Here is a 57,671-nt window from a genome sequence, read left to right as displayed (position 1 = left end):
CAGGATGCCTTCTCGCTTCGTTCCCAACAATTAGCTTCTAAAGCGATTGATGAGGGTAAGTTTGTAGATGAGATCGCTCCGGTTGAAATCCCACAAAGAAAAGGAGAATCTCTTTGGTTTTCAGTGGATGAAGGTCCTCGACGGGAAACCACTCTTGCCAAGCTTGCATCTTTACCTCCTATTTTCGTAAAAGACGGGACAGTCACGGCCGGAAACGCACCGGGCGTGAATGATGGCGCTGGTGCTATGGTTCTGATGAGTGAAGAAAAGGCCCGCGAAATGGGTAAAAAGCCTTTGGCGACAATACTAGGGCATGCCAGCGTGGCACAAGAAGCGGCCTATATTGCCACAACGCCTGGACTGGCCATAAATAAACTCCTTAAACAAAAAGGAATGACAATTCAGGATATAAATTTAATTGAAGCCAATGAAGCGTTCGCGGCTGTTGCTTTGACGAGCCAAAAGATCGCAAAATGGGATCCGGCAAGAGTCAATGTTAATGGTGGGGCTATTGCGTTAGGGCATCCTATTGGTGCGAGTGGTGCAAGGGTTATTATGACCTTGATTTATGAGTTGCGTCGGCGAGGTGGCGGCATAGGGATTGCAGCGATCTGCAGCGGAGCAGCCCAGGGTGATGCGATCATGCTTGAGGTGTATGGCGATTAAGGCATGGAACGTGGCGTAAAAGTAAATAGGAAAGAGTGGAGCAGTAGAGAGGTTTCAAAGTAGAGAAAAGAAGGGGTGGAGTGAAATGGACTTTCAGTTTAACCATGACCAATTAATGATGCAAAAGATGGTTAGGGATTTTGTCCAAGAAGAAATCGTTCCGCAAGCAGTGATTACGGATGAGACGCACGAGTTTCCTTTGAAAACTATCCGTAAGATGGGTGAACTCGGCTTGATGGGGATTCCTATCCCAGAGGAATACGGTGGCGCTGGCGCGGACTTTTTGTCCTATATCTTGGCTATTGAAGAAATTGCCAAAGGATGTGGTTCAACAGCCGTTATTCTAGCAGTCCATACATCTGTGGGAAGCTTCCCAATTCTCTATTTCGGGACAGAAGAGCAAAAGCAGAAATATTTACCCAAGCTCGCTAGTGGACAATTCATTGGAGCGTTTGCTTTGACAGAGGCTAACTCTGGTTCAGATGCGTCCAGCCTGCAAACGACTGCAGTGCGTCAAGGGGATCACTACATCCTAAATGGCTCAAAGCGCTTTATCACGAACGCTGGTTATGCAGACGTTTATTTGGTTATGGCATCCACGGATCGCACTAAAGGGCCACATGGAGTCACTTCTTTCTTGGTGGATAAGGATACACCAGGGTTTAAAGTTGGGAAAAAGGAAGAAAAAATGGGGCTAAACGGCTCCGCAACGTGTGAACTGATTTTTGAAGATGCAATGGTCCCAGTAGAAAACATTTTGGGAGAGGAAGGGCAAGGTTTCAAAGTGGCTATGTCTCTTCTAGACGGCGGTCGGATCGGAATTGGTGCCCAAGCCTTGGGGATCGCTGAGGCTGCGCTGGAGGCAGCACTGGCCTACTCTCAGGAACGGGTACAGTTTAAACAACCCATCGGAAACTTCCAAGGGATCCAGTTCATGCTTGCAGATATGGCAACTCAGATAGAAGCAGCAAAACTCTTGGTTTATCAGGCAGCTTCACTCAGAATGGCTGGACTTCCGTATGGTAAACAGGCCTCAATGGCCAAGATGTTTGCGAGCGATACTGCCGTTAGAGTGACGACGGATGCAGTGCAAATCTTCGGTGGATATGGTTATTGCAAGGAGTACAAGGTTGAACGCTATATGCGAGATGCGAAGATTACTCAGATTTACGAGGGAACAAATCAAATTCAAAGGGTGGTCATAGCGAAACATCTGCGGAAGTAGGGAACTTTGCGTTACAACGCTCACTTGTTGCTCTCGCAGATCAAACTAAGACTTAAGAGCTTGCTGGTGAGAGGGCGGGGTTCCCGGCAAATCGGACATCCGACGACCATGACTCGAACAGGACGTTCGAGATTAGACGCCGCCATGGATGGCAGGGTGTCGGATGGTCTAGTGTTACCGGAGCCAAGGATGGCGAGAGGGGACCTTGTACACTGCCCCGCCGTATGAAAGCGCTCTTAAGTCAAGTTTGATTACTGCTCTATCAAAGAAGATTCGCTTTTGTAAGCGCGAAGTTCCGGGCCGGGAACTTGGTAGGACGTAGTTTAGGGGGCGAGGGAACACTCCGTGTTCCGACCCGCTTATGCTAGAACCGCTTTTATTGAGTTTGGTGCTCCTGAAAGGTGCATTGGCATTGCACAAACTTTGAGGTATACTAAAAAAGAAGTCAGGGAATCATTGAGGATTCTGAATCCAATGATAATATAAGCAGAGAAAAAATTACGCGAAATTCCTTATCAGATTAATATAGATGGCTGAGGTGAGTTGTCGTTGAGCATAGAAACAAAAATTCTATTTCGTCTAAATAATTTGGACGATGAAAGTAAACTTAAGGTATTACAATTAGTTGACTTAATCTTGGAGGAAAAGGGGTTACCCCAAGTAAGAGACGTGTTGGACATCGAAGACATAAAGCGGGCAGTGATTCCATATTGCACTAAATACCCTATTAAACAAATCAGACTTTTTGGTTCGTACGCTCGCGGCGGGGCTGACGAGGATAGCGATATTGATCTGATTATTGAATTTGAGGGTAAAGTAAGTTTGATGAAAGTTCTTGGCCTAAAGACTAGACTCGAAGCGGATTTACGGAAAAAAGTTGATTTAGTAGAACCTGATAATATTGATGCTGATCTTGTTATTGAGATAGCAAAGGATGCGGTGATTCTGTATGAGACGCAATAGAGACGGCAAATTACTAGAACTGATTTTTGAGGAAATAACCGACATTGAGTGTTTTACGGTAGGCATTACTGAAAACAAGTTCATGTTGAACAAAGAAAAGCAAAAAGCAGTTTGTTTATCCTTTCAGAATATTGGTGAATACGCCAAAAATATCTCTAAAGGTTTAAAAGAACTCCATGATGAAGTAGAATGGGCAGAAATATATGGTTTTAGGAATATTGTTGCCCACGAGTATTCAAAGGTTAAAATGAGTCAAGTCTGGCAAATGATAGAAGAAGATTTGCCGCATTTGAAGAGAAATTTGGAGAAAATCCTTAGAAATCTCCAGAACTCATGAGCCTTAAAACGGATGGAGATTATACGTAACAAAACTAAGAAAATTAATTGGAGGAATTAAAAATGAATTTTCTTGAATTGGTTCAGACCCGCCGAAGTTTACGTACTTATCTAGATAAGCCAGTTGAGCGGGAGAAACTTGAGTATGTTTTGGAAGCTGCGCGGTTGGCGCCGTCTTGGAAAAATATGCAGTGTTGGCGCTTTATTGTGGTTGAAGATGCGGCTGGGCGGGCGGCTTTGGCTGACTGCATGGGGGAGAGCAATCCTGGGCGCAAGGCCTTAACGGGAGCCCCAATTGTCATTGTGCTTTGTGCTCTGCCCAAGGAATCGGAAGTATGGGAAGGCAAGGACAATATGATGCTTGATGCAGGACTTGCGATGGAACATTTGATTTTGGCGGCGACAGAACAAGGGTTGGGAACGTGCTGGCAGGGCTTGTTCACTGAGGAGAAGGTACGAGAAGCTTTTAATATCCCTGATGATGTGCGTGTGGTGGCCATGACGCCATTAGGCTATGCTGCAGAGGAACGCCGTCCGCGTCCACGTAAAGGTATGGCAGAGATTGTTTTCCGGGGAAAATGGGGGCAAGCGTAGGGAACTTAGCGTTACAACGCTCACTTGCTTGCTCTCGCAGATCAAACTAAGACTTAAGAGCTTGCTGGTGAGAGGGCGGGGTGCCCGGCAAATCGGACATCCTTGTCCGGTTGCCGGCAGTGTACATCCTTGTACACTGCCCCGCTGTATGAAAGCGCTCTTAAGTCAAGTTTGATTACTGCTCTATCAAAGAAGATTCGCTTTTGTAAGCGCGAAGTTCCGGGCTGGGAACTCGGAGTACGTAGGTGGTTAGGGGACGAGGGAACACTCCGTGTTCCGCCTCGTTAATGGGAGCACGGATCGAGTCAAGTTTGATTACTGCTCGGGGATATGTCATAAGTAAGTCCCCGTCATAAGTAAGTCCCCACTTGCGGTCAATAAAAAGAGCATTATAACCTTTTTCAGGTTGTAATGCTCTTTTCCATTATGAAGAGAGTTTCTTCGAACTTACCGGCTAGCTAACAGACTCGTCTTTTCAAAAATCTCCTTGGGGTCCCCATTTATACGGGCCACTCCAGAGCTAATAGCGGCTTGAGCAACTGCGGCAGCAACTTTAGGTGCTACGCGGGGATCGAAGACTCCCGGAATGATATAGTCTGCGCGTAACTCTTCATCAGTGATGATTTCTGCAATCGCGTGGGCGGCGACGAGTTTCATTTCTTCCGTAATATCTTTAGCTCGAACATCTAACGCGCCTCTAAAGATACCTGGGAAGACCAAGACATTGTTGACCTGATTAGGATAGTCAGAACGGCCTGTACCAACAACCGCCGCTCCTGCTGCTAAGGCTTCTTCAGGGAATATTTCCGGTGTCGGATTGGCCATAGCAAAAATGACTGCCCCAGAATTCATAGTGGCTACCATTTCCCCATTTAGGACACCGGGAGCCGAAACTCCAATAAAGACATCAGCCCCCACCAGTGCATCGGCTAAGGAGCCTTTGAGTTTTGCATGGTTTGTTAGCTCCGCCATCTCTTCCTGAGCCGGATTCATCCAACGTTCACCCGTGCAAAGCATGCCTGCACGATCGACCATAATTGCATTTTTCAAACCCGCTTGCAGCAGTAATTTAGTAATGGCTATTCCTGCGGAGCCTGCTCCGTTCAGTACCAATTTAACCTCATCTATTTTCTTGTTAACAACCCTTAAGGCGTTGATGAACGCCGCTAACACAACGATGGCTGTACCATGCTGGTCGTCATGGAAGATCGGAATGTCGGTCTCCTTTTTCAGCCGTGCTTCAATCTCAAAACAGCGAGGTGCCGAAATGTCCTCTAGATTTATTCCGCCGAAATTGGGTTCCAAGGCCTTAACGACCCGAACTATTTCATCGACATCTTTCGTATTTAGACAGATGGGAAAGGCATTGACTCCCCCGAACTTCTTAAATAAGACACATTTTCCTTCCATGACAGGCAAAGCTGCGAGGGGACCGATATCACCCAACCCTAACACGGCTGTACCGTCAGATACCACTGCAACCATATTGCCCCGCCCAGTATAGTCAAAGGCTGCGTCCGGGTTTTTAGCGATTACTTTACAAGGTTCAGCTACCCCTGGAGTATAAAGCAGGCCTAGATCGTCAGCAGAATTCAGTTCCGCTTTACTGACGATTTCAATTTTACCTACCAGTTCTTTATGGATTTTTAAGGCCCGTTCTTGAATACTATTGTTGCTCATTGTTATACCTTCTTACTTCTTAATTTGGCATGGATGTAAAAGGATCAATTGCCTACTACCTCAACAAGTTCCATTTTAAGAGTTTTGTTTCTAGTATACAAGGCTAACAATTTGTTAGCTTTATATTCTTAGGTTAAGGAAGCGGGGGGACGGTTCTTGTGCTTCCGTATTTTGTGACGTGGGTTTTGCGAGACGGCACATTTCATGTGCACCGTCTACGTGTGCAAGAATCAAGAACCGTCCCTGTTCTTGCGCCGGGTTTCCTTTGTATATTATTAGCCATGCAGCATAGACTACGCCTATCAAGATTGTATACTAAACATTGCGTAATAAAAAGATGGGGGATTGACCTTGTTGTTAAAGACCGCTCTGCTCGTTGTTGCTCTCTCAGCTTTGGGGGCACTCACCGCGGGAGTAATAATACTTTGTGTCTTCTTTTTTGTGGGGAAACGTTTGTTTAGGACCGTCGTCCAACGGCTTTTCGGCTTGGTAATAGGAAGGCTGCTTCAAGACAAGTATCATGAGAACCTTATGGAGCTTTGGAGTGCAGTGCGACGCACGTCTGTACAAACTATCCTGGAAATCGGTTTGCGGGCCGAAGAAGGAAAGCTTATTCAAAGGCCACTCGGTTCAGCAAAACCGCTGCCCCATTATGATACCCTAATGTTTGTCGCTGCCCAAATGGCGCGTCTTCCCAAGGAGGCCAATGTTCCGATCGATATGAAGGTAACCCTTGGGGCCAAAGCGGAAAAGCCTCTTCAAATCGAAATCCCGTTAATGATCTCCGGCATGGGTTTCGGAGTGGGCCTCAGCGAAGAGGCTAAACGAGCGTTAGCAAGGGCGGCAAAACAACTCGGGACCGCCACGAATTCCGGCGAAGGGCCCTTTTTGCAAGTGGAACGGGAGGAGGCCGGAAAGTTTATCTGGCAAATCAGCAGGACTACTTGGGGGCACAGTCCGCAAGGCATAGCCGCTGCGGATATGCTTGAAGTGCAAATGGGTCAGGGAGCAAGGATGGGACCCTTTACTATAGAACCTATTGCAGTGAAGGGAAAGGCACAAAAATTAATGGGCATATCGCCAGTGGAATCGGTCGTGACTACAGCGGTCATCCCAGGAATTAGCACCCCTTGGGATTGGCCAAAGTATGTTACTGATTTGCGTACGGAAGCGGCTGGGAAACCGATTGCTATTAAAATAATGGCGACAGGGGGCTTAGAGAGAGACTTGGCCGTATGTTTGGAAGCCGATTTTGATGTCATAGTCCTCGATGGGGCCCAAGGTGGGGCGTCTGGTGCATCTCCACTGATCTGCGATGATTTAGGTATCCCAAGTTTACTAGCCTTGGTTCGTGCGGAACGTTTTTTGCGCGAGCAGGGTGCTCGTAAGGACGTAAGCTTGGTTGTTGCGGGAGGATATGCCACGCCCGGGGAATGTTTAAAGGCCATAGCGCTTGGGGCGGATGCGATCTATCTCGGAACGGTTCCTCTGTTTGCGTTGGTTCATCGCCAAATCCAAAAAATTCTCCCTTGGGAACCGTTAACCCAATTGGTCTGGTACGATTCTCCCTATAAGCAACGGCTAGACATTGCTTTGGCGAGTAAAAGTGTGGTCAATGTCCTTAAATCGATGGCCATGGAGATGGAAGAGGGAGTACGAGCCTTGGGAAAAACGGGTTTATCTGAGCTTGGCCCTAACGATCTTGTGGCCTTGGACGAATGGACGGCACAGGTTACTGGCGTAAAACGTGCTTATCCTTGGCAGGAGTCACCATTTTGACAATATTTATCACGCCGAGTATAATGTATTCAGTGAAATATTAGTTAAAACCCGAAGAACGTGAGGAATAGCGTGAGTTAACCGTTCAGAGAGAGAGGCCATCAGCTGGGAGGTCTTTTCGGAAAGACGCTAAGGTCGCACAGGAGGGGCAGAGGGGAACAAAGTACTCTCTGACGGAAAAACCCGTTAGCGAATGACAAGTGCTGGGAAACGCAATAGTTCTCAGAATAAAGGTGGTACCACGGAAGCTTTTCGTCCTTTACCAGGATGAAAGGCTTTTTTTACGGTTTGGGGAGGAAGTGTCCCTGCCCATTCGTGCAAGTCCAAGAACCGTCCCCAACTTGCACCAACATTCAGATGAAGTATGCTGAGGACCGAAGGAAGCAAGAGAACCGTCCCTCCGTCTCCCTCAGATAAAAGGAGTTAAGAAAAAATATGGTAGAAAAAGTAGAAATGGCGAAAACGTATGATCCGGCCCTAGTGGAGGGAAAATGGTATCGTTATTGGGAGAAAAATGGGTTTTTTCATGATGAAGTGAATAAGGAAAAACCGGCGTTTAGTATTGTGATGCCCCCGCCGAATGTTACGGGTGCACTTCACCTTGGGCACGCAATGGACGGCACGATTCAGGATATTTTGACGCGCTATAAGCGGATGCAGGGCTACAATACGCTCTGGCTGCCAGGGACAGACCATGCTGGAATTGCAACCCAAGCCAAAGTAGAAGGACAGTTAGCTAAGGAAGGAACGAATCGCAACGAACTGGGGCGCGAGAAGTTCTTGGAGCGGGTTTGGGACTGGAAAGGGCAGTATGGTGGTCGAATTACGCAACAGTTGCGCCGGCTGGGAGCTTCCTGTGACTGGGAACGTGAGCGTTTCACCATGGATGAAGGATGTTCCAAGGCGGTTCGAGAAGCTTTTGTTGATCTTTATAATAAAGGGCTGATTTATCGGGGAAATTATATTATAAATTGGTGTCCTAAATGTCATACTACCATTTCGGATATCGAAGTGGAGCACGTCGATCATGAAGGAAATTTGTATCATCTGCGTTACCCGGTAAAAGACAGTGACGAGTCGCTGATCGTGGCAACCACTCGGCCTGAAACCATGCTTGGGGACACAGCCGTGGCAGTTCATCCGGACGATGAACGGTATACGCACTTAATCGGGAAAACTCTGATCCTCCCCCTTATGGATCGGGAAATTCCCATTATTGCAGATGAGTATGTCGATCGAGAGTTTGGGACGGGTGCGGTAAAAATCACCCCAGCACATGACCCAAATGACTTTGAAATCGGGCTGCGTCACCATTTGCCCCAGATCGTCGTCTTAGACAAAGAAGCTAAGATGAATGAAAATGCAGGGAAATATCAAGGGCTGGATCGTTTCGAGGCTCGGAAAGCGGTTGTGAACGATTTAAAAACTGCAGGGGTGCTTGTCAAAATTGATCCCCATGCTCATGCTGTTGGGGAATGCTATCGTTGCTCCAGCGTTATTGAACCAATGGTCAGTAGACAATGGTTCGTGAAAATGGAGCCTCTCGCGAAACCGGCTATTGAGGTTGTGCGCGATGGACGTTTGGAATTTGTTCCGGACCGTTTTGATAAGATCTATCTGGGTTGGATGGAAAATATCCGGGATTGGTGTATTTCTCGCCAGTTGTGGTGGGGACATCGCATCCCTGTTTGGTACTGTGAAGATTGTGGTAAGGAGATCTGCACCAAAGAGGATCCATCAACTTGCCCAACCTGCGGATCTGGCCACCTGAAGCAAGATCCTGACGTCTTGGATACGTGGTTTTCTTCCGGACTTTGGCCTTTTTCAACCATGGGTTGGCCGGAAAAAACCCCTGAATTAGAACAGTTCTACCCGACCTCTGTGTTAGTAACTGGAAGGGATATCATTTTCTTCTGGGTTGCCCGCATGATTTTCATGGCCATGGAGTTCATGAAGGAAGTGCCTTTTCCCAAGGTCATGATTCACGGTTTGGTGCTGGATGCTCAAGGGCGAAAGATGAGCAAATCCCTAGGCAACGGTGTTGACCCGATCGAGGTGATTGAACAGTATGGCGCAGATACGTTGCGCTTTATGCTAATTACGGGCAATACCCCGGGAAATGACCTCCGTTTTCATCCAGAACGCCTTGAGGCTACGCGAAATTTCTCGAACAAGATTTGGAATGCTTCTCGCTTTGTGCTTCTGAATTTAGAAGACTACGAAGAAGGGCCCCGTGGTGAACTCATGCTGGCTGACCGCTGGATTCTTAGCCGTTATGCTTCTACCGTGGAGAACGTTACCGGAGCACTGGAAAATTTTGATCTCGGAGAAGCTGGACGATTGCTTTACGAATTTATTTGGAATGAATTCTGTGATTGGTATATTGAACTCACGAAGCCACGCCTTTATAACAAGGAAGATGTGGTAGCTCGGCATACTGCACAATCCGTGTTGCTTGAAATTCTCGAAGGAACCTTGCGGCTTTTACATCCCTATATGCCTTTCCTGACTGAAGAGATCTGGCAGAATCTCCCGATCCAGGGGGAAAGCATCATGATGCAGGCGTGGCCCGAAGTACCAGCGTATAAAGACGCAGTGGCAGAGAAGAATATGACCCTCCTCATGGAAGCTATCAAGGCAATTCGCAATATTCGGGCCGAGATGAAGGTGGCACCTGGTCAAAAAGTAGAAATTTTGATGCTCGCTCCGGATCCGACCCAACGCGCGGTGCTTGAGAATGGAAAAGCAGACATCCTTAAATTGGCTGGAGGGGCGAGTGTAGAATTTTTTCAAATGCTGGCTGAGAAACCCTCTCAAGCCGCCAGTGCTGTTTTAGAGGGTGTGGAAATTTATCTCCCTTTAAAAGGACTGATGGATCTGGATAAAGAAGTGGCCCGTTTGGAAAAAGAGATGTCTGTTGCGACTCAGGACCAACAGATTCTGGAAGTGAAACTTAATAATCCTGGATTCACAGGTAAAGCCCCTGCGGCTGTCGTGGCTAAAGAACGGGAAAAACTAGAAGGAATTATAGCTCGTAAGGCGGCCTTGGAAGAGCGCTTGAAGGAGTTAGAGCAAAATTCGTAACCCTTTGCTGGTCCTAAAGTATCCGATGCTGCTTGGAACGAAACATCAAACCAGTTTTTGGAGTTTCCCATCTACCGAAACAAGGGTTTATATTTAAGATAATCAGCCTGAAGCGTTAAAAGGAGAAAAGTGGATGCGCACAAAACGCAACAAAGTGGAGAATCGTGAATTGTTCTTGAGGAGGAAAAACGAGTATGTCCAATGAAAAACTGGAGCAGGACTATCAGGAGAGCCTACAATACCTCGTCAACCTAACAACCTTTGGTATGAATTTTGGTTTGGAGCGCATCCAGGAACTTCTTAAACGGTTAGGAAACCCGGAAAAAGCCTTGCGCGTGGTGCATGTGGGCGGTACGAACGGTAAGGGCTCGACGACCGTCATGATTGCTCGTATTTTGCGGGAAGCAGGGTACAGAGTGGGGGTATTTACTTCTCCTCACTTGCATGATTATCGGGAACGCATGACGATCAACGGTCAGATGATTCCCAAGGAAAGAGTCATTGACGAAATCGCTCGCGTACGTCCGCATCTAGAGGACATGGTCGCCGAGGGGTTCGAGCATCCGACCGAGTTTGAAGTGAATACTGCACTGGTTTTTCTCTATTTCAAAGAGGAAAATGTTGATTTTGCTCTAATCGAGGTTGGATTAGGGGGAGCCATCGATTCCACAAATGTGGTTTCTCCTCTGATTTCCGTCATTACTAATGTTGCGATGGATCACATGGATTATTTAGGTTCCGATGTAGTATCGATTGCTCGGGTAAAAGCGGGCATTATTAAGCCCCATTCCAGCGTGGTAACTGCGTCGGATAACCCGGATGTGATCCAAGTATTGCGTGAACAAGCTAAGGCCATGGGCGTTCCTCTTTGGCTGGTAGGGGAAGATGTTCGCTGGGAAAGCAAGTGGAGCGGAGAGCTGGAACAGGAATTTGATCTTGTTGGATTACACTCGACGTACTTGAAATTACGCACGCACTTGATCGGGTTTCACCAACTTCGCAATGCGGCTACGGCAGTCACGGTCTGTGAAATACTACGAAGTGAATACGGAGCAAATATCTCTCGCGAGGCCATTTATGCCGGATTGCGCGAGGTAGAGTGGCCTGGGCGTTTAGAACTAATTTCCTTAAAGCCGAAAGTTCTCTTAGATGGTGCGCATAATGTGGATGGAGCACAGGCCTTAGCACAGGCAATACCCCTTTACACACGGGATCGCCTCATACTTTGTTTGGGAATGCTGGCAGACAAAGAACGCGAAAAGGTGGTTAATATGCTTGTGCCCATGGCGGACGAAATCATTATCACTCGTCCGAATTCGCCGCGTGCGGGAGATTGGAGAGCTCTGGGGAGTTTGGCAGAACAACATGGTCGGCCCGTCAAATGTATTGAAGACCCTAAGGAAGCGGTTATTTTTGCCCTTGGTCGTCTAGGAGAAAATGACATGCTTTGTGTAACGGGTTCAATTTATATGCTGGCAGATGCACGTCAAGCTTTATTGGATAAATTAAAGCATTAAGTAGCTTCTAAGCCTAAAAAGAAATTTATAGAAATAGTTCTTTTTTTAACACAAACATTCTAGGATTTGATACAATACTTCGTGGACTGACGTCATATTGACTCGATAATTCGCACTGTTTGTTGGAAAAGTTGGGATAGGTACCTATAGATTGCTCCGGGGAGATCTGAGAAAATTTTAGGTTGGGGGTTAATTTTTATGTTTGGTTTGACACCAAAAGAAGATAAATTCTATCAACTCTTTTCCCAAAGTACTGATATCATCTCTAAATCTCTTAGCAGGCTTCAAGGCATTATGCAGCAAGACTGTGTTTCCGCGGAAGACGCTGCTCAAATGCATCGGTTTGAACATGAAGCAGACAACGTCACCAACCAAATATTGGAACGACTGAATTCTACGTTTATTACGCCATTGGATCGGGAAGATATCTACAAGCTGGCGCAAGTCCTTGATGATATTGTGGATTATGCTGAAGGTACAGTAGAACGCATGCACCTTTACCGTACCCGCAAACCGTCACTAGGGGCGCAACAACTTGTCCACCTAGTGGGACTCGCAGCAGAGCAGATTCAGGCTGCTTTTTCATGTTTAGGAAACATTCACAACAAAAAATCTAAGATCCTGGCTGCGGCTGAGGAAATCTATCATCTTGAAAGTTCCGGAGACAAGCTCTATCGACAAGAAGTAGCCCGCTTATTTGACTGCGAGGAAGACCCCATTGAAATCATTAAATGGAAAGAGATACTGGAACATATTGAATCGACGCTAGATCATTGCGAAGCCATAGCAGATCTTCTCAAAAGCGTGGTCTTAAAATATGATTAATACTACAGGTATGATGCTCGTTGTTGTGGTTTTTTGCGCTTTGGCTTTCGATTATATCAATGGATTTCATGATACAGCCAATGCTATCGCCACGAGTGTGTCAACTAGGGCCTTAACTCCAAAACGTGCTGTGGTTCTGGCATCAGCCCTGAACCTTTTTGGGGCTCTCTATAGCACTGGGGTTGCCCAAACGATAGCCAAAGACATAGTTTCGCCTAAATTTGCGACGCAAGAGGTTGTCATCGCGGCTTTGTTAAGCGCGATTGCTTGGAACCTTATCACTTGGTATAAAGGAATTCCAAGCAGTTCTTCTCATGCCATTGTTGGTGGAATGGTCGGAGCTGCTGTTGCCAGAGCAGGATTTGCTGTGTTACAGTGGCAGGGTTTGGGAAAGATCGTGGCAGCACTGATTTTCTCTCCCATTGTAGGGATGATTCTGGGTTTCATCATCATGAAGTCATTGACCTATTCGTTCGGACGATTTGCACCCTCCCGAGTCAATCACGGATTTAAGAAAATGCAAATATTCTCTGCAGGATTGTTGGCCTTTAATCACGGGTCCAATGATGCCCAGAAATCGATGGGGATTATCACGATGTCCCTTATCGCTGCTGGGTTGCAAGCACAAACAGTCCTTGCTCCACCACTTTGGGTAAAACTTGCCTGTGCCTTGGCAATGTCTCTCGGAACCGCAGCAGGCGGATGGAAAATCATTCATACTATGGGGGGGAAAATCTTTAAACTAGAGCCTATAAACGGGTTTGCTGCTGATTTAAGTTCATCAATTGTTATCTGGTCAGCGACGGTTTTCCCCGGTCTCCATCTTCCGGTATCCACCACTCATGTCGTATCGGGTTCGATCATGGGAGTGGGGAGCGCTAAACGGGTTTCCGCAGTACGTTGGGGTGTAGCCCAACAAATGCTCGTCGCCTGGGTTGTGACAATTCCCACAACGTCCTTATTAGCCGCACTTTTTTATACGGTTTTGTCTAAATTTATTTAATAGGCACTTATTCGAGGCACGAGGCTCGAAGCTCGAATCGAAGCGAACAGAAAAGACCTTGGTCATAGATCAAGGTCTTTTAGATTTAATTTAAGAGTCTATTTCCTTCATCGCCAACATATCTTCCGGTAGGTAGTCGTCCACGCATACACGGAAGGAGAATGGGGCATGAAGGTTTTTGAGAAAGTCCGAATTGTCATTGTCTTGGTCTTGGGGATAATGGCCTTGGGTTTACTAACTTGGGGGATCGGCAAAGCCTATTTGGAACTGGTAGGACAATCTCGGAGCGTGAAGGTCGAAAGAGTAAATGACTTGATTCTTCCAGAAGCGAAGTTTTGGACCTGTCAGGTTGGCGTCTTTCAAAGTGAAAGCAATGCTCGGTTGCGAAAAGAGCAGCTTAAGGTTTTGAGTATTAATGCCGAAGTGATAAACAAAAATCCTTGGACAGTTAGCGTTGGCTTGGGCCATTCTCCAGATGATCTTAAGGGTTTAAAGCAAAGTCTCATAGAAAAAGGAATTCCGACGGTTCCTAAACAAATGGTGCTTTCTGAAAGGACCTTCCGTGTTGCGGGCAATGGTTCACAACTGACAGCGGAACTATTAACGAACGTCAATTCAATGCTTCAGGAGGGATTGACCACGCAAGCCCTGGCAAAGGAAAAGCAGAGCTGGGATAGTAAGGCTGGAGATAATCCACCCAAGGACTTACAAGGACTCCATCTAGTTTATAACCAACTTCGAGGGAAAACCAGTTTGGAAGAGCAATACACTTTGGGATTGTCACTATATTCAGAATCTCAGAGGATTATAAATAAGTTTTCCGGGAAATAATAGATTTAGAGGGAAAAAGTGATAAAGTAGGAAGATATCCGAGGATTTTAATACCATAAATTGCGTTTTTCCTTGTTAGTGCTATAATTAGCATATAATTTTTCTAATTCCAGCTAAGAAATGAGGGAACTTATTGAAAACGCTAAAAATTCCTGAGGCGACAATTATCCGGCTTTCCGTTTATTCACGTCATCTGACTGATGTGGATCGGAAAGGAATTATAACTACCTCCTCGGGAGATATTGCTGATGGAGTCGGCGTTAGTCCGGCACAAGTTCGGAAAGACTTGGCCTATTTTGGTGAGTTTGGAACAAGGGGTGTCGGGTATAACGTCAAAGATCTCCGTCAACATATTTTGAGAATTCTTGGTTTAGGTGTTGATTGGAACGTTACCTTGGTCGGCGCTGGAAACTTAGGCTTGGCTTTATGTTCCTATAAAGGATTTAGGGAACGGGGATTTATCATCACCAGTATTTTTGATTCGGATCCTAGTAAGGTGGGGACTATGATCGGCAACGTAAAAGTCCTGCCCATTGAGCAATTAGAAGAAGTTGCGAAACAAAACCAAACTCAGATTGGTATTATTGCCGTACCTTCAGCTGTAGCACAAGATATAGCAGATAAATTGATTAATGCAGGAGTAGAAGCGATCCTGAACTTTGCGCCTGTCGTCTTAAACGTCCCTCCACAAATAGAGCTTCGCAATGTTGACTTGGCTGTAAACCTAGAAGTCTTGACCTTTAATGTGGGGGCACAACGCTTCTGATTCCAACTTGGAAGCAAATCATGTAAGTCGCGTGCAATTGGGGACGGTTCTTTGACTTGCATTTTTTAGAACTGTAAGAATTGTATCTTAGGGAAAAAAGCCTCATGGCAAGTTTTGGAAAGAACTGCTATGGGGTCTTTTGGGTTTTGTTTGGGAAGCCCAGTTACAATTGATTCTGCAAATAAATGGTTAAGTAAATAAAGAATATTAAGTAAATTAGGCTATCCTAGCCATATTCTTTATTATCATTGAACTAAGCTACCTCAAAATTACCCTGTTGTACATCATGGGGTACCTGTCATATAATAGTATTATAAGAAGTGTGTCTAGGGTTCCGCCGCAAGGGTCTGGACCGAGCGATACAGGTTGGAAGACACCAACTACACCGTGTGGGAAAAAAGCCCCGTGGCAAGTTCTTTGGAACGCCTACGGGGCTTTTTTGGTACCAATCAGAATGTATAAATTTCTGGTGGCATATCAGTGTAACTAAGGCGACCGCCTTAGCTAAGGCTTGGCGCTAGCTGAGTTTCTTTAGTTGCTCGGGTCTCTTGGCACTTATGGGGTATTTGGAGTTGTAAAGAAAGAGGGGGAGAAGAATGAATCAAAACCAGGGGAAGAAGAAAATTACGGTATATGATACGACGTTGCGTGATGGAGCTCAGGGGGAAGGGATTCATTTTTCTACGCAAGATAAGCTAAGCTATGTAAAACGAATTGAGGAGATGGGAAGTCTTTATGTGGAAGCGGGTTGGCCGGGTGCTAACCCACGGGATGAGGAATTTTTTCAGCAAGTGCAGAAACTAACCCCATCAAAAGTGCGCATCGCCGCTTTTGGAAGTACTTGTAAGGTAAATGAATCTCCAGAGCAAAGCGATATTTTACTAAAACTCCTAGCCTCAGGAGCAGAAACAATAACGATCTTTGGTAAGTCGTGGGATCTGCATGTTAGGGACGTTTTGCGGGCAACCTTAGAGGAAAACCTTCGTTTGATTCGAGAGTCCGTTTCCTTTCTGGTTAACCAAGGACGTGAAGTTTTCTTTGATGCCGAACATTATTTCGATGGATTTAAGGAAAATCCAGATTATGCGCTGAAGTGTATCGCCGCTGCTCTTGACGCCGGAGCGGTAATGGCAATTCTATGTGATACAAATGGAGGAAGCCTACCCGAAGAAATAGCCCAAGGGGTAAGGGCTGTCATGCAGGAATTCAAGCCACAAGAACTTGGAATTCATGTCCACAATGATAGCGGTCTCGCTGTTGCTAATTCCCTCGTCGCGGTGGAAGCTGGGGTAACCCAAATTCAGGGGACCTGGAATGGGTTTGGGGAACGATGTGGCAATGCTAATTTAAGTACTCTCATTCCTTTGTTACAGCTCAAAGGGGAATACTCAGTAGTTTCTGATTCTGCATTGTCAAAAATTACTTCGTTTTCTCGCTTTGTTGCAGAGCTCTCAAACGCGACGTTCGATGAGAAACAGCCCTATGTGGGCCGCAGTGCTTTTGCGCATAAAGCGGGTATGCACGTGGATGCGATTCTCAAGAACCAACGAACATTTGAGCACATGGATCCTGCTGGGGTTGGAAATGAGCGGCGTATTTTAATATCAGATCAAGCAGGGAAAGCCAATATCTTGGAACGATTGCGTCGCTTTGAACCGACAATGCTTAAAGAAGACCCGCTCGTTGAGAAAGCTATGTTCGAGATTAAAGCTATGGAGCATAGTGGGTTTCAATTTGAAGCGGCAGAAGGGAGCCTCGATCTATTACTTCTCCAGATCATCGGTAAGTTCTCCCCTCCTTTTGAAGTCTTAGATTATCACGTTTGGAGTGAACCTTTTCGTGGTGAACTCGATTCCGTAGCTGTCGTAAAGGTCAAAGTGGGCTCTGAATCGGTACACATTGCTTCGGAGGGAAATGGACCTGTCAATGCCTTGGACACTGCTTTAAGGCAGGCCTTAGTCAGTTTCTTCCCGATTTTGGGAAAGAGTGAACTGGTAAATTATAAAGTGAGGGTTTTAGATGGTTCTCTGGGAACGGAAGCTATTGTACGCGTTATCGTAGATACTCGCGTGGGGCGTGAAGTCTGGGGGACAATAGGGGTCTCTACTAATATCCTGAAGGCAAGTGCGCAGGCTTTGCTTGATGCTATTAACTGGACGATCTGGAAGTTTGAAATTGAGTAGGGAGGGTCCGCGAGACACGTCCTCGGCCAATGCGTCGGACGCGTGATCGCGGACCCTCTAGTCTGGGGACGAACGAGAGGAGAACGGTTTTTGCGTCTCGCTCTGGACGGGGGAGACGTCCTGTTTTCCGCTCTGCGGAAAAAGCGGGAAGCAGAGGGACGGTTCTTATGCTTCCTTTGGCCGGCTGAACACATTCGACGACTATGGCTCGAACAGGATGTTCGGGGTTAGACACCGCCATGGATGGCAAGGTGTCGGATGGTCTAGTGTCTATGTAGCCAAGGATGTGAGAAGGGACTTGGTTTCTTCTCTGCGGAAAAAGCGTATGAAAGAGGTTTTTGGAAGCAAGAGAACCGTCCCTTTGCTTCCCATAGAAATAGCCGATGGTCTCGACAGGCTTCTCAGGAAGTTGTATAATGTATACAATGTACAACAGAACGTAATTGGGGGACGAGAGTATGCGGCAAGAAAAGGATTTAATAGGAGTTCATGAAGTTCCGGATGATGTGTATTATGGAATTCAAACATTACGTGCAACGGAGAACTTCCCAATCACAGGGTATCACCCACATCGGGAATTGATTCGTGCCTTAGGCATGGTTAAAGGCGCGGCGGCCGAAGCCAATATGCATATAGGGGCTTTGAGCCCTACCATTGGAAAAGCGATTGTTAATGCATCTCGGGAACTGATTGAAGGACGCTTTCACGATCAATTTGTGGTTGATGTGATTCAGGGTGGGGCGGGTACGTCCATGAACATGAACGCCAATGAAGTAATTGCTAATCGGGCAATTGAAATCCTTGGCGGGAAAAAGGGCGAATACTTTAAGGTTCATCCGAATACGCATGTGAACATGGCCCAAAGTACCAATGATGTCTTCCCAACTGCAATCCGCATTGCGTGCTTGAATGTGGCGCAGGATTTGGTTGAAGCGTTAGATAGGTTAAGGCAATCCTTCGAGGATAAAGCTCAAGAGTTCGACGGTGTGATCAAGATGGGGAGGACGCATTTGCAAGATGCTGTTCCCATTCGGTTAGGACAGGAGTTCGCGTCCTATGCTCACGTTCTTGGACGTGATCTTAAGCGAATTAAACAGGCGACTCAATCTCTGGAAGTCATGAATATGGGAGCGACCGCCGTAGGCACAGGGTTAAATGCGGACCCTGAGTATATTAAAAATGTGACTGAGCGCTTAGGTGCATGGACACACATGCCTTTGCGACTTGCTGAGGACCTCGTGGATGCCACTCAGAACACGGATGCGTTCATGGAAGTTTCTGGATCGTTGAGGACATTGGCTGTCAATCTTTCCAAAATCGCGAATGACCTGCGCCTGATGGCTTCCGGTCCGCGAACTGGGCTGAAGGAAATTAATTTGCCATCGATGCAACCAGGTTCCTCCATCATGCCTGGGAAAGTTAACCCAGTCATGGCTGAACTGGTCAATCAAGTGGCTTTCCAAGTTCAAGGCAATGACTTTACCATTGCTTTGGCGTGTGGGGCCGGACAACTGGAACTGAACGTTATGGAACCTGTCATGGTCTTTAATCTACTCCAGTCGTTGGACATTTTGCGAAATGTGACCCGAGTCTTTAGGGACCGCTGTATCATAGGCATTACGGCAAATACGGAGCGTTGCCGTGAGATGGTGGAAAACAGCGTCGGCATCGTAACGGCCATTAATCCCCATGTAGGTTACGATGTAGCATCAGGGGTAGCCAAAGAAGCGATTGTATGCGGCCGTTCGGTCCGCGACATTGTGTTGGAAAAAGGCGTTTTGACGAAAGAAGAACTTGAACTGATCCTAAATCCTTATGAGATGACCAAACCTGGCATTGCTGGGGCTTCGCTGTTAAAAGGGTGAAGAGGGTCGCGAGACACTTGCTTAGCCATGCATTCGTCGTGTCAAACTAGGGCTTTAATCCTTAATGTAAGCGGGCAGGCTTCCCGGCCAATGCGACGGCAGTGTATGCCATCCATGGCGCCACCCTGCACTAGGCACATCCTGTGCCGTCGTCCGTGCCGCATGGCCGGCGGGAAACGTCCTGTTTCCCGCACTGCTTTATGAAAGCGGTTTAAAGCCGAGTTTGGCTACGACTCACGCAAAGGCTTCGCGCCGTGTGATCGCGACCCTCTGGGGAAGATGACTTAATAAGGATGCAAGTGCAAGAACCGTCCCCACTTCTTGCACTTTATACATTTCTTGCGTACGTAAGGAAACAAAACAGCCTTTCTCTTGTTGAGAAAGGCTGTTTGTTTCCTATTAATAAGATAGAAAACAGAACAGTGTCGAACTTGCGTAGTAAAGGGGAAGATGCTAAACTTGAGTGAAGTAATAGATGGGAGCTGAAGGCAGAAATTCTGCCTGAGTTGCTATAGATGGAAGGGGAAAGAGTATGGTGGTTGGGCGAAATTCCTCGGGGACAGGAAGGACTGTTCTGCTCATTTTGATTGGTGCTGCCCTCGGGACCTTGGTTGGATTCGGCTTAGAAAAATACGGCATTTTAGCGCCGTTTTTGCGCCCGGCCGTTATCGATGTACCCTTACATACTTACTTAGATTTCTTTTTTTTCTCCCTTTCCTTTGGTTTTCGCTTGAGTATCACAATCGCGACGATTTTGGGAGCTATGGGAGGATATTTATTGTCAAAGAAGGTGTAATATGCTCGTGCTTGCTTCTTCATCTCCGCGGAGGGCTACGTTGCTTCGCGAGGGAGGTTACCCCTTTGCAGTGGTCAAGGCCTCTGTAACAGAAGAGTTGCCGGAAGGGATTCTACCGGCGACGGGGGTTAGGCAGTTGGCGATACGCAAGGCCGAGGCAGGTCTAACTCACTGGTTAGAACTGGGAGGGGATTCTCAGGATGTTGTGTTGGGAGCGGATACCATGGTGGTCCTTGATGCCCAGATTTTAGGGAAGCCCGCAACACTTGTGGAAGCAGAAACTATGCTAACAAGGCTCAGTGGTAGAACCCATGTAGTTCTGACCGGTGTGGCGTTAATTTCTGGATCGGGAAGGCTGAAAGCGGACGTGGTCGAAACCGTCGTGCAGTTTCGCCAACTTGGTTCAGATGAAATTCAGGCGTATGTGGCTGGTGGAGAACCGATGGACAAAGCCGGAGCCTATGGGATTCAGGGGGAAGCGGGAAAATTTGTCGCGTCAATTCAAGGATCATTGACAAATGTCATTGGCTTACCCATGGAATATCTTTCGGAACAGCTTAAGGCGTGGGGGATTGAGCAGACAAATATCGCTTCACGCGAGGTGGATGATGGATTATCGACGTTTGAAGGATTTACCGGAGGAACTCCTACCCCGTGAACGACTTTACCAGACGGGTCCTGAAGCCTTATCGAATCGTGAAGTTTTGGCAATCCTTTTGCGTACCGGCATCAAAGGGGAAAACGTTTTGACCTTGGCGGAACGAGTTTTGATTGAGGTTGGTGGACTCGCGGGGCTAGGCAAACTGACAGTTCATGAACTGGCTCAACTCCATGGTCTCGGAAAAGCTAAAGCAGCAGAAGTGAAGGCGGCCTTGGAATTAGGGCGTCGTTCAGTTTCCGTCGACCCCATGTCTAGACCAGTGGTCAATTCCCCACAGGATGTGGCCCACATTGTGATGGAAGAAATGCGGTTTCTGGATCGTGAACACTTCCGCGTTGTTTCTCTGTCGACCAAGAACCACGTTCTGGGAATTAGCCCAATCTCGATCGGTTCCTTAAATTCGTCTTTGGTTCACCCACGGGAGTGTTTTAAAGAAGCGATACGGCGAAATTCAAACGCGATTATTTTATTGCACAATCATCCGAGCGGCGATCCCACTCCCAGCAAAGAAGATATTGACGTAACACGTCGTTTGGCAGACGGAGGGAAGATTCTTGGGATTGAGGTGCTCGACCACGTGATTATTGGAGATAATCGCTTTATCAGTCTAAAAGAACGAGGAATCATCTGACGCGATGCACGAAGTTCGATGTTCGAACTTTGAATTATTGTGCGAACTATGTTCGCTTCGATTCGAACCTCGACATTGGGTATACTGTTTAATATCAAACGACTTGGAAGGAGTTTTAGAATACAAATGTTTAATATTTTTAGCAGGGATTTAGGAATTGATTTGGGAACAGCGAATACATTAGTTCATGTTAAGGGAAAAGGAATTGTTGTGCGGGAACCCTCTGTGGTGGCGATAGATATTGTGACTAAAACTCCAATGGCTGTCGGGGATAAAGCCAAAGAAATGATTGGTCGTACACCTAGTAACATCGTGGCTATTCGGCCTTTAAAAGACGGGGTCATTTCGGATTTTAACGTTACTCAGAAAATGTTGAAATACTTTATTAGTCGAGCGCTGGGGACAGAACACCCATTTATTCGTCCACGGGTCGTCATTTGCGTGCCTTCAGGTGTAACCCCGGTTGAGGAACGTGCAGTTAAAGAAGCGGCTATGGCGGCTGGCGCGAAAGACCCGATTATTTTGGAAGAACCAATGGCCGCTGCCATAGGTGCCGGTCTTCCAGTCAGTGAACCAACTGGAAACATGATCGTGGACATCGGCGGAGGGACGACAGAAGTAGCTGTGATTTCCTTGGGTGGGATTGTAACAAGCCGTTCTATCCGTGTGGCCGGGGATGAAATGGACGATGCTATCGTCGCTCATATTAAGAGACGGTATAATTTAATGATCGGTTATCGCACGGCTGAAGCGCTTAAATTTGAAATCGGATTTGCCTACAAAGCTGAAATAGGCACGTATGTCGTGCGTGGACGGGATTTATTAACAGGACTTCCTAAAACAGTTGAAGTTACCTCAGAAGAAATCCAAGAGGCACTGCAAGAACCCGTCATGGCTATTGTGGATGCTGTGAAATCATGTTTGGAAAAAACTCCGCCAGAATTGTCATCGGACATCATGGATCGCGGCATCATGATGGCAGGTGGTGGGTCCCTGCTTCGCAATCTCGATCGATTAATTGCGGATGAAACCGGAATTGCGGTGCACTTAGCGGAGGACCCATTGTCTTGTGTGGTTCTGGGAACGGGAGATGTCTTGGATCATGCGGATATTCTTCGTAAAATTGCCGCCTCGCAGAAGAGTTAAAACAGGCGGGGAGGAATTATGGTGGGGAAAAGAGTTAATGTAACGGGAATTGCGGTTCTCGTTTTCTTTCTGTTGTTAGGAGTACTGATTAGCATCCGGTCAACAGGACTGGGTAGTCATTTTCCCAACCCAGTTGGGGGAGTTTTGCAGCGCGTTTTAAGTCCCTTGGAAAACTCAATTCTCCAACTGGGGAATGGGATTCGGGATAATACGAAGGTATTTTGGAACTTCCGGGCGGTACAACTGGAAAATGAGGCCCTGCACAAGAAGGTTGATCAATTGACAGGGGATAATCTCACCCTAAAAGAACAAGTCTTAGCTGGCATGCGCTATACGGTGCTCGATCAGGGGCAGTTTCGAAATCCTTCGCTTGACAAGTTCCAAAAAGTTGGGGCCAGTGTCATTAATCGCAACCCGACTTCCTGGTACCAAACCCTAACTTTGAATCGTGGCAGCAAGGATGGAGTGGCGGTAGATGACCCGGTCATCGGCGATTTGGGTCTCGTAGGAAAGATTGTTTCCGTTTCACCGACCACTTCAGAAGTCTTGATGATTCTCGACGGAGAAGGGCAAGTAAGTGCGCTCGTGCGTAACAGCACGGGAAATGGAACTTTCGGAATTGTGCAAGGAACCTATAAGCGAGGTTCGCGCCTGACGTCGCAAGGGAATTTACAAATGCTCTTTCGCCGAGAGGATAACGTCAATGCCGGGGATCTCGTGCTGACTTCAGGTCGCGGCGGGGTTTACCCTCAAGATGTCCCAGTTGGAAAAGTAAAAGAAATTCAACTAGACCCTTCTGGTCTGCTCAAAACCGCTTATATTGAACCACTGGTCAACTTTGACGCCTTAGAAGAGGTTTATATTGTTAAAACAGTGGGGGCGAAATAATGCGTTATCTTCTTATAGCCGTTATGTTTCTCCTGAGTCTCATCTTGCCTGGGACGGTCTTTCATTTTTGGTCTTGGTCAGGGATTAAGCCGGATTTACTCATGCTGCTAACGATTTATATGGCCATGCATCATCGCTTGTCTTCAAGTTTGTTATGGGGACTGGGTGCCGGTTTATTAGAAGATTTATATTTGGGGCGCTACATCGGAATGTATACACTTTCACTCACTGTGGTTGCTTTTGTGAGTTATTGGCTAGCCGAACGATGGTATCGCGAAAATTTCCCTTTAACCACGTTCATGGTTTTTCTAGTCACAGCGGTGGGACAAATTATTGTCGCTTTTTTGACGTTGGGAGCTGGACTACAATGGTCTTTTGGGGATATCGGACGGTTGGTAATCGGTGTTTCCTTATATAATGCGATCCTTGTTCCGCTAACCTACCCGTGGATTCATCGGTCATTCCTGCGCGGTTGGTTGCGCTACCGGCCAAGATATGAGAGATAGCGCGCTATCTCTTCTCTTATATCTTGCGAGGTTCGATATTCGAGGTTCGTGGTTCGAATTGGAAGCGAACAAAGTTCGCAGGACAAATTAAAGCCTTGAAGTTCGATCCGAACTTCGTGCAAGTCGGGGACGGTTCTTGGACTTGCACACGACTCGAACTTCGATTCAGAGTTCGAACCACGCAAATTGCACATTGATTCCGTTCTTCGATTCATAGAATCGAATTCACAATTCGGACATCGTGCTTCGGACATCGGACCTCGCAAAAAACGTATCGAAGAGGAGTTTTTTGGATGGATGATAGAGAGCGAAAACCGTATGTTCATCGTTTGTGGGGTTTAAGTATCGTCGTGGTTCTCGTTTTTTCGATTTTGGGCTTTAACCTATGGCGACTACAGATTGCCCAAGGTTCCTATTATTCCGCTATGGCCAAGGGAAATGTTATGCAACTTGTAAAAGTGCAGCCGACAAGAGGGGATATTGTGGATCGGAACGGCAAACTTCTGGTAACAAGTGTTCCAGAGTTCGCGCTTAACTTAGACTGGATGGATTTGCAACAATCCAAAATCAGTAATTGGAAAGATGTGGTCCAGCGCTTAGCAGGGTATATTCGACCGGACTGGCCTAATCCTAATCAATCGGTTGATTCGATTGCTGAAGATATCTTTGCCAATATCCAGAATCATCAGTGGGAACGCTATCGTCCAGTAACTATTCTAAATAATGTCCCTCCCGATCTCCAAGCGATCATTGCTGAGCACCAAGAGGAGCTTCCGGGCGTGAGTGTCGATGCGATCCCAGTCCGTTCCTATCCTCAGAAAACGTTGGGCGGTCAGTTCCTCGGCTATGTTCGTGAGATTGGGGATAAAGAGATTGCCCAGTTTAATCAGAATGCCGATGCACAAAAAGCGGGTTTTGAGTATGCACAGGGTGATTTGGTCGGCAAGGATGGGGTGGAGAAATCCTATGACTTTTGGTTGCGTGGCAAAGAAGGGGTTCAACAAGTTGAAGTCGACAATAACGCTCGTCCCGTTTCCAAACAGGTGATTCAAGCGCCGGAAGCGGGGAAGACGGTGCAACTGACCATTGATGCTGACCTGCAAAAGACGGTAGAAGATAGTCTTGATCAAGTCATTGCCAATGTTCAAAAGAATACCAATCCGAACGCTAAGTCGGGAGCTGCCGTGGTGATCGATGTCAATACGGGCAAGGTTCTAGCCATGGCGTCTCGGCCAGGAATGGATCCCAACGATTTGATCGGCAATATTTCTCAGGCAGTGTCGGACAAGTACTTTACAGATAAAACGGCCCCAGCAGCTTCTCTTAACCGAGCGTTGACCGGGCTATATCCGCCTGGATCGGTGTTTAAAATGGTGACCGCGATGGCATCCTTGCAACTCAAAGTGACCACGCCGGATGAGCGGATCAGAGATGTTCTGTCTTCTTTAGGAAACTTGGCATCTCAGCAACAAGGTTTCCCAGAATGGGGCGGCAATGATTTTGGTCTGGTCAATCTTTATCGAGCTCTGGCTTTATCCTCGGATATTTATTTTGAAGTAATTGGACGCCGAGTTTTTGAAGCCAATCCGGAAACCATAGGTCAAATTGCCCATGAATTCGGGTTAGGTGTTGAAAGCGGAATTGATTTGCCTGGAGAAGCGAAAGGAATCGCGCCCTCAGCAGAATGGAAGAAAGCATATTTCGGTCCTACCTATGAAAAGTCGCGCGATGCCAAGCTGGCAGCGATTGAAAGTAAATACGCCCCTCTCCTGGCGCAGGCTCAGGATGCGAAAAGTAAGCAGAAGTTGCAAACGAAGAAAGATGCCGAGAAAAATGACGTTGCCGTTTGGTACAAGCAAAAGACCAGCGAAAATGTGGATTGGAAGGTTTATGACAGTTACAACAATGCCATTGGGCAAGGGTACAACACCTATACCCCGTTGCAATTGGCCAATTACGTGGCCACACTAGTAAACGGCGGGAAACACTATCGTCCCTATGTTGTTGACAAACTGTTGGATCCTATCACAGGAAAAGTCACTCAGCAATATCAACCCAAGGTTCTCAATACAGTATCGGTCTCACCGGATATTCTGGATACGGTCAAAAAAGGGATGGCCGCAGTAACAACGGGTGAAGGAACGGCCAATTTCATGTCGATAGATATGCCGGAATTCACCGGGGGAGCTAAAACAGGTACTGCTCAGATTGGGTCCAAGGACACGATTTCCGGTGAAATCTACAATGGGGTGTTTGTGGCTTTTGCCCCTTACGATCATCCTCAGATTGCTTTCGCTGGGGTTGTTGAATTTGGGAGTCACGGTGGGGATACGGCAGGTAAAGTCGCTGAGGCAGCCTTTATGAAGTATTTTGGTTGGAAGTCCTCGAAAGGGGGCTAAAAAACGAGGAAATTTGTCCTCGTTTTTTCATATTGTAAAAAGGGAATTGGGACAGGCTTGTAGAATTTATAGAGAGCATTTAAAGAAGTCAAGTGATGGGGGATTGTGCAGGTTGACACGGACAGAACATCTAGCACTTAAGGGCACCCGCGATGGATTGGTTTTATACCTTGATCCAGAGGCAGACTTTGGATTACTAATCAATGAACTTGCTAAGCTATTAGAAGAATCTGTTCAATTTCTGCAAGGTGCAACCGTTCGGTGCTATGCTGGGAAAAAGGAATACACTGAGGATGAACATGCTGCATTGGCAACAATCCTAGGACAATACCAGTTGGAACTTGCTGGATGGTTAACCACGGAAGAAGTGTATGTGCCCGGTAAGAGCCAATCCTATGCCACAGAGGACAAGGAAACTCGCCACTGGGATGAAGGGATGGTTGAAGGAAGCTGTCTCTTTGTGGAACGCACACTTCGTTCTGGGAAAAGTGTTCAATTTGAGGGTCATGTTGTTGTTCTGGGGGATGTTAATCCCGGAGCAGAGATTATCGCAACTGGTAACATTGCTGTTTTAGGTTCCTTGCGGGGGGTGGCCCACGCTGGAGCGACAGGAGAACGAAAAGCTTCAGTCAGCGCTTATCATCTGGCCCCCACTCAATTGAGGATTGCGGATTTGGTGACTAGGGCACCGGATGAAGTAACCGACGGACGAGGCCCGGAAATTGCCAGAATCAAAGATGATCAATTAATAGTAGAAGCGGCAGGTATGAATGCTTGGCGTGGCAAGATACGCTAAGAGAGAATAACTCTAATTGGAAAGGTAGGTCTAAATATGGGTGAGGTAATCGTTGTAACTTCCGGAAAAGGGGGCGTTGGCAAGACGACAACATCCGCAAATATTGGCACAGGACTGGCTGCCGCAGGACATAAGGTCGTCTTAGTCGATACGGATATCGGTTTGCGTAACCTTGATGTGGTGATGGGACTGGAAAACCGCATCGTTTACGACCTAGTGGATGTGACCACTGGGAATTGCCGCTTAAAACAAGCCCTAATTAAAGATAAACGTTTTCCTAATCTTTTTTTGCTGCCCGCTGCCCAAACCAAGGATAAAACAGCCGTTAATCCTGAGCAGATGAGCACATTAGCTAAAGAACTTAAAGAAGAATTCGATTTTGCGATTATTGACTGTCCGGCTGGAATCGAACAAGGGTTTCGCAACGCAATTGCTGGTGCCGACCGGGCCGTGGTCGTTTGCACCCCCGAAGTCAGTGCAGTACGTGATGCGGACCGCATTATTGGCCTCTTAGAAGCGGCGGAGCTAAGGAATCCAAAACTAATAATTAACCGAATTCGACCTGAAATGGTGAAACGTGGGGACATGATGGATATCTCGGATATTCTAGATATCTTGGCCATCGATCTTATCGGTGTCGTCCCAGAAGACGAGAGTATCGTGATCTCCACGAACCGCGGTGAACCCGCTGTTATGGATCAAGGGTCAAAAGCTGGCGAGGCCTACCGACGGATCACAAGGCGGATTAAAGGAGAAGAAGTGCCTTTGATGAGCCTTGATGTACCCGTAGGAATCATGGATAGACTTAAGAGACTCGTTGGTCTTCGTTAACCGTTCGGTACTGAGAGGAGGAATCGTCCTTGTTAGAATTTATCAGCCGAATGCTTGGCAAGGAAAGCGCCTCGAGCAAGACGGTGGCAAAAGAGCGCCTTCGGCTCGTTCTGGTTCATGACCGTGCCAGCATTTCACCAACCATGCTCAATCGATTAAGAGAAGATTTGATTAAAGTTATTTCGAACTACATGGAGATTGACGAAACTGCGCTCGAATTTAATCTCTGCCAAGATGACCGCGAAGTGGCGTTGGTCGCCAATATTCCGGTCGTGAAGATGAAGCGGGATTACGCCACTAAGTAAGGAGCCAGCAGAACGCACTAAGTCGATCTCTACCCGATGATGACCAATATGAATAGAAGTATGTGTAAGATTACAGATGTAGCTAGGGGGATAACCACCTAGCTTTTTTCTTTTTACCAGTTTTGCCGGAAGCTTTGGGCTGTGTTTAGAGATGTGCTATAATGAGCAAGTAATAGTCAAGGAGTAGCCAAATAATTTGAGGGGAATTATGATCGTGGATAAGCGAACCTTAAGAAACTTAGACTTTTTATTTATCCTTTTTACGTTTTTATTGTTGGCAGCTAGTCTCTTCATCTTGAGTACGGCTTCAATTAGTGTCGATAAAGCAAATCCTTTACACTATGTCAAAGTGCAAACGTACTGGATTATAAGTGGGATTTTCATTGCAGTTGTCCTGGCGGCAATCGATTATCAAAAATGGCAACGCTTCCGGTGGTGGATTTACGGCCTTAATCTGGCTTTGCTTTTTGCCGTGATTCTTTTTGGTCACTCGGCCAAAGGAGCAACCCGTTGGATCCCGATCACCTCAAGTTTCAGTATTCAACCTTCGGAGTTTGCTAAAATTTTCATTATTATTACCTTTGCTGACTTTCTAGCCCATCGCAAGGGAAAACTCGACAATTTTAGAGATTTCATATTACCGTTTCTCTTCGTGCTCGTACCTATGCTTCTGATCTTTAAGCAACCTGACTTAGGGACCACGTTAGTTTTTGCGGCAATATTTATAGGTATGATGTTTGTGGCAGGTGCCAATCCTTGGAAATTTGGAGGACTGTTACTGGGCGGGGTTTGTATCATTGGGATAGCACTTTGGCTGCACTTTGCCACGAACTTGCCGGGCTGGTTACACTGGGCTCAAGGTCTTCCCCTCCCCATGCAAGATTATCAGTTAAAACGCTTAACTATTTTCGTGAATCCGGCTGCCGATAAGTCTGGAGACGGATTTCATATTCTACAATCCCTTTGGGCCATCGGATCCGGTGAGTTATGGGGAAAAGGGTATCGTATGGGAACGCAAGGTCAGTTGAACTTCTTGCCGGAACATCACACCGACTTTATTTTTTCGGTAGTCGGGGAAGAGTTCGGATTTGTAGGAACGATCACGCTGCTTTTCCTCTTTCTCATCTTTATTTTGCGCAGTATCAGCATCGCTTTGAAAGCGCGAGACCCGTTTGGTATGTTAATTGCCACGGGCGTGATCTCCATGTTTACCTTTCATATCTTAGTCAATGTGGGTATGACCTCGGGGATTATGCCAGTGACCGGTATCCCGCTACCGTTGATCAGCTATGGTGGAAGCGCGATGTGGTCGAACATGGCCTCGGTCGGCTTGCTCCTCAGTGTTAATTTAAGGCGACAGAGACTTATGTTTTAATAGAACTGCTAGCAGTTCTATTTTTTTTGCCTTCTCATAAACTATTAAGGGATGTACGAGCCTGAAATGGTGTGTGAAGTGAGGCAGAGTAGGATGAATCCTTTTGAACGTTGGGATGACTGGGAATGGGAACGGGCAATCCAAGAGGTGGGGAAAGAACAGGGGCGGGGAAAATCACCGCGCTTTAACCATCAGCCGGGACGTTATCGAAATTCCCCTAAGACGGGTTGGGGAAACTTCTTGAAACATTGGAACGGCACACAAAAGCGGGCTATTGTGGCTGCGACGTTATTTTTGTTGGTTTTCTTTAGCGCCAATGGTTCAGATCAAGTGTCACTCGCGGTTCACTCCATCTATCGGAGTGCAGTTAACTCGGATAATTTCTATGAGGCCTTAAATGGGATGGCTAAAGATGCCTTCTCGATCGGAGGAGTGAGCAGTAAAAGCGTTCCTGTTGATGCTAAGATGATTGGCCAGTTTTTGCCCCCTCTTTCCGGGCAAGTCGTTGCTGGATTTGGCGCAAAGGGAGAAGGGGGAACCAATGCCTTGGGTACAATTCATAATGGGATTGATGTGGAGAGTAGTTTGGGAATGCCCGTCGTTTCGCCTGCTGCCGGGGTTGTAACTTTAGTGGGGGAAGATCCCCAATTGGGAAAAATAGCCAAGGTTGATTTTGGCAATGGTTGGACTACGATCCTGGGGAATCTCGGGGATATTTCTGTTCAGAAGGGTCAACGGGTCCAGAAAGGGGAGGCTCTGGGTACGGTTGGGCTTTCCGCACCTCTGAAAAAACCTTGGCTTCATTTTGAATTACGAAAGGATAATCAGCCGGTCAATCCAATACCCTATCTTATCCCTTCAGCAGCAAAGAATTGAGAGAGCTTGGGATAAGGACAAGATTAGTGGAGGAAGAATAATCAAGCCTCGTAAAGGAGGGTGAAAAATGGAGCTTCTAAAAATTCAGGGGGTGAGCCTTCGGATCCATCCCACCTTTCTGTTGGTCTTGCTACTCTACGGAGTCCTGGGTCTCGCGGCCCAGGCTCTTCTCGTCTTTGCCTTAGTCGTCGCGCATGAATTAGCGCATCTCATGACGGCTAGGGCCTATGGCTATAAAGTTGTGGGGCTAGAATTGTTTCCTTTTGGAGGAGCGGCTTATTGTGATGACCTCTTCGAGGGAAGAAAACTGGAAGAAAGTGTGGTGGCTTTGGCTGGTCCTGCCTTTAACGTGGTTCTCTTATTTGCTGCTCAAGCCTTGAGGTGGCAAGGGATATGGACGGGAGAACTGGCGGATGATTTTGTGCGTTATAATGTTTGGCTGGCGGCCTTTAATTTGATCCCGGTTTTGCCGCTTGATGGTGGCCGTGTCGTGCGAGCCCTCTGTGTCGAAGGCTTTGGTTTCGTCCGTACGACGAAGTTCTTGGCCTGGGCAGGAAAATGGCTGGGTGTTCTCTTTGCCCTTTATGGGATCCTTTTATGGGGGCGGGGAAAATTCTCTGAAGGACCCCTCACCTTTATTATTCTAGGAGGCTTTTTTTGGGTGGCTGGTAGTAAAGAGATTTCCTCTGCCCATATAACCTTCCTCAGGCAATTGACACGTAAGAAAGAGGAATTGTTGAAAAAGGGGCTGATGCGCAGTCGTTGGCTCACCGTTCAGAAAAATACCCCTTTAGTGCGTATCGTTGAAGAGTTTACTCCAGATCGCTATGCCATGGTCTCTCTAACGAATGAAGAAATGGGGCAAGATAAGATATTGACCGAGACGGATGTGGTGGAGGGGATGTTGCGCGAGGGAATTCGTTTTCCAGTAGGTAAACTTTAGGGATATTATGTTATTTATGATATAATTGAGGTCCACAAAGTAGTGCAAGGAGGCCTCATTGAGATCATGAATGAATTTACTGCGGCGGAGATACGCCGGCAGGTCGAAATGTTTTTGCCTAAAGTTTTGAAACCGAGCCGCTATATAGGGTCAGAATGGAACGCGATTCGTAAAGATTGGGATAAAACCGATGTGCATATGGCGTTTGCTTTCCCGGATGTGTATGAAGTGGGGATGTCCCATTTAGGAACCCGGATTCTTTACCACCTTGTCAATTCGTTTCCAGAATTCCTCTGTGAAAGGGTTTTTACTCCCTGGGTGGACATGGAGGGGACGATGCGCGAGAAAGGAATTCCACTCTATGCTCTGGAATCCTTTCAGCCGCTCAAAGCGTTTGATGTGGTCGGATTTACCCTTCAATACGAAATGAGTTTCACCAATATTCTCAGCATGCTCGATTTAGCTGGAATACCGCTCCACACGGAAGAACGTGGACCAGAAGATCCGTGGATTATTGCAGGAGGTCCTTGTGCTTTTAACCCGGAACCTCTCGTTGGCTTTATTGACTTCTTCCTCCTTGGGGAAAGCGAAGAACAGTTGCCTGAAGTGCTTCGCCTCATGGCAGAGCAGAAGAAAAACCCTGTTCCTCGGCAAGAGTTCTTAAGAAAAGTAGCCCAGGTTCAAGGAGTTTATGTGCCGGACTTCTACCATGTATCCTATAAACCTGACGGTCGGATCGAGAAGATTGAGGCTGAAGACGGGATTCCAGCCGTTGTGGAAAAGGCTATTGTGCAAGATTTGGATCAAGCCTTTTTTCCGACTAACCCGGTTGTTCCCTACATGGAAATAGTCCATGATCGGATGATGCTCGAGGTCATGCGCGGCTGCTCGCGAGGATGTCGGTTTTGTCAAGCGGGGATGATTTACCGACCGGTTCGAGAACGGTCTACAGAAACTCTTCTGAAGCAAACTGAGGAACTGGTGCGTTCTACGGGGTATGATGAGGTTGCTCTCACTTCGCTTTCCAGTGGAGATTACACCTGTATCCAACCCGTCATTGAGACTATCCTGGAGAAACACGGGCCTGAAGGGGTTGGGGTTTCTCTCCCCTCACTGCGAGTCGACTCCTTTGATGTCGGTTTAGCTGAGACCGTACAAAAGACTCGTAAATCCGGCTTAACGTTTGCACCGGAAGCAGGTTCACAACGCTTACGTGACGTCATTAATAAGGGAGTGACGGAAGAAAATCTCTTAGCTGCAGCTGAGGCAGCTTTTAAAAAGGGCTGGTCTACCATTAAGCTTTATTTCATGGTTGGGTTACCGACGGAGACCCAAGAAGACATCGACGGGATTGTTGATTTGGCTAAGAAAGTTGTCAATCTTGGAACTCAGCTCGGACGCCGCAATATCACGGTGACGATCTCGACGAGTATCTTCGTGCCCAAACCTCACACCCCGTTTCAGTGGGAACCTCAGGAAGCCAAAGCTTCAGTAGATTTAAAACAGAGACATCTCAGAGAGAAATTGCGAGATCGTCGCATCAAATATAATTATCATGATGTGAAGACGAGCTACCTTGAAGCGGTCTTTGCCAAAGGGGATCGACGCTTGGCACCGCTGTTAGAATGGGCGTACAAACACGGTTGCCGTTTTGATGGTTGGTCTGAGCAATTTCGCGAAGGGGTTTGGATGGAGGGCTTTAAAGAGTTAGGCATCGACCCGCATTTTTACGCCAATCGTGCCATGGATTATGATGATATCCTACCTTGGGAACATTTAGAGAGTGGTGTGACCAAACAGTTTTTGGTTGAAGAACACCATCGTGCATTACAGGAAGCTAAAACGATCGATTGTCGCTACAATGAATGCACCGGGTGTGGAATTTGCCCGGGCAGAGGGGTTCAGATTGAGTTGAAAGGGTGAGTGCCATGCGGCTAAGAATCGCCTATACTAAAATTGAAGATGCAAGGTATATCGCACACCTTGACTTGACACGGGTATTTGAACGTGCGATCCGTCGGGCTGGGATCCATATGTCTTATACGGAGGGTTTTAACCCCCGCCCCAAAATTTCCTTCGGCTTCGCTTTAGCGGTCGGGACGGAAGGAGAGCGGGAGTACGTGGATATCGATCTCCAACGGGAAATGGAATTAGGGGAAGTCTTGGGACGGATTCAGGAACAATTGCCTCCGGGAATTCGGCTCTTGCAAGGGAGTGTCCTGACTCTAGGGGCTAAACCCTTGATGGCGGTACTGAATGCGGCCAGTTATCGGATGCGCGTTTTGATGGCCTTGCCGATTGATGAGCAGCGTTTGCAAGAAGCGGTTGGAGCTTGGCTCGCACGGGAACACGTGAACTATGCACGTTATTCGAAAAAAGGGCCAACGGATAAGGACATCCGGCCGTGGGTTAAGCGGCTAGAAGGTGAAATTCACGGGGATGAGATTGTCTTTGAGCTGGAAGTTGAGATGGGGAACGCTGGGAGTGTTCGGCCGGAGGAAGTGTTGGCTAGCCTGAGAGAGTTGGAGAATTTGCCGCTGGATTTGGATGCGCTTCATATTAAACGAACGGGCGTGCATGTGAGTTACCAGGGGGAGAAGAGCTCGCCTATGGAGCAGCTTGCTGAGTAGGCTTGGTGAGCGTTACCACGACATCATGAGGTGAGCGTTGTAACGCAAGTTCTCTTAGGAGGTGTATTATGAAGCATGATAGCACAGGATGCCTGAAGGAAATCGTCCTTCAAACCCAAAGCCACTCCCAAAAGCTTCGTGCAGCCGTCTTTGAACAAGGGGATTTAATGGATGTGTTCGAGGAAGAGGGCGCTTCGTCTCATTTGGTGGGGAATATTTATCGGGGGCGGGTGGAAAATGTTCTTCCGGGGATGCAGGCTGCTTTTGTTGATATTGGGCTGGACAAGAATGCGTTTCTGTATGTTGGGGATGCTGTTCCGTCGCGTTTTGAGGAGGATGAGAAGGTTGATCAGGCTGCTCATGTTCGGATTGAGCACGTCCTCAAACCGCGCCAAGAACTTTTGGTTCAGGTTATTAAAGAACCGGTCGGGACGAAGGGGGCGCGGATTAGTGTCAACTTAACGTTGCCGGGTCGGTATGTTGTGCTCCTCCCTCAGGTGAGTTATATTGGGGTGTCTCGGAAGATTCAAGATAATAATGAACGGACGCGTCTGCGGGATCTGGCGGATTTGGCCAAACCGGAGGGTATGGGTGTGATTATTCGTACTCTCGCTGAAGGGATTGACGGGGACGAGATTGCGGAGGATATTGCTCAGTTGGTGGAGATTTGGAACGCGTTGCAACCGAAGATTCCGCATGTTTCCGTGCCAGGACTTGTACATAAGGATGTAGATTTGGTTTCTCGTCTTGTGCGGGATTGGATTGATCAAGATGTGGAAAAAATAACCGTTGATCAGGATGAAGTCGCGTTAATCTTGCGCAAAGCCTTGAAGGAGATTGAACACCCGGCGGCAAAACAGATTTTTGTTGTCACAGGTGAGGACCTTTTTGCTCGGTATGGGGTAGATGACGAAATTCGTAAAACCTTGCGCTCTAAAGTTTGGCTAAAAAGCGGAGGATATCTGGTCATTCAACAGACTGAGGCTTTAATTGTGATTGATGTGAATACCGGAAAATATGTGGGGCAGCGTTCCTTGGAGGAAACGGTGGTCCATACGAATCTTGAGGCTGCTCGGGAGATTGCGCGCCAGTTGCGGCTGAGAAATCTGGGTGGGATTATCATCATTGACTTCATAGATATGACGTCTACAGAAGATCAGCAAAAGGTGATTGAGGCGCTAGAGACGGCCTGCGCTCGGGATAAGACGAAGTCTCAGGTTTTAGGGCTCACTCAACTGGGACTGGTAGAAATGACTCGGAAAAAAGTGGGTCAGACGTTAGCAATACGTTATACATCGCCCTGCCCAACTTGTGATGGGAGTGGGAGGGTGTGAAGATAAATCACTCATTATCTTCAGTGGAACGATGGGAAGAAACTCAACTTAGTAATTTATTGTAAAAAAATATCTTAATATAAATAATCTTTGCAGTAGGAATAGCCATTATTCGAGGACCTAGAAAAGCTAATTATTCGCTTTGGTTTCGAGCGGCGTAAACAGCGAAGCGGAACAAGTCATTTCCAGTACTCTCATCCTGATCTTATGGAAATCCTAACTATCCCATTTGCCCGTCCAGTCAAATCTGTCTATGTAAAAGAAGCACTGGACGCAATCCGAAAACTCGAAGGGAGCGAGGAAGAATGAAAGAATTAGAGTTTTATATGAACTTAGATTATGAGATTAAGATCCGGAAGCTAGCTGAGGATGAGGGCAGCGGCTGGTTCGCCCAGATCCCCCTCTTGCCCGGCTGTATGTCAGACGGCGGGACCGTAGACGAGTGCCTTGTTAATCTCGAAGATGCAAAAAAAGGATGGATTGAAGCTTGCATCGAATTAGGCCGAGAAGTTCCGGAACCGAGTAAAACCACTGACTTTTCAGGGCAACTTCGTGTTCGTATGCCTAAATCCCTACACCAGGCCTTATCTGAAAGGGCCAAGGAAGAAAACATTAGCCTAAATCAGTTTATTCTCTATCAGTTGTCGAGAGGAATAGGATATAAGGTCAGCCTTCCCAACGGGGTCGTACCCTCACACAATGGGAAGCAATTCTGACAATTAACCAAAAGAGTCTTTACGTCTTCGGGCGAAGGGCTCTTTTCGCGATTTACTTCAGTACATAGTATCATCTTGAGATATTTATTTACAGGCAACACTGGGTCAGAAAATTCTAAATGACGTTCCGGAAAGCTCTGCAGAGATTTTGACGCGTCTATTATTTCTGAGCGAAGTTTATCTGCTGCTTCTGGACTTACTTGTGCTGTCCATCGACGACCTCCTTGATGGCTTTTTTCATCATCTCATCTATGTCATCAATGGAAAAACCTTTCTTACCAGCCAGTCTGTCCTCTTCAACCGCGACGAGGGTTTCTCTAAGTCTCAACATACTTTCTCGACGTGCAAAAGCTCCGATATCCATCACGACCAAGTCGCCCTCACCATTTTTTGTCAAATATACTGGTTCACCTGTCTCTTTGCAAAGTGTTGATATTTCGTTATAGTTTTTGCGTATTGCCGCAGACGGTTTTATATTCATAACACACCCTCCATCCATTGTAGCATTATTATACCCTTATTATACCCTTATGTTACTATGGCCATTATCCCATGTCAATGATCGAGGGAGCTTCCTCTGGTCGCTCCCCCGTACATTAAAGGCACCGGGTTATTATCCCGATGCCTTATCGATTGATGCACTTCCAAATTCGGTATTTTATGCGCCTGGTTGATTATAGAGATCATCCGTTGTCGTATCGACAATTTTAACATCACGTTTGGAAATGAGTTCACCACCAGAAGTGAGGAAAATATTCTTCGTGATGATTTGATCCATGACGGCTTCGATTTGGGCCGCTGTCACACTCGCCTTAGGTTCTGGTAAAGTTATCGTCACCGCGTTCCCTGAGGCGTTGTTGAAGGTCATTCTCAAGACCTTTTTAGTTGTACTTGCCATTGGTATCCCTCCTTTCTCTTCTGGTTGCTTGCCATGAACTTCTTGCCACAATTCATCTTTTTATCCCTACTACACAGTTAAGTCGATGCGATTGTCTCTTCGCACTCCAATTAAAGGGTAGTCCTGAAGTCCATAAAGGGCAACGGCAACATCATAAACATCTTGGTCTGCGCTGTTCGATTTGATATTGGGGAAACTACGCTGACTTAGTTTGGGTGAGCCTTGTGCGGTCAAACCGGTTTGAAAGGTTACGACTATCACAGAGTCTTTATTACTTGCGATAACAGCCATTTTCTCACGTCCTTTCTAGATAATTAGACTACACTCTCGATACAAAAACAGTCGATATCTGCCGACTGCTTTGCAATGACTGCCGAGAATGTTTGTCCTAATCCTAGTATATTTGATTGAATTAATTTCTGTCACAGGTTGGGGAAGACTGGGAATGGAATCACACCTGGGTTAATCTATGAAATCCGTCCAGTTACCCCCGACTGCCTCGGCAATCCGTTTAGCCCATGTTGGGCTCATCTGACGTTTACCTCGTTCCAAATCACTGATGATATTAGCGGGGATTCCTGTCTTCTCTGCTAATTCCTTTTGAGTTCCAATAGCTGCTTCAAGGCGGGCTTTTCTCATTTTTCGACCAGCATAGACCACTTGGTTTCTCTCTCTCAAACTCTAAGCTCCTCCATCCTTTTAACGTTAGTTTATCAAGGATTTCTTTTAAAATCTTCCTCTGAACTAATTTATCAGGATCCCCTATTAGTTATCCAATCCAAATATTATATGGACATGGCTTCTTATATGTTCGGCCAAATATCGGTAATACGCTCAGGTTCCAGGAACCTCTCTTTTTTCTTGCAATTTGACTTTTCCTAAGCTTTGTTATGCTAATCTTAACTCATATTTGAATTTTGGGGTTTGCGACAACTATGGCATTCCAGGGATTCATCCATGTTACACGATGGAGTTAAGTAGCATTGAGGGAGTCCTGAACATCTGTTGTTATTGATTTAGAAATGTTTCAATCCTAAAAGAATCCATGAGAGAATACACGACATTAACACTGTTGAGGTTTAAACTGGTGAGCTGATTGATGCGATTGATTCTGTAAATTAGCGTGTTTCTATGTACAAATAATGCCTCCGCTGTTGCACGGAGGTTATTTTTATGCTCCAAATAAGTACGTAAAGTGACGTATAGTTCAGTATTGTTAGCCTTGTCATATTCGCGAAGAACCTTCAAAGCGGGATGGCAGTAATGTTCCAAAGGCGTTTTTCCTGTGTAGTTGTACAGTAAGTCATAGTAGTGAAATTCGCTATAGTCAAAGACTTGGTTAGTCTGGCCAAAGCGCTGTGCTTGTTTTATAGATGCCACCGCTTGATTAAAATGTCGTTTGAATTCTACAATATCCGAAAAAGACCAGCTTAGCCCTATGCTTACATCTTCGTATTGGGCCAGCTTAGTAAGCTCTCCCGTTTGTTCTTCGGAAATCGAGGGCACTAGAATTCCAATATAGCTTTTATACCGTACAGAATACCCCTTGGGGAAAATGCGTTCCAACTCCATGCTAAACGTGTGCTTGAGGTAACGGTTTTCCATATGGCGAACAAAGCGGGCAACGACGACACGCATTTCTTCTGGAAAATTAACCTTTAACATTGTTATTTGTTCCAGCGTGTTCGAAATTTCTGCTTCATTCAACAAGCTAAAAAGAATGGTACTATAAAACGATCCGTGAGCTCCCTCAGAGGCAGAATCTCGATTAAAGACGTCGAAGAGTAATCTGCCAACAAGGGGAAGCAAACGGAGATGGCTGCGTCCAGTGGACGTATGGTGTTCAACCATGACTAACGCGCCGACAACATGGCCTTCTTGAGTAATGCGGGCCACCAGTTTTGGTTGCAGATCGCCGGGCAATGTAATGAGCTGGGTTTCGCTCCCCTGTTTGCTCCATTCCTTCATCTGACTATTGGAACGAACCTTCTGCACAAACTCATAGGAGCAATATCCCCTCTCTATGTTCTGCGCCCAAAGGGGATCGACTATTTCATAAATTGTCGAATGTGCCAGTACCTTCTGGCTAGAATCTACGAGAATCAAGGCATTTCCAAACAGTTTGGCTGCGGTATTGATGACACAGGCAATACTTTTTCCGTTCAAGGCCATTTGTGCTAATTCAAAAAATATGCCATCTCCTCGCAAATCTTCAAATATCAAATCTTTTGCTTTATTGAACACATCGTACAAATCCTCATTGCGGATGTGGGTATAGTTACTACCCTCAGGTAATGTAAGAGGCTTATCCACGGAAAGAAGCATGATTGGCCGATCTGGTGGAGTCTTCACCTGCGCAAAGCTTCCTACATATACTACGTGTTCTTTCCAGTGATGTTCGTTTCTATCCAGTAACCGAATATCCATAATGGCTGGAGAATTACTAGTCATCCCTGCCTGTAGTTCATACTTCTCTTGTAGTGCTGCGATCAGCTCTTGATAATGCATACTCCCACCTCGCCTTCTTCTCTATTGTCATAATTATATAGCATAATACAACTCATTGCTGTAACAGAATTTAGAATAGTGAAAAAGGTACAAATATACTGCTTCTTTTCGTATGAGTAGTACGTATACCGCAAAAAGCCGCAGTGATACCATTGGGATAACATAATTTGCTAGGACAAGATTTTATCAATTTGGTTAAAAAGGAAGGAGTAGGTAGGTAAATGATTACATCGTACGAAGTTTTTGTTCCTGCTGTCATGGGTAGCGGTGCATCCCTGAGGACCGGCCTCAAGGTTCGCGAACTGGGATGTAAAAAAGTTCTTGTCGTTTATGACAATGGTCTCAAGGCGGTTGGTATAGCTGACACTATTGTGGAAAACATTCAAAATGCCGGTATTAAAACCGTTTGTTTTGATGGTGTTCTCCCTGATCCTCCGGATACGATGATTGAAGAGGCAGCAGAAATGGCACGTAAGGAAGCAATTGACGGCATTATAGCCATAGGTGGGGGAAGTGCCATCGACTCAGCCAAGGGTATCAATGTCTTAATTAATAATCCACCTCCCATTATGAAGTACTTCGGTGTTCAAAAAAACCTCAAACCCGGTGTACCCATGGTCTTCATACCTACTACCAGCGGTACTGGCAGCGAGGTCACCAATATGTGCGTCGTCTCTTGCACCTCACGAGGGAATAAAGATAGCGTGGTGAGTCCGGTATGTGTAGGTACACTAGCTATTATTGATCCTGATCTTACCGTGGGGTTACCTCCTAAGATGACTGCGGCAACAGGAGTAGATGCCTTAGCTCATGCTGTGGAATCACTTACCGGAGGACAGTCAAATCCTCTTTCGGATGCTTTGGCGCGGGAAGCGATTCGTTTAATTGCTAAATGGCTTCCTGTAGCTTACCGTGACGGTTCTAACATCGAAGCAAGAGAACAGATGATACTTTCTTCCATGTTTGCAGGAATGGCGTTTACGAATGGGCTTGTTCATCTTGGCCATTCAATAGGCCATACGTTGGGGGCTCATTTCCATATTCCACACGGAATTGCCTGCGCAGTGACCCTACCCGAGGTTATTGAATACGCGGCTAAAACAGAATACAAAAAGGTACGGATGATCTGCGAGTGTTTGGGAGTGGACGTTGCAGAGGATGCAGCTCCCGAGGAGATTGGCGCCATAGCTTGTAAGGCCATACGCTCTCTAATCAAATCCGTGGAAATACCTAATATAAAAGAGCTAGGAATTCCCCTTGAAGCAGCAATCAAAGTGGCTCCAATGGTCACAGCGGATACAGGCTTTGCACTGGTGCCCTACCGCATCACTGCGGCAAAGGTTGCAGAAATGATAAAGGCTGCCTACGATGCTTGATGAATTCTGTGGCTCTATAATTGAAAGGAGAGGATGACTATGTGGTCAAAATTAATAATTGATATGAAAACTCTAACGCTTAGCAAAGAACCTCTGGATGAAGAGTACCAAGAACTGGGTGGTAAGGCCTTAATTGCGCAATATTTGATAAAAAATGTTCCTCCCCAATGCGATCCATTGAATAGTGAAAACCAACTTATTTTCTGCACGACTGTATTTGCGGGGACGAAATTAACCACGGCACACCGACTGTCCGTCGGTGGTAAAAGCCCTCTAACTGGAGGGATTAAAGAGAGTAATGCAGGTGGCTATGCAGCATCCCTATTGGCAGAGCAAGGCATTAAGTTAATTGTGGTGAAGGAGATCCCCGTCGATGATCGCCTTTGGCTTTTGCATATTGATGCCAAGGGCAATGCGTTGTTGAAGGACGCTAGTATGTATGAAGGAGTAAACAATTACGAGTTTGTTGAGAAGTTGCATGAGCGCTTTGGCGATAAGCTTGCTACTGTTTCCATTGGCAGTGCAGGAGAACGTCTCTATAAATGTGCTTCTATACAGGTTTCCGAATTTGGCTCCGGCCATCCTAGCCGTGCAGCTGCACGCGGCGGTTTGGGCGCGTTAATGGGAAGTAAGCGTCTTAAGGCCGTCGTCATTGAGAAGCCATTGGAGCCCTTTCGGGTTAACTATGCCAATGAAGCTAAGTTCAACGAGGCCTGTCTAAAGATTAACAAATTGATTGCTGAGGGTGCGAAAAGTGATCCCTTCCACACCATCGGTACAATTTCCACGATAGAAGTAACGGGTGCTAACGGTGTTCTTCCGGTGGATAATTTTTCAGGCAAACTATTCCCTGAATACGCTGAGGTTGGAGCAAACAAGTTTATGTCGAATATAGTGACCCGTGGCGGGCGTAATAAGCGTCCTTGTCAACCAGGTTGTGTCGTGCAGTGTTCTAACGTATACAATGATAACGATGGAAATTATCTTACATCGGGCTTTGAATATGAAACGGTAGCACTCTTTGGGCCAAACTGCCACATTAGCGATTTAGATGTTATTGCCAAGATGGATCGTATCTGCGATGATCTCGGCGTGGATACTATGGATATCGCTAACGCCGTTGCCGTATGCATGGAAACTGGTAAAATTCAGTGGGGCGATGCTGATGCGGCTCTCGGTCTACTAAAGGAGATGGCAGAGGGCACAGAATTTGGAAATCTTCTTGGGAACGGTTGTGAGGTTGTGGGCAAAAGCCTCGGGTGTAAACGTATCCCGGTGGTAAAACACCAAGCAATATCCGGATATGATCCACGTAACACGAAAGGTACGGGGATCACTTATGCCACGAGCCCGATGGGTGCAGACCATACCGCAGGCCTTACGATGGGCCGTGCTTTTGATGACAGCGGACGGGCAGCACAAGCCTATGCCTCTAACAAATTGCAAATAGCCATGAGTTTTGCGGATAGTATGATGTGTATTTTTGCCTTTGCACATACGGTTTCCGAATTACCGTTGTTTGGAGAAATGATGGCAGGTCTATATGGTGGCGAACCTGATCTCTCTCGTGTTACTAGTATGGGTGTAAAAACGCTATTGACCGAGAGAGCCTTCAACAAGATGGCAGGAATGACCATTAAAGACGATAGACTCCCTGATTTCTTCTACAACGAGCGTTCTACTGCGACCGGTTCTAAGTTCGACATTAACGACCTTGAATTGGAGGTGCTCTTCGATTTCTGATGATTACGGTAAACGGACGAGAAATCGACTATAATACTGGCATGACTGTGATAGATGCTCTGAAGGCGGCTGGAGAATCCGCCGATGCCATGACTTTGGTAGTCGTAGACGGAAAACTCTTACCCTGTGGCCAGCCTTATATGGAACCTCTGGCTGACGGGGCACGCATAAAACTGCTACCCATCATTTCTGGGGGATAATGATCGAGATAAAAAGGACCGAGGCTGCAGGCTGCAGCCTCGGTCCTTTTTATGTTTTAAACAGATTATCAAACACTCTCCGCGAAGGTTCCAGGAACCTTTCCTTTCTCTTATAATTCGACATTCTTGGTCATGAGGTAAATACTTCGGGAAACCGAACTTCAACACAACGATAATCTATTCAGACAATCAGCAACAGAGTTTTTCGTCTTCAAGGCGAAGGACTCTTTTCGCGATAATATGATCATAGAGATCATCCGTTGTCCATGACGGCTTCGATTTGGGCCGCTGTCAAACTCGCCTTAGGTTCTGGTAAAGTTATCGTCATCATTCCATTCTCTGCATTTATCAATGAAAGCAAGGGCTTGTATTATAAAGCGTTTACTTTAATATCGAATAATTATAAGGTGTCAAGAATTTTAGATACAACGCCCTTTGTAAGCTATTTTATAGATAATGTACTTACCAAGCTTCAGAAAATGGCTGAACCGACAAATGCGCTTAAAAAATTTAATAATTTGCTCCAAACAGGAGAAATTACAGCCAAGGAAAAGGATTTATTTCATTATGTACTCTCTGCATACGGTACCCATGAATTTTCGACTAAGCAGCTGGAGAAGGACTATAAAAACGTAGCCTATGCGACAATTAGAAACTTTGTCCTCAAACTCGAAAGCAAAGGTATTCTCTCTTCACAGAAATACGGTAGTAGGGTACGTTATAGATTGCAGTAAGACTGTCGGAACTGCTCGGTCACTTCGGGAGCGCCTTATATTAATTCGAACGATCAGATGAACGAGGCGATGATCAAAGAGTTTTGCAACAGGCCATGGCAGCCTTTAGGTATATATAAATATATAACGGCTAATGATAATTACGAATAAAACTATTGAACGAAAAGTACACAAAATTATTTAGCAAGGAGTGAGTATTTATGCTGACTACATTTTTTTATCCATCGTATTTACTGTTAGCCATTATTATTGTACTCACATACATACCTAAAAAAGATTTTAAGGAATATTTTATTTATGGATTTATTCTTGGTGGACTTGGCGATGTAGTAGTAGTAGGTTTATTTCAAAACCTCCTAAACATTATTTGGTTTAAAAATGCTGGCATTTTTTATGTTTTGGGTCAGAATTTACTTTCCCCTCCTAGTTGGATTCTTACGGTTATAATTTATCTTCGTTTTTTACCGCGGCGACAACCGTTTTTATATATTTATGTTCTTACATTTGCTTTATTTAGTGTTGCTTATGGTTATTTAGTTCATAATGTTGGTTTGTTTGATTTTAGGCCGTGGTTTTATCCATTTTTTAGCTATCTCACTTTTTTAATTTGGTGGTCAATAATCACTTGGATATTCAACAAGACAAGTTCTCTTACCCAAAGGGATTCTTAAATAAATATCAGAAACACCAGTTTAGATTCGCACATGAGCTTAATGTGTCGGGAACTTAACCGTTCAAACCGTTCAGCTGGTCATCACTTAAAGATTTCCGACGCCATGCTGGACGTCCTTCAACTGGTACAAGCCTATTGCAACAAGACGGAAGGCGTCTTTGATCACCTCGTCCCCAGAGCCTTGCAGCATGCGGGTTACAACGTTTCTTTTGACCTAGTTAAACTCAGAGATCACCCAGTGGACGTTGATATCTTTGATATTCAGAAACATCAGGCCCTAGCGATTAATCCAGAAACCCAAACCATTGAACTCCCTCACCAGATCAATTTTGAACTCTTAAATTACCTACCGTTTTGTAAGATAAAGGGGTATACTATCGAAAGACTAATAAAATTGAATGATGTTGAGGGAATTATGCAAAAAGGAAGTTTGCGTTTAAGGCTAATGTTAATCTTGGCATTTGCAGTGACGGTGCCTTTAATTGGGAGCGGTTACTTACTCATTCATCGATCAGAGCAAGCATTAATGAACGAAAAGGAAAATAAGTTATTTGGAATTGCACACACGTTGGATAATGCTATGCTGGGTAATTTTGACAATTTGTTGTCTGAGAAGGAGAAGAGCCTGCCGCGTGAGGCGAAAATCAAACTTCTCAATGCACGATTAAAAAAGATTACGGATCAAATTGTACTGGCTAATCCAGGGGTGGGGGCTGGTTATTATTCAAAGGACTTGGATGCTATCATCACCTATGGTCCGAGTTCAGAGTATGGAAATACGATTGGAGAGTCCATTGCTCCAGATCACAAGGGCAGAGAAGTCATGACGGAGGGAATTCCTCTGGCGATAAAAGGGCCAATGGTTCGAGGAAATATTTTAAATTCCATGGTCCCTATGTTTCGCAACGGGCGTGTGATCGGGTATGTATGGGCAAACGAATTGACGGAGAGTATCGATTCGCAGATTCAGAAAATGGAAGCATCAATGTACTTGGCACTTGGGCTTGCCTTACTCTTGGGTTTAGGGATTACGTTGTTTTCAGCCAATATGGTATCCGCTTCGGTTCAACTTATTGTGACGGGGCTCAGGCGACTACGCGCGGACTTGAATCACCGTTTACCAATGTCTTCAGGGGAATTTGGGGAAATTACCGCAGCAATTAACGACATGGCTCAAAATCTGCGCAATACGCGTAGTCATACTGAAATTATTATGGAGAGTATGGCGGACGGCATTATTACGGTGGATACGGCGGGAAAGGTGACGGCCTTAAATGCTGCTGCGACCTCTATTACGGGTCTAGGTAAAGAAATTATTGGTACAGATTATTCAGATATTCAAACTCAAGGCTGGTTGTTAGAGACGCTCAACACAGGGAAAACGTTCATTGGTTATGAGATGGATTTTCCGCACGCTAGTGGAAGAATTGTTCCGATTAGTGTAAGTACATCGTTACTTCATAATGGGGAAAAGCCCTTAGGTGCAGTTGTGGTATTCAAAGATCTCACGGATCGCAAATCATTCGAGGAGCGTGTGCGTAGGGTCGACCGTTTAGCGGCGGTTGGGGAACTCGCAGCAGGTGTAGCCCATGAAATCCGCAACCCTCTGACCGCAATTTCCGGAAGTGTTCAGCTCATGTTAGGGGAAATCTCAGAGGATAATCCGATCCGTAATTTTGGGAATATTATTTTGAAAGAGGTTTCACGCCTTAACGTAGTGGTTGAAGACCTTCTTTACTTTGCGCGGCCTTCTAAAAACTTTATTGCCCGAATTCAACCCAATGAACTCATTCGGGAAACCGTAGAGCTGCTTACCCCGAGCATGAAGAAGGATCTTGTTTCTTTGCAGGTGATACTCGATCCGGACGTTCAGGCCATTACTGTTGATGCTGGACTCATTAAGCAAGTGTTAGTGAACTTACTTTTGAACGCCATTCAGTCTTTGCCAGCACAGGGAGGACACATTACGGTCACAACGCATTCCGTAGAAAACGGTGTAAAGTTAGGGATTCAAGATACAGGAGAAGGAATAGCAACTGAAAACTTAGTGCGGATTTTTGACCCGTTTTTTACCACAAAAGACCGGGGGACGGGGCTTGGCTTAGCGGTAAGCAGTAAGATTATCGAAATCCACCATGGCTATTTGGAGGTGGAGAGTGAGCTTGGGGTAGGCACCCTCTTTAAAATATTCTTACCTTATGAAAGTAGTGAAGAACCCAAAGGGGAAACAAGCGGAGAATCTGAGAAGGAAATAATATAGTATGGGGGGCGGGCTATGCCAGGGCGTGGGAGTATTTTAGTTGCAGATGATGAAGAGAGCCTGCGTCTCGTACTTGAGGCGGCGCTGATGAAGGCTGGTTTTGATGTGGATACCGTAGACAATGGAGCGGATGCCGTTCGAAAAATTCAAGAGAAAAACTATGAGGTTGCTCTTTTGGATATTCGGATGCCTAAACTCGATGGGCTTGAGGCTTTTTACCAAATCCATGGGTTATTGCCGGATTTGCCGGTCATTCTAATGACGGCTTTCGGGAGCGCAGAAGTGGCGGTAGAGGCGATGAAGCGGGGAGCCTTTGACTATCTTCCCAAGCCGTTTAACCTTGAAGAAGTCAAGATCTTAGTCGAACGGGCGATTCATATGCGCGTTCTTGCTCAGGAAGTTGAATACCTGACGCTAGAGGTGCAAACCTTGAGTGTTGGGGTGAATGGCCTTTGTAAACTTGTCGGGACAAGTCCGAAGGTGCAGGAAGTGTATAAAAGTATTGGACGGGTTGCAGAGACAAAGGCGACGGTTCTCTTAACGGGAGAGAGTGGCACTGGCAAAGGGTTAGTGGCAAAAAGTATTCACTATAATAGTGATCGATGGGAAAAACCATTCGTTCAGGTGAATTGTGGTGCCATTCCTGAGGGATTGTTGGAAAGTGAATTGTTCGGACATGAAAAAGGGGCTTTTACTGGGGCGGTAAGCCAAAGGATGGGGAAGTTTGAATTGGCAGAAGGGGGGACACTTTTCCTTGATGAAATCGGGGAAATGAGCTTAGCCCTTCAGGTCAAACTTTTGCGCGTTTTGCAGGAAAAACAATTTGAACGGGTTGGCGGAAGTCAGACGTTTAGCGCGAATGTACGGGTTATTGCCGCAACGAATCGAGACTTGTCTAAAGAGATTGCGGAAAATCGCTTTCGCTCTGATTTATATTATCGATTGAACGTAATACCGGTCCATTTACCCCCTCTGAGGGAACGAGGAGGAGACATTCGACTCTTGGCGGAATATTTTCTGCGACGGTTTAGTTTAGAAATGGGGCGGGTAAAGATCGCTTTTTCCCCAGAGGTTTTGGAGCTCTTTATGCAGTATGCCTGGCCTGGAAATGTACGGGAATTGGAAAACGCCGTGGAACATGCTCTAATTATGAGTAATTCGGCAATTATCTTGCCCGAAAATCTCCCGGCAAACCTTTTTGAAGAGGAAGTGGGAGAGATTCAAGCATCCCAAGATACTTATCTAGCGCAGCCTTTGAGGGAGATCTTAGCGTTTACCGAAAAGGCTTCGATTGCCCAAGCATTAGAACGGACCAATGGAAATCGGGCTCAAGCCGCTAGGCTTTTGCAAATCTCTCGCCGTGCTTTAATTTATAAGATTCAGGAGTATCAATTGGTCTAGAGAAGTGCAAGGATCTGCACTTAGGGAGTGAAATAAATATACACTCTTTACTGGATAAGAAGGTAAAGAGTGATTTTTTTTACACTTTTTGGGGTAAATTTCGACTATTTTCATTCAGAATGATGAAAAAATGAGCGGTATTTAGGTTTGGTTACAATTTTAGACTTTGGCATGATTCTTGCGTAATAAACGAATTGCCGGCATTTATATTTAATTAAGGAGGAACCCCATGATTAAAGCATTATCTAGGTTTTTTACTGCAATCGTTCAGAGATTTCTCCCAGATCCTTTAGTGTTTGCAATGTTATTGACAATCATCATGTTTCTTTCCGGGATTGCTTTTACGCATCATACCCCTATCGAAATGATTGGATTTTGGGGTAAGAGCTTTTGGAATCTGCTCGCTTTTGCAATGCAAATGGCCCTGATCCTTGTCACAGGAAATGCACTGGCCAGCTCTCCACCGATTAAAAAAATTCTCCAAAAAATTGCCAGTATCCCTAAAACGCCAGCACAGGGCATTATGTTGGTGACCTTCGTTGCGGCTGTGGCTAATATCATCAACTGGGGTTTTGGGTTGATTGTCGGAGCCTTATTGGCCAAAGAAGTTGCCAAAAAAGTTCCAAAGGTAGATTATCGATTGCTTATTGCGAGTGCCTATATCGGCTTTCTAACTTGGCACGGCGGGTTGTCTGGTTCAATTCCGCTCATGGCCGCGACCAAAGGAAATCCGATGGAAAAAACCGCAGGTCTCATACCACTCGCGCATACCATTTTTGCCCCGTTTAATATTTTTATTACTTTAACCTTGATCGTGGTCTTGCCGTTTATGACGAAAATGATGATGCCGAAAGAGGACGAAGTGGTTGTAATAGACCCTGCGTTACTCATGGAGGATGAGGCTGCAGCGACGATCGCGGCTCCAACGGAGAAAACGTTTGCTGTACGTGTGGAAAACAGCCGAATTATCGCTTGGGTTATTGGTCTTATGGGTTTCTTTTATCTTGGCTATTACTTCATACATGGCGGGCAAATGGACGTAAACGCCGTCAACATGATGATGTTCTTTGCCGGAATTGTTTTGCATGGTAGCCCTCTGGCATACATGAATGCCATAGTCAATGCCGCTAAAGGAACGGCAGGAATCATGGTTCAGTTCCCCTTCTATGCAGGGATCCAAGGGATGATGGATTTGTCCGGCTTGGGCGGTATGATTACTCATGCTTTTGTCAGTGTGTCTACCGTGCACACATTTCCAATCTTAGCGTTTTTGAGTTCGGGTATCATCAACTTTTTTGTGCCTTCCGGTGGTGGACACTGGGTCGTACAAGGTCCGTTCATTATGCCCGCAGCCAAAGCTTTAGGGGTTATGCCGGGTAAAGCCGCGATGGCTATCGCCTATGGCGAAGCTTGGATGAACATGGCCCAACCGTTCTGGGCATTACCGGCCCTCGCCATTGCAGGACTTAAAGTGCGGGATATCATGGGCTTTTGCGTAACGACCTTACTTGTTTCGGGAATCATCTTTGGGGTGGGTTTAGCTTTCTTTTAATCGACTTATCGACGTAGACAAGAAAATCTCATAGGAGAGAGGAGTATAAGTTCATGAAGAAAAAAGTGGTTATCGTAAGCGCAGTTCGGACTCCAGTCGGTAGTTTTATGGGGGTATTTAAAGATATTCCCGCAGTGGACCTGGGGGCCGTGGTCGTCAAAGAAGCACTAAATCGGGCGAAGATTGACCCCGCCACTGTGGACGAAGTCATTATGGGGAACGTCTTACAGGCTGGGTTGGGACAAAATCCCACGCGCCAAGTCACGCTGAAAGCGGGCATCCCAAACTTTGTCCCTGCTTTTACCATTAACAAAGTCTGTGGATCTGGCTTGAAAGCCATCAACTTAGCGGCCCAGGCCATCATAGCCGGGGATGCGGAAATCATCGTAGCTGGTGGGATGGAAAATATGTCGCAGGCACCGTTCCTCTTTCCCGAAGGTCGCACTGGTCATAAGATGGGGGCAACAACCATTCTGGATAGCATGATTACGGACGGTTTAATGTGTGCCATGAACGATATTCACATGGGCGTCACAGCGGAAAATGTTGCTGAAAAGTATGTTATTAGTCGTGAAGAACAGGATGAATTTGCTTTTATCAGTCAGCAAAAGGCCAGTGCAGCACTTGTCGAAAACCGCTTTGCTGCCGAAATCGTTCCTGTACCCGTTCCCCAGCGTAAAGGGGACCCAGTTTTGGTTACGCAGGATGAATACGTGAAGCCAGAAACGACCCTTGAGAAACTTGCGAAACTCCGACCGGCCTTTAAGAAAGACGGGACGGTGACGGCAGGAAATGCTTCCGGTCTGAATGATGGGGCTGCAGCTGTGGTTGTAATGTCCGAGGAGAGAGCTAAAACCCTCGGTCTTGAACCTTTGGCTTATATTTCTTCATATGCCTCGGCGGGCGTAGATCCAGCGATCATGGGTACTGGTCCGATCCCGGCCAGTCAAAAAGCGATGCAAAAAGCGGGGATTACGATGGCGGACATCGACTTGATCGAGGCAAATGAAGCGTTTGCTTCCCAAGCACTAGCGGTTGGGAGTGAGCTGGGTATTGATCCGCAAAAGCTTAATGTCAACGGGGGAGCCATTGCAATAGGACACCCGATTGGCGCCAGCGGAACCCGGATATTTGTCACCTTGCTTTATGCGATGAGGGAACGTGATGTTCATCGCGGTCTTGCCACTTTGTGTATCGGCGGTGGACAAGGCGTCGCAACGATCATTGAACGCTAAAAAGGAGGGCAAGAGTATGGCTCAAGTCATTACAATACAAGAAGCAGTAGATAAGGTTACGGACGGGATGGCAGTTATGGTTGGCGGGTTTATTGGTTCCGGGGCTCCGGGTCAAATTTTAGCTCAACTGGCTGAGACCAAGGTTAAGGATCTTACGCTCATTGCGAATGATACAGGGGTTTTAGGGGATGCATTGAGTCAAATGGTGGTTAATCATCGTTTGAAAAAAGTGATTGCTTCTCATATCGGGACGAATAAGGAAACCGGACGACAAATGAACGCCGGTGAGCTGGAAGTCGTTTTGGCTCCTCAGGGCACACTTGTTGAGCAGATTCGTGCTGCGGGAGCAGGACTTGGAGGAGTGTTGACCCCGACGGGGATTGGAACTGTTGTGGAAGAAGGCAAACAAAAAGTTACGGTGAACGGACAGGAATACTTGCTTGAAGGTCCGCTTGGTGCCGATGTGGCTATCATAAAGGCCTATAAAGCCGATCGGGCGGGTAACCTCGTCTACCGTCGTGCGGCACGGAATTTTAATCCTGTGATGGCTACAGCTGCTAAAACGGTCATCGTTGAAGTCGAGAAACTTGTTGAAGTCGGGGAAATAGATCCCGATGAAGTCATGACTCCAGGAATATTTGTTGACTATTTGGTTCTCAGCCAAAGCGTGGAGGTGAAAAACGTTGGATAAAGGAGCACGCATGGAATGGCTAGTTGAAAGAGTTGCCCAAGAATTTCACACGGGGGATGTCGTGAATCTTGGAATTGGGATGCCAACGAAGGTTGCAAATCATCTGCCTGAAGGGGTTACGATTCTTTTGCAATCTGAAAATGGGTACTTGGGTTTAGGGCCTTCGCCAGAACAAGGGCAGGAGGATCCCGATATTGTGAATGCAGGTGGACAGTTTGCCAGCGTCCTCGCTGGTGGAAGCTGTTTTGACAGTGCCACTTCCTTTGGCATTATTCGGGGCGGGCATGTTGATGCGACGGTTTTGGGCGCATTGCAGGTTGACGAAGAAGGAAACTTGGCGAACTGGATGATCCCGGGAAAAATGGTCCCTGGGATGGGTGGAGCCATGGACCTTGTTGTCGGAGCTCGTAAAGTGATTGTTGCCATGGATCATACGGCGAAAGACGGAAGCTCAAAGGTATTGAAAAAATGTACTTTGCCTTTAACGGCGGCCCATCAGGTTAACCTCATCGTAACGGATATGGGCGTTATGGAGGTCACTGCTGAGGGACTCCTCCTTAAAGAACTCGCACCTGGTGTGACCTTGGAAGAGATTCAAGCCTGTACCGAGGCAGAGTTAGTGATGCAGGAGACGTTAGTGGCGCGTTAAACTTCAACACAACGATAATCTATTCGGACAAACAGCAACAGAGTTTTTCGTCTTCAAGGCGAAGGACTCTGTTGCTGTTTTCGATACGAGCGGAGAATAAATATTGGTTGATTATTAGAGGAATTTTAAATTATCTGTCGAAAGTTGTTTGAAGTAAAGCTTGAAAGGAGAATTAGGATGACTGAAGAAAATCGTCGAGCAATCCGTTTGGCTTTTTCAAGTGCATTAGTCTGGTTGATTTTCGGAGTGATTATTGGGGCTTGGGAGTCCATAATCTATGCTCATCCGGAGATCATGTACTCCTTGCCCGTGTGGGTAAGACCTTTCGTGGAATTTGGTAAACTTAGACAGATCCATGTTAATACACTGGCTTTTGCCTGGCTTTCGATTGGGTTTATTGGAGCTTTGCTGGCAATTGTTCCAAAACTGACCGGCGCATCGTTAGCTAAACCTCGTTTGGCGATAGCGGCAATTTGGTCCTGGAATCTGGCAATCATCATTGGTGTTATTGCCCTGGATATGGGAAAGACGCGCGCTCGGGAGTATGCATCCCTGATCTGGCCAAGTGACGCCCTGATGATTTTGTCGTTTATTCTTTTAAATATTGTGGTATGGAAGACGTTAATCCAACGTAAAGAAAAGACTCTTCACGTTGCTTTATGGTATCTTGCGGGCTCAATTGTTTGGATGCCACTCATCATAATTTTGGGGAAAGGTCTGTGGTTAGATTTCTTTTCAAACCCTTTCTTTGGCGTTTTTGATAATGTGGCGAATTGGTTTTTAGGACATAATATTTTGGGACTTTGGTTTACCACTCTGGGAATCGGGGCCGCTTATTATATTATTCCACAGATGACTAAAAATCCGATCTATAACCATAAATTATCAATCATTGGATTTTGGTCGTTGGTGCTTTGCTATCCTGCAGTTGGTGCGCATCATACTCTGGCAGGACCGGTGCCTGTCTGGCTTATGGCTGAGGCTACGACCTTTAGCATACTCATGGTCATCCCTGTGACCTCTGCTCTTTGGAATATCCATAAAACAATTGGTTCGAAGTGGGAACTTTTTGTCAAAGAGCCTATTTTTGCGTTTATAACGACAGGGTTGTTCTTTTATTTTGTGGTCAGTTTACAAGGATCCTTTCAGGCGTTGCGGTTTGTCTCTGAGTATTTGCATTTTAGCCAATGGGTTCCGGCTCATGCCATGCTGGCCTTGGGTGGAGGGTTTTCCTTTATTTGTATCGCAGCTATTTACTTTTTTGGTCCCGAAGTTTTTGGTGGAGAGTGGTATAGTCGGCGACTTCAAGGTTGGCACTTTGGCTTATCCCTCTTTGGAATCTTGGGGATTTTCTCTGGTCTTACGATTGCGGGGCTTATTCAAGGTGCTAACTGGCAAAATACGAATGCAGGGATGCACTGGATTGATGCAACGGTACGAGCGGTTCATCCTCATATGGTCGTTTTGGCGATAAGTGGGGCAGTCTTCGGTATTGCGCAAATAATTTTTGCGGCGAATTATGTGTTGAGTCTGAGGGTTAATGCCAGGCCGCAGGTGGCTTTCCGGAAGGAGGCTAGTGTTAATGTTTAAGTTTGAACGTCATCTCGGTTATTTGTTTTTAGGGTTTATCTTGGTTTTTTCATTTGCAGTGGTGACCACTTATATTGTTCCTGAAGTCAGTGCGAAGAATATAACGGAGACGACGGAAACGGTACACTATACTGATCAACAAAAAGAGGGTCGACAAATTTACATGCGTGAAGGTTGTGTGTGGTGCCACACGCAGATGGTGCGAACAGGTGAGGAAAATTTGGGCACGATTTTTCGCCGAGGGGATATCGGACAGGTTACTTCGCCTGAGTGGTATGCAACGCAAAATCCTGTGCTGATTGAACAACATAGGCGAGGACCGGATCTAAGTCATGTGTGGACGCGATGGCCCTCGATAAGTTGGCAAAAAATGCATCTACAAAATCCCGAACAATTTAATCCAGGTACTTGGATGCCACCGTTCAGTTATTTAAGTAACAAGGATCAAGATGACTTACTCGCTTACCTGCAAACATTGAGATAAAAGGAGGGGATTGCAATGGCACAGAATCGTATTCCTCTAATTTTGAGAGTACTCTATATTGTCATTCCCTTGTGGGGTATATGGTATTTTGCAACGAATTCTACTCCGGCTTCCTTCACTAAGATGGACATGCCAAATCAGATCGCACTTCACCAGGATGGAAAACAGTTAATAGCAGCAGGGAAACAAATTGCAGCCCAAGAAGGATGTTTTGCCTGCCATGGGCCAGAAGGTAGAGGTGGAATAGAAAACCCGGGAACTAAGGATAAAGTCGTTCCGGCTTGGAATGCTGAGGACTTGGCAGCAAACAATCTCTTTTATCCAATTCTCTTGAAACAGGAGATTGAACACGCTGTTGTACGCTCCATGTATGATGACCCCACAGACATCGGGAATCAGGAATATGCTCCGTTCAAAATGCAACCCTGGATTGGACGATTGACGTCTGAACAGATTAAAGAAATTATGGTGTATATTTATAGTATTAATCCTTCTCTACAGGATGGTATGAAAAAAGTGCTTGCTGGTGATAAAACGATACCCGATTTTAACGAGGTGTCCGGTGATATCACCCAAGCCTTCATACCAGACACAACTAAGGGACCAGTAAACATGGAAGGTTCCCCTTTAGGCACCCCAGCAGTCAGCCAAATTCCTTATGGTCGTAACTATCCCAATGTATTTGATGATTATTATGACCAACACAAAGACGATACCCCACCTCAGACTGTCAAGGATGTAAAGGAGTTTGCCCAATTAATTGGTTTAAACTGACATTAACACTAAATAAGAAATTCAAAATAACTTCAGGTTAAAAGCTTACAAATTATGTTATAATCATATTGCTAGGGGGTGTCAAATGGATCAAAAAGTTATGGAGCTTCTCGCAAAAATATATCAAACGCAAACCGAAATGCGAAGTGAATTGAAAGAGCTTAGAACAGCAAAAAAATGGAGCAATTTTTGATTTCCGTGAAATACAAATAGATCATAACCAAAAGACTGGACAAGCACTGGAACGCATTGAGGCCAAGATCGAAGGGTTACAATTAGAAACATCCAACTTAAGACGAATTAAATGAACCCCTGATCGTGCTCGTATGCTGACAATTAGGGTCATGATTCCCGGTAAATGGGTCACAGAAAGGTGCAAACCTCTCGTGGCCTTTTTCTATTTCCCAGGAAACTTACTGTAAAACCTCACCCCACTGACTGCAAAAGCTATAATATCAATAATGAATTTATAAAGTCGATAACATCCTTTATGACTAGCTCCGCTTCTTGGCTCAATAAAATAAGATGTTCGGAGCTATCATAAAACTCTAAACGTTTTATTGGAGATCTCGCATTTCGAAATATGTAATGAGCGCTACTTTTTCTAACTGTAGGATCATCGATAGCCTGGGTTATAAAAACCGGGCAGCGTAACCCTTTGATCTGAGGTTTCGTTGCCTTTACTAATAATATAAAGTTCAGGAGAGAGGAGAAGGGCAGAGCTCTTGACGCTTTTATGTTACGCCTCATGGTCTTAAAATCTTTCCTAATCAGCACATTAACACTATCTATAAAAGCTCTTTTGATATTCAAATAATAGATTGGGGTATTGATCGTCACAATCCCACCAATATTATGCTTTAACCCAAGATTTATAGCGAGAAGCCCTCCCATCGAAAAACCTATGATATAAACTACATTACAATCCGATAGCAAGGTTAATAGTCCCTCTTCAGCCGAAACTATCCAGTCTGTATAGCTTACACCTTGTAGGTCTTCACGCCTACCGGTGTGCCCTTTTAAGCTTGGACACAAAACTTTATATCCGCGATCCGTCAAACACGATGCTAAGGGAGCTACTTCTTTTACGTCCCCTCCAAAACCGTGAAGTACAAGGCACCCAATTTTATTATTCACATAATTTTCCTCCCTGATAACAGCCCTTGTGTGATCGTGCCATCTGTGTTGACGTTAAATCGGGCATCCGTCAAAGTGCTGCCAGATCTAAACACAGTCAAATATTCGTAATATTATATAAAAAATTTCATATTGTGATTATGAGGTGATCAAACGCCTTATTTAATGTTATAATATGGTAAGGAGGCACACTGACATTATAATCTAATTCTAATTTTGGAGCAATCTTCGGTGAGGGGACGGGTTTTTATGACCGATTCACTTGTACTTAATTCTACTCAGATTGAAACCATCGTTCATACTTTGAACAAGTTAATCGATCCTTGGATAATTATCCTGTTTGGCTCTTATACAAAAGGTAGAGCTCGTGAAGAGAGTGATATTGATATTGCATTTTTGACAGATCAGAAAGTCGATGAGTATCAGTCATTTTGTATTGCTCAAGAATTAGCTGAATTAATAGGAAAGAGCATCGATTGTGTTAATTTACACTCAGCTAGTACCGTTTTTCAGGTGCAAGTTATTGGACACGGAAAAGTGCTTTACTGTAAGGATGAGACTCGTAGAATGTATTATTTCCTACGCACTTTAAAGGAGTATGCCTTACTGAATGAGGAACGAGCAACTATTTTAAAACAAATTAAAGAGAGAGGTACAATCTATGGTGGATGATGTAGTCTATAATAAATGCTCTATAATCGAGCGTAGCATTCAACGCATCCATGAGGAATATGAGAATAATCCTAAGAATTTAGAAAATTATACCAAGCAAGACTCCATCATCTTAAACATTCAAAGAGGCTGTGAGGCTGCCATTGACTTAGCCATGCATATTGTCGCTGAGAACAAATGGGGTATTCCGCAAAGTAGCCGTGAAGCTTTTGATATTCTTCGTCAAGAGAATTGGTTAGACGAATCTTTGACTGAATCCTTGAAATCTATGGTGGGCTTCCGAAATATTGCAGTCCATAACTACCAATTACTTAATCTGAAGATAGTTCGTCAAGTTATTGAACAGCATCTTGATGACTTGAAGAAGTTTAGCAGGATCGTGCTCCAGAAATTTCTTTAGCAGTAACGGCTCACGTTGGATCTTTAGAATTACAGAAAACATGTTATACTGTAATTTATGTTCATTGAAGTTTACGCGAACATGGATGTTCGGATGACGTTTGTATTGGAAGGTGATAACATGGGGAGTATTTTAATTACCGGAGGAGCGGGCTATATTGGAAGCCACACTGTTCGGGTATTACTTGAAAAGGGAGCACAAGTGGTTGTGCTAGATAGCTTGGTTACAGGACATAGAGGAGCGGTCCCTGCAGAGGTCCCCTTTTATCAGGGGGATATCTCTGATGCTGGACTGGTAAAGACTGTTGTAGAATCTCACGGGGTTGAGGCTGTGATTCACTTCGCGGCTCGCAGCTTGGTGGGCGAATCTATCCTGAAACCTGATCTATATTTTTATGAAAATATGGCTAAAACAAATTTGTTTGTCTCGAATCTCCTTCAGCTAGGGGTTAATAAAATCGTCTTTTCTTCCACAGCAGCGGTCTACGGGCTCCCAGAGGCGATCCCTATTCCCGAGGAATCACCGACAAGCCCGATCAATCCGT

General features: G+C 45.9%; 58 protein-coding genes, 1 pseudogene and 1 other annotated feature (1 of these 60 running past the window's edge). Of the genes and pseudogenes, 51 read left to right on the top strand and 8 right to left on the bottom strand.

Translation table 11 applies throughout. The features are described from left to right. From DSOL_RS10620 to DSOL_RS10600, 6 genes are all read left to right on the top strand, one after another. Positions 1-666, top strand: partial view of an acetyl-CoA C-acetyltransferase gene (locus DSOL_RS10620; RefSeq protein ID WP_207649623.1) — the 3' portion only. 522 nt of this gene lie to the left of the window's left edge; only the last 666 of its 1,188 coding nucleotides appear in the window; its start codon lies beyond the left edge, outside the window; its stop codon occupies positions 664-666. A gap of 85 nt (positions 667-751) precedes the next feature. Further along, positions 752-1,891, top strand: coding sequence for an acyl-CoA dehydrogenase (locus tag DSOL_RS10615; RefSeq protein ID WP_075364833.1), 1,140 nt, complete (start codon positions 752-754; stop codon positions 1,889-1,891). Positions 1,892-1,897: 6 nt separating this feature from the next. After that, entirely contained in the window at positions 1,898-2,119 is a 222-nt protein-coding gene (locus DSOL_RS27230; RefSeq protein ID WP_139314441.1) for a hypothetical protein, read from the top strand. 321 nt (positions 2,120-2,440) lie between these two features. Further along, positions 2,441-2,854: a nucleotidyltransferase family protein gene (locus tag DSOL_RS10610; RefSeq protein WP_170871487.1), complete on the top strand. Its 414-nt coding sequence runs from the start codon at positions 2,441-2,443 to the stop codon at positions 2,852-2,854. Further along, a complete protein-coding gene (locus DSOL_RS10605; protein ID WP_075364832.1) occupies positions 2,841-3,191 on the top strand; it encodes a HepT-like ribonuclease domain-containing protein in 351 nt (116 codons plus the stop codon). Before DSOL_RS10610 ends, DSOL_RS10605 begins: the two co-directional genes overlap by 14 nt. 62 nt (positions 3,192-3,253) lie before the next feature. Continuing rightward, positions 3,254-3,784 (top strand): nitroreductase family protein, encoded by a 531-nt coding sequence (locus tag DSOL_RS10600; RefSeq protein WP_075364831.1) that lies wholly within the window; start codon positions 3,254-3,256, stop codon positions 3,782-3,784. Between the two features lie 447 nt (positions 3,785-4,231). Here DSOL_RS10600 and DSOL_RS10595 read toward each other — a convergent pair whose 3' ends face one another. After that, positions 4,232-5,464, bottom strand: coding sequence for an NAD(P)-dependent malic enzyme (locus tag DSOL_RS10595; protein ID WP_075364830.1), 1,233 nt, complete (start codon positions 5,462-5,464; stop codon positions 4,232-4,234). 393 nt (positions 5,465-5,857) lie between these two features. On the opposite strand from DSOL_RS10595, the gene DSOL_RS10590 reads away from it, so the two are divergent. From DSOL_RS10590 to DSOL_RS10460, 28 genes and pseudogenes are all read left to right on the top strand, one after another. Continuing rightward, the gene (locus DSOL_RS10590) at positions 5,858-7,243 is read left to right on the top strand and encodes an FMN-binding glutamate synthase family protein (protein ID WP_427854396.1); all 1,386 of its coding nucleotides are present in this window, start codon (positions 5,858-5,860) and stop codon (positions 7,241-7,243) included. Between the two features lie 45 nt (positions 7,244-7,288). Continuing rightward, positions 7,289-7,506, top strand: a binding site (T-box leader). 172 nt (positions 7,507-7,678) lie between these two features. Beyond that, complete coding sequence (locus tag DSOL_RS10585; protein WP_075364829.1) at positions 7,679-10,327, top strand: valine--tRNA ligase; 2,649 nt, start codon at positions 7,679-7,681, stop codon at positions 10,325-10,327. A gap of 194 nt (positions 10,328-10,521) precedes the next feature. Next, entirely contained in the window at positions 10,522-11,844 is a 1,323-nt protein-coding gene (locus tag DSOL_RS10580) for a bifunctional folylpolyglutamate synthase/dihydrofolate synthase (RefSeq protein ID WP_075364828.1), read from the top strand. Positions 11,845-12,042: 198 nt separating this feature from the next. Further along, complete coding sequence (locus DSOL_RS10575; RefSeq protein ID WP_075364827.1) at positions 12,043-12,669, top strand: DUF47 domain-containing protein; 627 nt, start codon at positions 12,043-12,045, stop codon at positions 12,667-12,669. After that, positions 12,662-13,672, top strand: a complete 1,011-nt coding sequence (locus DSOL_RS10570; protein WP_075364826.1) for an inorganic phosphate transporter — start codon at positions 12,662-12,664, stop codon at positions 13,670-13,672. The genes DSOL_RS10575 and DSOL_RS10570 overlap by 8 nt, the downstream gene beginning before the upstream one ends. Before the next feature lie 168 nt (positions 13,673-13,840). After that, positions 13,841-14,503, top strand: a complete 663-nt coding sequence (locus DSOL_RS10565; RefSeq protein ID WP_075364825.1) for an SPOR domain-containing protein — start codon at positions 13,841-13,843, stop codon at positions 14,501-14,503. Between the two features lie 133 nt (positions 14,504-14,636). After that, positions 14,637-15,269 carry a redox-sensing transcriptional repressor Rex gene (locus tag DSOL_RS10560; protein ID WP_075364824.1) on the top strand — a complete coding sequence of 211 codons (633 nt, stop codon included), beginning with the start codon at positions 14,637-14,639 and terminating at the stop codon, positions 15,267-15,269. A gap of 596 nt (positions 15,270-15,865) precedes the next feature. Then, positions 15,866-17,452 carry a citramalate synthase gene (gene cimA / locus DSOL_RS10555; protein ID WP_075364823.1) on the top strand — a complete coding sequence of 529 codons (1,587 nt, stop codon included), beginning with the start codon at positions 15,866-15,868 and terminating at the stop codon, positions 17,450-17,452. Positions 17,453-17,542: 90 nt separating this feature from the next. Further along, positions 17,543-17,683 carry a hypothetical protein gene (locus DSOL_RS27225; protein ID WP_170871485.1) on the top strand — a complete coding sequence of 47 codons (141 nt, stop codon included), beginning with the start codon at positions 17,543-17,545 and terminating at the stop codon, positions 17,681-17,683. A gap of 227 nt (positions 17,684-17,910) precedes the next feature. Continuing rightward, complete coding sequence (aspA, locus tag DSOL_RS10550; RefSeq protein WP_075364822.1) at positions 17,911-19,317, top strand: aspartate ammonia-lyase; 1,407 nt, start codon at positions 17,911-17,913, stop codon at positions 19,315-19,317. 532 nt (positions 19,318-19,849) lie between these two features. After that, positions 19,850-20,113, top strand: coding sequence for a DUF4321 domain-containing protein (locus tag DSOL_RS10545; RefSeq protein ID WP_075364821.1), 264 nt, complete (start codon positions 19,850-19,852; stop codon positions 20,111-20,113). 1 nt (position 20,114) lies between these two features. Continuing rightward, positions 20,115-20,771, top strand: coding sequence for a Maf family protein (locus DSOL_RS10540; RefSeq protein WP_075364820.1), 657 nt, complete (start codon positions 20,115-20,117; stop codon positions 20,769-20,771). Further along, positions 20,722-21,405, top strand: coding sequence for a RadC family protein (gene radC, locus DSOL_RS10535; RefSeq protein ID WP_075364819.1), 684 nt, complete (start codon positions 20,722-20,724; stop codon positions 21,403-21,405). The genes DSOL_RS10540 and radC overlap by 50 nt, the downstream gene beginning before the upstream one ends. Positions 21,406-21,531: 126 nt before the next feature. Beyond that, a complete protein-coding gene (locus tag DSOL_RS10530; protein ID WP_075364818.1) occupies positions 21,532-22,551 on the top strand; it encodes a rod shape-determining protein in 1,020 nt (339 codons plus the stop codon). Between the two features lie 18 nt (positions 22,552-22,569). Continuing rightward, a complete protein-coding gene (mreC, locus tag DSOL_RS10525) occupies positions 22,570-23,439 on the top strand; it encodes a rod shape-determining protein MreC (RefSeq protein WP_075364817.1) in 870 nt (289 codons plus the stop codon). Further along, complete coding sequence (mreD, locus tag DSOL_RS10520; protein ID WP_075364816.1) at positions 23,439-23,945, top strand: rod shape-determining protein MreD; 507 nt, start codon at positions 23,439-23,441, stop codon at positions 23,943-23,945. Before mreC ends, mreD begins: the two co-directional genes overlap by 1 nt. Positions 23,946-24,238: 293 nt before the next feature. Next, complete coding sequence (gene mrdA / locus DSOL_RS10515) at positions 24,239-26,344, top strand: penicillin-binding protein 2 (protein WP_075364815.1); 2,106 nt, start codon at positions 24,239-24,241, stop codon at positions 26,342-26,344. 112 nt (positions 26,345-26,456) lie between these two features. Continuing rightward, complete coding sequence (minC, locus tag DSOL_RS10510) at positions 26,457-27,140, top strand: septum site-determining protein MinC (protein ID WP_075364814.1); 684 nt, start codon at positions 26,457-26,459, stop codon at positions 27,138-27,140. Positions 27,141-27,176: 36 nt separating this feature from the next. Then, a complete protein-coding gene (minD, locus tag DSOL_RS10505; RefSeq protein WP_075364813.1) occupies positions 27,177-27,971 on the top strand; it encodes a septum site-determining protein MinD in 795 nt (264 codons plus the stop codon). A 29-nt stretch (positions 27,972-28,000) separates the two neighbouring features. Beyond that, a complete protein-coding gene (gene minE, locus DSOL_RS10500; RefSeq protein ID WP_075364812.1) occupies positions 28,001-28,276 on the top strand; it encodes a cell division topological specificity factor MinE in 276 nt (91 codons plus the stop codon). Positions 28,277-28,484: 208 nt separating this feature from the next. Next, a complete protein-coding gene (rodA, locus tag DSOL_RS10495; protein ID WP_075364878.1) occupies positions 28,485-29,651 on the top strand; it encodes a rod shape-determining protein RodA in 1,167 nt (388 codons plus the stop codon). A gap of 93 nt (positions 29,652-29,744) precedes the next feature. Next, positions 29,745-30,527 carry a murein hydrolase activator EnvC family protein gene (locus DSOL_RS10490; RefSeq protein WP_075364811.1) on the top strand — a complete coding sequence of 261 codons (783 nt, stop codon included), beginning with the start codon at positions 29,745-29,747 and terminating at the stop codon, positions 30,525-30,527. Positions 30,528-30,594: 67 nt separating this feature from the next. Further along, a complete protein-coding gene (locus tag DSOL_RS10485) occupies positions 30,595-31,470 on the top strand; it encodes a M50 family metallopeptidase (RefSeq protein ID WP_075364810.1) in 876 nt (291 codons plus the stop codon). A gap of 66 nt (positions 31,471-31,536) precedes the next feature. Continuing rightward, entirely contained in the window at positions 31,537-33,393 is a 1,857-nt protein-coding gene (locus DSOL_RS10480) for a TIGR03960 family B12-binding radical SAM protein (protein WP_075364809.1), read from the top strand. A 5-nt stretch (positions 33,394-33,398) separates the two neighbouring features. Continuing rightward, positions 33,399-34,100 (top strand): TIGR03936 family radical SAM-associated protein, encoded by a 702-nt coding sequence (locus tag DSOL_RS10475; protein ID WP_075364808.1) that lies wholly within the window; start codon positions 33,399-33,401, stop codon positions 34,098-34,100. 92 nt (positions 34,101-34,192) lie between these two features. Further along, positions 34,193-35,434, top strand: a complete 1,242-nt coding sequence (locus tag DSOL_RS10470) for an Rne/Rng family ribonuclease (RefSeq protein ID WP_075364877.1) — start codon at positions 34,193-34,195, stop codon at positions 35,432-35,434. A 126-nt stretch (positions 35,435-35,560) separates the two neighbouring features. Continuing rightward, positions 35,561-35,743, top strand: a pseudogene (locus DSOL_RS10465) (type II toxin-antitoxin system HicA family toxin); the annotation flags it as partial. Continuing rightward, on the top strand, positions 35,740-36,150 hold the full coding sequence (locus DSOL_RS10460; protein WP_075364807.1) for a toxin-antitoxin system HicB family antitoxin: 411 nt from the start codon (positions 35,740-35,742) through the stop codon (positions 36,148-36,150). The pseudogene DSOL_RS10465 and the gene DSOL_RS10460, both read left to right, overlap by 4 nt. Before the next feature lie 196 nt (positions 36,151-36,346). Here the strand turns inward: DSOL_RS10460 and DSOL_RS10455 are convergent, their stop codons facing one another. From DSOL_RS10455 to DSOL_RS10435, 5 genes are all read right to left on the bottom strand, one after another. Further along, on the bottom strand, positions 36,347-36,631 hold the full coding sequence (locus tag DSOL_RS10455; protein ID WP_075364806.1) for a type II toxin-antitoxin system Phd/YefM family antitoxin: 285 nt from the start codon (positions 36,629-36,631) through the stop codon (positions 36,347-36,349). Positions 36,632-36,808: 177 nt separating this feature from the next. Continuing rightward, the gene (locus DSOL_RS10450) at positions 36,809-37,048 is read right to left on the bottom strand and encodes a DUF2922 domain-containing protein (RefSeq protein ID WP_075364805.1); all 240 of its coding nucleotides are present in this window, start codon (positions 37,046-37,048) and stop codon (positions 36,809-36,811) included. A 69-nt stretch (positions 37,049-37,117) separates the two neighbouring features. Further along, positions 37,118-37,339 (bottom strand): DUF1659 domain-containing protein, encoded by a 222-nt coding sequence (locus tag DSOL_RS10445; protein WP_075364804.1) that lies wholly within the window; start codon positions 37,337-37,339, stop codon positions 37,118-37,120. Positions 37,340-37,510: 171 nt separating this feature from the next. Continuing rightward, positions 37,511-37,726, bottom strand: a complete 216-nt coding sequence (locus DSOL_RS10440) for a helix-turn-helix domain-containing protein (protein WP_075364803.1) — start codon at positions 37,724-37,726, stop codon at positions 37,511-37,513. A 330-nt stretch (positions 37,727-38,056) separates the two neighbouring features. Further along, positions 38,057-39,556 carry a PucR family transcriptional regulator gene (locus DSOL_RS10435; RefSeq protein ID WP_075364802.1) on the bottom strand — a complete coding sequence of 500 codons (1,500 nt, stop codon included), beginning with the start codon at positions 39,554-39,556 and terminating at the stop codon, positions 38,057-38,059. Positions 39,557-39,777: 221 nt separating this feature from the next. On the opposite strand from DSOL_RS10435, the gene DSOL_RS10430 reads away from it, so the two are divergent. Genes DSOL_RS10430 through DSOL_RS10420 form a run of 3 tightly spaced genes read left to right on the top strand, consistent with a single transcriptional unit; the run spans position 39,778 to position 42,875 of the window. Next, the gene (locus DSOL_RS10430; RefSeq protein ID WP_075364801.1) at positions 39,778-40,932 is read left to right on the top strand and encodes an iron-containing alcohol dehydrogenase; all 1,155 of its coding nucleotides are present in this window, start codon (positions 39,778-39,780) and stop codon (positions 40,930-40,932) included. A gap of 39 nt (positions 40,933-40,971) precedes the next feature. Continuing rightward, complete coding sequence (locus DSOL_RS10425) at positions 40,972-42,675, top strand: aldehyde ferredoxin oxidoreductase C-terminal domain-containing protein (RefSeq protein ID WP_075364800.1); 1,704 nt, start codon at positions 40,972-40,974, stop codon at positions 42,673-42,675. Beyond that, entirely contained in the window at positions 42,675-42,875 is a 201-nt protein-coding gene (locus DSOL_RS10420; RefSeq protein ID WP_075364799.1) for a sulfur carrier protein ThiS, read from the top strand. Before DSOL_RS10425 ends, DSOL_RS10420 begins: the two co-directional genes overlap by 1 nt. Positions 42,876-43,128: 253 nt before the next feature. Here the strand turns inward: DSOL_RS10420 and DSOL_RS30000 are convergent, their stop codons facing one another. Then, positions 43,129-43,203, bottom strand: a complete 75-nt coding sequence (locus tag DSOL_RS30000; RefSeq protein WP_427854395.1) for a DUF2922 family protein — start codon at positions 43,201-43,203, stop codon at positions 43,129-43,131. A 79-nt stretch (positions 43,204-43,282) separates the two neighbouring features. Between DSOL_RS30000 and DSOL_RS10410 the strand changes: the two genes are divergently transcribed. The 11 genes from DSOL_RS10410 (at position 43,283) to DSOL_RS10360 (ending at position 54,918) form a co-directional block, all read left to right on the top strand. Then, positions 43,283-43,609 carry a hypothetical protein gene (locus tag DSOL_RS10410; RefSeq protein WP_207649622.1) on the top strand — a complete coding sequence of 109 codons (327 nt, stop codon included), beginning with the start codon at positions 43,283-43,285 and terminating at the stop codon, positions 43,607-43,609. A gap of 200 nt (positions 43,610-43,809) precedes the next feature. Beyond that, positions 43,810-44,280: a hypothetical protein gene (locus tag DSOL_RS10405; RefSeq protein ID WP_075364798.1), complete on the top strand. Its 471-nt coding sequence runs from the start codon at positions 43,810-43,812 to the stop codon at positions 44,278-44,280. Positions 44,281-44,313: 33 nt separating this feature from the next. Continuing rightward, positions 44,314-46,542 (top strand): two-component system sensor histidine kinase AtoS, encoded by a 2,229-nt coding sequence (gene atoS / locus DSOL_RS10400; protein WP_235838769.1) that lies wholly within the window; start codon positions 44,314-44,316, stop codon positions 46,540-46,542. Positions 46,543-46,557: 15 nt separating this feature from the next. Next, on the top strand, positions 46,558-47,943 hold the full coding sequence (locus tag DSOL_RS10395; protein ID WP_075364797.1) for a sigma-54-dependent transcriptional regulator: 1,386 nt from the start codon (positions 46,558-46,560) through the stop codon (positions 47,941-47,943). A 229-nt stretch (positions 47,944-48,172) separates the two neighbouring features. Continuing rightward, entirely contained in the window at positions 48,173-49,495 is a 1,323-nt protein-coding gene (locus DSOL_RS10390) for a TIGR00366 family protein (protein WP_075364796.1), read from the top strand. A 53-nt stretch (positions 49,496-49,548) separates the two neighbouring features. Next, on the top strand, positions 49,549-50,730 hold the full coding sequence (locus DSOL_RS10385) for an acetyl-CoA C-acetyltransferase (RefSeq protein ID WP_075364795.1): 1,182 nt from the start codon (positions 49,549-49,551) through the stop codon (positions 50,728-50,730). A gap of 16 nt (positions 50,731-50,746) precedes the next feature. Then, a complete protein-coding gene (locus DSOL_RS10380) occupies positions 50,747-51,421 on the top strand; it encodes a CoA transferase subunit A (protein WP_075364794.1) in 675 nt (224 codons plus the stop codon). Beyond that, positions 51,414-52,070 carry a CoA transferase subunit B gene (locus DSOL_RS10375; protein WP_427854389.1) on the top strand — a complete coding sequence of 219 codons (657 nt, stop codon included), beginning with the start codon at positions 51,414-51,416 and terminating at the stop codon, positions 52,068-52,070. The genes DSOL_RS10380 and DSOL_RS10375 overlap by 8 nt, the downstream gene beginning before the upstream one ends. Positions 52,071-52,247: 177 nt before the next feature. Then, positions 52,248-53,660 (top strand): cbb3-type cytochrome c oxidase subunit I, encoded by a 1,413-nt coding sequence (locus DSOL_RS10370; protein WP_075364793.1) that lies wholly within the window; start codon positions 52,248-52,250, stop codon positions 53,658-53,660. Beyond that, positions 53,653-54,144 (top strand): cbb3-type cytochrome c oxidase subunit II, encoded by a 492-nt coding sequence (locus DSOL_RS10365; RefSeq protein ID WP_075364792.1) that lies wholly within the window; start codon positions 53,653-53,655, stop codon positions 54,142-54,144. The genes DSOL_RS10370 and DSOL_RS10365 overlap by 8 nt, the downstream gene beginning before the upstream one ends. Before the next feature lie 15 nt (positions 54,145-54,159). Then, a complete protein-coding gene (locus tag DSOL_RS10360; protein WP_075364791.1) occupies positions 54,160-54,918 on the top strand; it encodes a c-type cytochrome in 759 nt (252 codons plus the stop codon). 447 nt (positions 54,919-55,365) lie between these two features. On the opposite strand, the gene DSOL_RS10350 is transcribed toward DSOL_RS10360, so the two are convergent. Next, the gene (locus tag DSOL_RS10350) at positions 55,366-56,055 is read right to left on the bottom strand and encodes an alpha/beta hydrolase (RefSeq protein ID WP_075364790.1); all 690 of its coding nucleotides are present in this window, start codon (positions 56,053-56,055) and stop codon (positions 55,366-55,368) included. Positions 56,056-56,304: 249 nt separating this feature from the next. Here DSOL_RS10350 and mntA point away from each other — a divergent pair, with 249 nt between their 5' ends. The 3 genes from mntA to DSOL_RS10335 form a co-directional block, all read left to right on the top strand. Beyond that, positions 56,305-56,727, top strand: coding sequence for a type VII toxin-antitoxin system MntA family adenylyltransferase antitoxin (gene mntA, locus DSOL_RS10345; protein WP_075364789.1), 423 nt, complete (start codon positions 56,305-56,307; stop codon positions 56,725-56,727). After that, positions 56,717-57,127: a type VII toxin-antitoxin system HepT family RNase toxin gene (hepT, locus tag DSOL_RS10340; protein ID WP_075364788.1), complete on the top strand. Its 411-nt coding sequence runs from the start codon at positions 56,717-56,719 to the stop codon at positions 57,125-57,127. The genes mntA and hepT overlap by 11 nt, the downstream gene beginning before the upstream one ends. 120 nt (positions 57,128-57,247) lie before the next feature. After that, positions 57,248-57,671 (top strand): NAD-dependent epimerase/dehydratase family protein (locus tag DSOL_RS10335; protein ID WP_139314444.1); only part of this gene is annotated, 424 nt, incomplete at its 3' end.

The sequence above is a fragment of the Desulfosporosinus metallidurans genome, from assembly GCF_001936615.1.
Lineage (GTDB): Bacteria > Bacillota > Desulfitobacteriia > Desulfitobacteriales > Desulfitobacteriaceae > Desulfosporosinus > Desulfosporosinus metallidurans.
This window is presented reverse-complemented; position numbering and strand designations above follow the sequence as displayed.

Coding starts and splice junctions, on each gene's coding strand:
- DSOL_RS10615 (WP_075364833.1), top strand. CDS start 752: ATGGACTTTCAGTTTAACCATGACCAATTAATGATGCAAAAGATGGTT.
- DSOL_RS10605 (WP_075364832.1), top strand. CDS start 2,841: ATGAGACGCAATAGAGACGGCAAATTACTAGAACTGATTTTTGAGGAA.
- DSOL_RS10600 (WP_075364831.1), top strand. CDS start 3,254: ATGAATTTTCTTGAATTGGTTCAGACCCGCCGAAGTTTACGTACTTAT.
- DSOL_RS10595 (WP_075364830.1), bottom strand. CDS start 5,464: ATGAGCAACAATAGTATTCAAGAACGGGCCTTAAAAATCCATAAAGAA.
- DSOL_RS10585 (WP_075364829.1), top strand. CDS start 7,679: ATGGTAGAAAAAGTAGAAATGGCGAAAACGTATGATCCGGCCCTAGTG.
- DSOL_RS10580 (WP_075364828.1), top strand. CDS start 10,522: ATGTCCAATGAAAAACTGGAGCAGGACTATCAGGAGAGCCTACAATAC.
- DSOL_RS10575 (WP_075364827.1), top strand. CDS start 12,043: ATGTTTGGTTTGACACCAAAAGAAGATAAATTCTATCAACTCTTTTCC.
- DSOL_RS10570 (WP_075364826.1), top strand. CDS start 12,662: ATGATTAATACTACAGGTATGATGCTCGTTGTTGTGGTTTTTTGCGCT.
- DSOL_RS10565 (WP_075364825.1), top strand. CDS start 13,841: ATGAAGGTTTTTGAGAAAGTCCGAATTGTCATTGTCTTGGTCTTGGGG.
- cimA (WP_075364823.1), top strand. CDS start 15,866: ATGAATCAAAACCAGGGGAAGAAGAAAATTACGGTATATGATACGACG.
- aspA (WP_075364822.1), top strand. CDS start 17,911: ATGCGGCAAGAAAAGGATTTAATAGGAGTTCATGAAGTTCCGGATGAT.
- DSOL_RS10545 (WP_075364821.1), top strand. CDS start 19,850: ATGGTGGTTGGGCGAAATTCCTCGGGGACAGGAAGGACTGTTCTGCTC.
- DSOL_RS10540 (WP_075364820.1), top strand. CDS start 20,115: ATGCTCGTGCTTGCTTCTTCATCTCCGCGGAGGGCTACGTTGCTTCGC.
- radC (WP_075364819.1), top strand. CDS start 20,722: ATGGATTATCGACGTTTGAAGGATTTACCGGAGGAACTCCTACCCCGT.
- DSOL_RS10530 (WP_075364818.1), top strand. CDS start 21,532: ATGTTTAATATTTTTAGCAGGGATTTAGGAATTGATTTGGGAACAGCG.
- mreC (WP_075364817.1), top strand. CDS start 22,570: ATGGTGGGGAAAAGAGTTAATGTAACGGGAATTGCGGTTCTCGTTTTC.
- mreD (WP_075364816.1), top strand. CDS start 23,439: ATGCGTTATCTTCTTATAGCCGTTATGTTTCTCCTGAGTCTCATCTTG.
- mrdA (WP_075364815.1), top strand. CDS start 24,239: ATGGATGATAGAGAGCGAAAACCGTATGTTCATCGTTTGTGGGGTTTA.
- minD (WP_075364813.1), top strand. CDS start 27,177: ATGGGTGAGGTAATCGTTGTAACTTCCGGAAAAGGGGGCGTTGGCAAG.
- rodA (WP_075364878.1), top strand. CDS start 28,485: ATGATCGTGGATAAGCGAACCTTAAGAAACTTAGACTTTTTATTTATC.
- DSOL_RS10490 (WP_075364811.1), top strand. CDS start 29,745: ATGAATCCTTTTGAACGTTGGGATGACTGGGAATGGGAACGGGCAATC.
- DSOL_RS10485 (WP_075364810.1), top strand. CDS start 30,595: ATGGAGCTTCTAAAAATTCAGGGGGTGAGCCTTCGGATCCATCCCACC.
- DSOL_RS10480 (WP_075364809.1), top strand. CDS start 31,537: ATGAATGAATTTACTGCGGCGGAGATACGCCGGCAGGTCGAAATGTTT.
- DSOL_RS10475 (WP_075364808.1), top strand. CDS start 33,399: ATGCGGCTAAGAATCGCCTATACTAAAATTGAAGATGCAAGGTATATC.
- DSOL_RS10460 (WP_075364807.1), top strand. CDS start 35,740: ATGAAAGAATTAGAGTTTTATATGAACTTAGATTATGAGATTAAGATC.
- DSOL_RS10455 (WP_075364806.1), bottom strand. CDS start 36,631: ATGAATATAAAACCGTCTGCGGCAATACGCAAAAACTATAACGAAATA.
- DSOL_RS10450 (WP_075364805.1), bottom strand. CDS start 37,048: ATGGCAAGTACAACTAAAAAGGTCTTGAGAATGACCTTCAACAACGCC.
- DSOL_RS10445 (WP_075364804.1), bottom strand. CDS start 37,339: ATGGCTGTTATCGCAAGTAATAAAGACTCTGTGATAGTCGTAACCTTT.
- DSOL_RS10435 (WP_075364802.1), bottom strand. CDS start 39,556: ATGCATTATCAAGAGCTGATCGCAGCACTACAAGAGAAGTATGAACTA.
- DSOL_RS10430 (WP_075364801.1), top strand. CDS start 39,778: ATGATTACATCGTACGAAGTTTTTGTTCCTGCTGTCATGGGTAGCGGT.
- DSOL_RS10425 (WP_075364800.1), top strand. CDS start 40,972: ATGTGGTCAAAATTAATAATTGATATGAAAACTCTAACGCTTAGCAAA.
- DSOL_RS10420 (WP_075364799.1), top strand. CDS start 42,675: ATGATTACGGTAAACGGACGAGAAATCGACTATAATACTGGCATGACT.
- DSOL_RS10405 (WP_075364798.1), top strand. CDS start 43,810: ATGCTGACTACATTTTTTTATCCATCGTATTTACTGTTAGCCATTATT.
- atoS (WP_235838769.1), top strand. CDS start 44,314: ATGAGCTTAATGTGTCGGGAACTTAACCGTTCAAACCGTTCAGCTGGT.
- DSOL_RS10395 (WP_075364797.1), top strand. CDS start 46,558: ATGCCAGGGCGTGGGAGTATTTTAGTTGCAGATGATGAAGAGAGCCTG.
- DSOL_RS10390 (WP_075364796.1), top strand. CDS start 48,173: ATGATTAAAGCATTATCTAGGTTTTTTACTGCAATCGTTCAGAGATTT.
- DSOL_RS10385 (WP_075364795.1), top strand. CDS start 49,549: ATGAAGAAAAAAGTGGTTATCGTAAGCGCAGTTCGGACTCCAGTCGGT.
- DSOL_RS10380 (WP_075364794.1), top strand. CDS start 50,747: ATGGCTCAAGTCATTACAATACAAGAAGCAGTAGATAAGGTTACGGAC.
- DSOL_RS10370 (WP_075364793.1), top strand. CDS start 52,248: ATGACTGAAGAAAATCGTCGAGCAATCCGTTTGGCTTTTTCAAGTGCA.
- DSOL_RS10365 (WP_075364792.1), top strand. CDS start 53,653: ATGTTTAAGTTTGAACGTCATCTCGGTTATTTGTTTTTAGGGTTTATC.
- DSOL_RS10360 (WP_075364791.1), top strand. CDS start 54,160: ATGGCACAGAATCGTATTCCTCTAATTTTGAGAGTACTCTATATTGTC.
- mntA (WP_075364789.1), top strand. CDS start 56,305: ATGACCGATTCACTTGTACTTAATTCTACTCAGATTGAAACCATCGTT.
- hepT (WP_075364788.1), top strand. CDS start 56,717: ATGGTGGATGATGTAGTCTATAATAAATGCTCTATAATCGAGCGTAGC.